The organism is Thermogemmata fonticola (assembly GCF_013694095.1).
GTDB classification, from domain to species: Bacteria; Planctomycetota; Planctomycetia; order Gemmatales; family Gemmataceae; genus Thermogemmata; species Thermogemmata fonticola.
Map to the genome: position 1 here is coordinate 230,686 of NZ_JACEFB010000003.1, position 57,671 is coordinate 288,356.

Annotated in this window: 47 protein-coding genes, 5 tRNA genes and 1 pseudogene (2 of these 53 only partly in view); 20 read left to right on the forward strand and 33 right to left on the reverse strand. The window is 58.5% G+C overall.

Annotated features, from left to right (window positions below; genetic code table 11):
* The 3 genes from H0921_RS06965 to H0921_RS06975 form a co-directional block, all read left to right on the forward strand.
* On the forward strand, positions 1–250 hold the 3' end of the coding sequence (locus H0921_RS06965; RefSeq protein ID WP_194537332.1) for a TlpA family protein disulfide reductase. 1,397 nt of this gene lie to the left of the window's left edge; the window shows 250 of its 1,647 coding nt (coding positions 1,398–1,647); its start codon lies off the left edge, out of view; the stop codon is at positions 248–250.
* 222 nt (positions 251–472) lie between these two features.
* The gene (locus H0921_RS06970) at positions 473–982 is read left to right on the forward strand and encodes a hypothetical protein (protein ID WP_194537333.1); all 510 of its coding nucleotides are present in this window, start codon (positions 473–475) and stop codon (positions 980–982) included.
* Between the two features lie 20 nt (positions 983–1,002).
* Positions 1,003–1,989: a hypothetical protein gene (locus tag H0921_RS06975; RefSeq protein WP_194537334.1), complete on the forward strand. Its 987-nt coding sequence runs from the start codon at positions 1,003–1,005 to the stop codon at positions 1,987–1,989.
* A 110-nt stretch (positions 1,990–2,099) separates the two neighbouring features.
* Here H0921_RS06975 and rplK read toward each other — a convergent pair whose 3' ends face one another.
* The 12 genes from rplK to H0921_RS07035 form a co-directional block, all read right to left on the reverse strand.
* Positions 2,100–2,564 (reverse strand): 50S ribosomal protein L11, encoded by a 465-nt coding sequence (gene rplK, locus H0921_RS06980; protein ID WP_194537335.1) that lies wholly within the window; start codon positions 2,562–2,564, stop codon positions 2,100–2,102.
* A gap of 408 nt (positions 2,565–2,972) precedes the next feature.
* Entirely contained in the window at positions 2,973–4,202 is a 1,230-nt protein-coding gene (locus H0921_RS06985; RefSeq protein WP_194537336.1) for a transcription termination/antitermination protein NusG, read from the reverse strand.
* Positions 4,203–4,246: 44 nt separating this feature from the next.
* Positions 4,247–5,212, reverse strand: a complete 966-nt coding sequence (gene secE, locus H0921_RS06990; RefSeq protein ID WP_194537337.1) for a preprotein translocase subunit SecE — start codon at positions 5,210–5,212, stop codon at positions 4,247–4,249.
* Between the two features lie 106 nt (positions 5,213–5,318).
* Positions 5,319–5,392, reverse strand: a tRNA-Trp gene (locus H0921_RS06995).
* A gap of 273 nt (positions 5,393–5,665) precedes the next feature.
* Positions 5,666–6,961, reverse strand: a complete 1,296-nt coding sequence (tuf, locus tag H0921_RS07000) for an elongation factor Tu (protein WP_194537338.1) — start codon at positions 6,959–6,961, stop codon at positions 5,666–5,668.
* Positions 6,962–7,150: 189 nt separating this feature from the next.
* Positions 7,151–7,223: transfer RNA gene (locus tag H0921_RS07005), tRNA-Thr, on the reverse strand.
* 189 nt (positions 7,224–7,412) lie between these two features.
* A tRNA-Gly gene (locus H0921_RS07010) sits at positions 7,413–7,484 on the reverse strand.
* A 127-nt stretch (positions 7,485–7,611) separates the two neighbouring features.
* Positions 7,612–7,695, reverse strand: a tRNA-Tyr gene (locus H0921_RS07015).
* A gap of 327 nt (positions 7,696–8,022) precedes the next feature.
* A tRNA-Thr gene (locus tag H0921_RS07020) sits at positions 8,023–8,094 on the reverse strand.
* A 233-nt stretch (positions 8,095–8,327) separates the two neighbouring features.
* On the reverse strand, positions 8,328–8,792 hold the full coding sequence (locus H0921_RS07025; RefSeq protein WP_194537339.1) for a hypothetical protein: 465 nt from the start codon (positions 8,790–8,792) through the stop codon (positions 8,328–8,330).
* Positions 8,793–8,881: 89 nt separating this feature from the next.
* Positions 8,882–9,313: a carboxypeptidase-like regulatory domain-containing protein gene (locus H0921_RS07030; RefSeq protein ID WP_194537340.1), complete on the reverse strand. Its 432-nt coding sequence runs from the start codon at positions 9,311–9,313 to the stop codon at positions 8,882–8,884.
* Positions 9,314–9,463: 150 nt separating this feature from the next.
* Positions 9,464–10,363, reverse strand: coding sequence for a DUF1559 domain-containing protein (locus H0921_RS07035; protein WP_194537341.1), 900 nt, complete (start codon positions 10,361–10,363; stop codon positions 9,464–9,466).
* Between the two features lie 415 nt (positions 10,364–10,778).
* Here H0921_RS07035 and H0921_RS07040 point away from each other — a divergent pair, with 415 nt between their 5' ends.
* On the forward strand, positions 10,779–12,497 hold the full coding sequence (locus H0921_RS07040) for a DUF1549 and DUF1553 domain-containing protein (RefSeq protein WP_194537342.1): 1,719 nt from the start codon (positions 10,779–10,781) through the stop codon (positions 12,495–12,497).
* Positions 12,498–12,617: 120 nt separating this feature from the next.
* Positions 12,618–13,895 carry a DUF1501 domain-containing protein gene (locus H0921_RS07045; protein WP_194537343.1) on the forward strand — a complete coding sequence of 426 codons (1,278 nt, stop codon included), beginning with the start codon at positions 12,618–12,620 and terminating at the stop codon, positions 13,893–13,895.
* Between the two features lie 89 nt (positions 13,896–13,984).
* On the opposite strand, the gene H0921_RS07050 is transcribed toward H0921_RS07045, so the two are convergent.
* Entirely contained in the window at positions 13,985–14,521 is a 537-nt protein-coding gene (locus tag H0921_RS07050) for a HEAT repeat domain-containing protein (RefSeq protein ID WP_194537344.1), read from the reverse strand.
* A gap of 335 nt (positions 14,522–14,856) precedes the next feature.
* Positions 14,857–15,159, reverse strand: coding sequence for a hypothetical protein (locus H0921_RS07055; protein ID WP_194537345.1), 303 nt, complete (start codon positions 15,157–15,159; stop codon positions 14,857–14,859).
* Positions 15,160–15,690: 531 nt separating this feature from the next.
* Between H0921_RS07055 and H0921_RS07060 the strand changes: the two genes are divergently transcribed.
* The 3 genes from H0921_RS07060 to H0921_RS07070 all read left to right on the forward strand — a co-directional run bounded on the left by H0921_RS07060 (position 15,691) and on the right by H0921_RS07070 (position 22,453).
* The gene (locus tag H0921_RS07060; RefSeq protein WP_228499146.1) at positions 15,691–17,679 is read left to right on the forward strand and encodes a flagellar basal body P-ring protein FlgI; all 1,989 of its coding nucleotides are present in this window, start codon (positions 15,691–15,693) and stop codon (positions 17,677–17,679) included.
* Positions 17,680–17,723: 44 nt separating this feature from the next.
* Positions 17,724–21,299: a chromosome segregation protein SMC gene (smc, locus tag H0921_RS07065; RefSeq protein WP_194537347.1), complete on the forward strand. Its 3,576-nt coding sequence runs from the start codon at positions 17,724–17,726 to the stop codon at positions 21,297–21,299.
* Positions 21,300–21,733: 434 nt separating this feature from the next.
* On the forward strand, positions 21,734–22,453 hold the full coding sequence (locus H0921_RS07070; protein WP_194537348.1) for a response regulator: 720 nt from the start codon (positions 21,734–21,736) through the stop codon (positions 22,451–22,453).
* 171 nt (positions 22,454–22,624) lie between these two features.
* Here the strand turns inward: H0921_RS07070 and H0921_RS07075 are convergent, their stop codons facing one another.
* The 8 genes from H0921_RS07075 to H0921_RS07110 all read right to left on the reverse strand — a co-directional run bounded on the left by H0921_RS07075 (position 22,625) and on the right by H0921_RS07110 (position 32,013).
* Positions 22,625–24,514 (reverse strand): hypothetical protein, encoded by a 1,890-nt coding sequence (locus H0921_RS07075; protein WP_194537349.1) that lies wholly within the window; start codon positions 24,512–24,514, stop codon positions 22,625–22,627.
* Positions 24,511–24,753 carry a hypothetical protein gene (locus tag H0921_RS07080; protein ID WP_194537350.1) on the reverse strand — a complete coding sequence of 81 codons (243 nt, stop codon included), beginning with the start codon at positions 24,751–24,753 and terminating at the stop codon, positions 24,511–24,513. Before H0921_RS07080 ends, H0921_RS07075 begins: the two co-directional genes overlap by 4 nt.
* Positions 24,754–24,762: 9 nt before the next feature.
* Positions 24,763–25,185, reverse strand: coding sequence for a hypothetical protein (locus H0921_RS07085; protein ID WP_194537351.1), 423 nt, complete (start codon positions 25,183–25,185; stop codon positions 24,763–24,765).
* A 749-nt stretch (positions 25,186–25,934) separates the two neighbouring features.
* Positions 25,935–27,992, reverse strand: coding sequence for a hypothetical protein (locus H0921_RS07090; RefSeq protein WP_194537352.1), 2,058 nt, complete (start codon positions 27,990–27,992; stop codon positions 25,935–25,937).
* Positions 27,993–28,327: 335 nt separating this feature from the next.
* A complete protein-coding gene (locus H0921_RS07095) occupies positions 28,328–29,569 on the reverse strand; it encodes a nucleotidyl transferase family protein (protein ID WP_194537353.1) in 1,242 nt (413 codons plus the stop codon).
* 118 nt (positions 29,570–29,687) lie between these two features.
* The gene (locus tag H0921_RS07100; protein ID WP_194537354.1) at positions 29,688–30,110 is read right to left on the reverse strand and encodes an RrF2 family transcriptional regulator; all 423 of its coding nucleotides are present in this window, start codon (positions 30,108–30,110) and stop codon (positions 29,688–29,690) included.
* 186 nt (positions 30,111–30,296) lie between these two features.
* On the reverse strand, positions 30,297–31,205 hold the full coding sequence (locus tag H0921_RS07105; RefSeq protein ID WP_228499148.1) for a phosphoadenylyl-sulfate reductase: 909 nt from the start codon (positions 31,203–31,205) through the stop codon (positions 30,297–30,299).
* Positions 31,206–31,446: 241 nt separating this feature from the next.
* On the reverse strand, positions 31,447–32,013 hold the full coding sequence (locus tag H0921_RS07110) for a hypothetical protein (protein WP_228499150.1): 567 nt from the start codon (positions 32,011–32,013) through the stop codon (positions 31,447–31,449).
* 296 nt (positions 32,014–32,309) lie between these two features.
* Here H0921_RS07110 and H0921_RS07115 point away from each other — a divergent pair, with 296 nt between their 5' ends.
* The 6 genes and pseudogenes from H0921_RS07115 to H0921_RS18500 form a co-directional block, all read left to right on the forward strand.
* Complete coding sequence (locus H0921_RS07115; protein ID WP_194537355.1) at positions 32,310–32,897, forward strand: cob(I)yrinic acid a,c-diamide adenosyltransferase; 588 nt, start codon at positions 32,310–32,312, stop codon at positions 32,895–32,897.
* 186 nt (positions 32,898–33,083) lie between these two features.
* On the forward strand, positions 33,084–34,493 hold the full coding sequence (locus H0921_RS07120; RefSeq protein WP_194537356.1) for a nucleotide sugar dehydrogenase: 1,410 nt from the start codon (positions 33,084–33,086) through the stop codon (positions 34,491–34,493).
* A 434-nt stretch (positions 34,494–34,927) separates the two neighbouring features.
* Positions 34,928–35,224, forward strand: coding sequence for a preprotein translocase subunit SecG (gene secG / locus H0921_RS07125; protein ID WP_194537357.1), 297 nt, complete (start codon positions 34,928–34,930; stop codon positions 35,222–35,224).
* Between the two features lie 130 nt (positions 35,225–35,354).
* The gene (locus tag H0921_RS07130; protein ID WP_228499151.1) at positions 35,355–36,230 is read left to right on the forward strand and encodes a YicC/YloC family endoribonuclease; all 876 of its coding nucleotides are present in this window, start codon (positions 35,355–35,357) and stop codon (positions 36,228–36,230) included.
* 22 nt (positions 36,231–36,252) lie between these two features.
* Positions 36,253–36,909, forward strand: a complete 657-nt coding sequence (gmk, locus tag H0921_RS07135) for a guanylate kinase (RefSeq protein WP_315851858.1) — start codon at positions 36,253–36,255, stop codon at positions 36,907–36,909.
* Between the two features lie 29 nt (positions 36,910–36,938).
* Positions 36,939–37,145: pseudogene (locus H0921_RS18500) on the forward strand (DNA-directed RNA polymerase subunit omega); the annotation flags it as partial.
* Between the two features lie 247 nt (positions 37,146–37,392).
* Here the strand turns inward: H0921_RS18500 and H0921_RS07145 are convergent.
* Both H0921_RS07145 and H0921_RS07150 read right to left on the reverse strand, forming a co-directional pair.
* Complete coding sequence (locus H0921_RS07145) at positions 37,393–38,016, reverse strand: dual specificity protein phosphatase family protein (protein WP_194537359.1); 624 nt, start codon at positions 38,014–38,016, stop codon at positions 37,393–37,395.
* Positions 38,017–38,266: 250 nt separating this feature from the next.
* Positions 38,267–38,908 carry a metal-dependent hydrolase gene (locus H0921_RS07150; RefSeq protein ID WP_194537360.1) on the reverse strand — a complete coding sequence of 214 codons (642 nt, stop codon included), beginning with the start codon at positions 38,906–38,908 and terminating at the stop codon, positions 38,267–38,269.
* Between the two features lie 573 nt (positions 38,909–39,481).
* On the opposite strand from H0921_RS07150, the gene H0921_RS07155 reads away from it, so the two are divergent.
* The gene (locus H0921_RS07155; protein WP_194537361.1) at positions 39,482–39,841 is read left to right on the forward strand and encodes a TIGR03066 family protein; all 360 of its coding nucleotides are present in this window, start codon (positions 39,482–39,484) and stop codon (positions 39,839–39,841) included.
* A 51-nt stretch (positions 39,842–39,892) separates the two neighbouring features.
* On the opposite strand, the gene ltaE is transcribed toward H0921_RS07155, so the two are convergent.
* Positions 39,893–40,939 carry a low-specificity L-threonine aldolase gene (gene ltaE / locus H0921_RS07160; protein WP_315851859.1) on the reverse strand — a complete coding sequence of 349 codons (1,047 nt, stop codon included), beginning with the start codon at positions 40,937–40,939 and terminating at the stop codon, positions 39,893–39,895.
* Between the two features lie 155 nt (positions 40,940–41,094).
* A complete protein-coding gene (locus H0921_RS07165; protein WP_194537362.1) occupies positions 41,095–41,826 on the reverse strand; it encodes a hypothetical protein in 732 nt (243 codons plus the stop codon).
* A gap of 34 nt (positions 41,827–41,860) precedes the next feature.
* On the opposite strand from H0921_RS07165, the gene aroC reads away from it, so the two are divergent.
* A complete protein-coding gene (gene aroC, locus H0921_RS07170; RefSeq protein WP_194537363.1) occupies positions 41,861–43,027 on the forward strand; it encodes a chorismate synthase in 1,167 nt (388 codons plus the stop codon).
* Positions 43,028–43,102: 75 nt separating this feature from the next.
* Here aroC and H0921_RS07175 read toward each other — a convergent pair whose 3' ends face one another.
* Together H0921_RS07175 and ung are read right to left on the reverse strand one after the other, a co-directional pair.
* Entirely contained in the window at positions 43,103–46,675 is a 3,573-nt protein-coding gene (locus H0921_RS07175; protein WP_194537364.1) for a PVC-type heme-binding CxxCH protein, read from the reverse strand.
* Positions 46,676–47,127: 452 nt separating this feature from the next.
* Positions 47,128–47,832, reverse strand: a complete 705-nt coding sequence (gene ung, locus H0921_RS07180; RefSeq protein WP_194537365.1) for a uracil-DNA glycosylase — start codon at positions 47,830–47,832, stop codon at positions 47,128–47,130.
* 228 nt (positions 47,833–48,060) lie between these two features.
* On the opposite strand from ung, the gene H0921_RS07185 reads away from it, so the two are divergent.
* The 4 genes from H0921_RS07185 (at position 48,061) to H0921_RS07200 (ending at position 53,419) form a co-directional block, all read left to right on the forward strand.
* On the forward strand, positions 48,061–49,251 hold the full coding sequence (locus H0921_RS07185) for a glycosyltransferase family 87 protein (RefSeq protein WP_194537366.1): 1,191 nt from the start codon (positions 48,061–48,063) through the stop codon (positions 49,249–49,251).
* Positions 49,248–50,774 carry a hypothetical protein gene (locus H0921_RS07190; protein ID WP_194537367.1) on the forward strand — a complete coding sequence of 509 codons (1,527 nt, stop codon included), beginning with the start codon at positions 49,248–49,250 and terminating at the stop codon, positions 50,772–50,774. The genes H0921_RS07185 and H0921_RS07190 overlap by 4 nt, the downstream gene beginning before the upstream one ends.
* 781 nt (positions 50,775–51,555) lie before the next feature.
* Complete coding sequence (locus H0921_RS07195; RefSeq protein WP_194537368.1) at positions 51,556–52,428, forward strand: hypothetical protein; 873 nt, start codon at positions 51,556–51,558, stop codon at positions 52,426–52,428.
* A gap of 70 nt (positions 52,429–52,498) precedes the next feature.
* Complete coding sequence (locus H0921_RS07200) at positions 52,499–53,419, forward strand: DUF1559 domain-containing protein (RefSeq protein ID WP_194537369.1); 921 nt, start codon at positions 52,499–52,501, stop codon at positions 53,417–53,419.
* A 146-nt stretch (positions 53,420–53,565) separates the two neighbouring features.
* On the opposite strand, the gene holA is transcribed toward H0921_RS07200, so the two are convergent.
* From holA to rph, 5 genes are all read right to left on the reverse strand, one after another.
* Positions 53,566–54,570 (reverse strand): DNA polymerase III subunit delta, encoded by a 1,005-nt coding sequence (gene holA / locus H0921_RS07205; RefSeq protein ID WP_194537370.1) that lies wholly within the window; start codon positions 54,568–54,570, stop codon positions 53,566–53,568.
* Positions 54,571–54,689: 119 nt separating this feature from the next.
* Complete coding sequence (locus H0921_RS07210) at positions 54,690–55,343, reverse strand: NAD(P)H-hydrate epimerase (RefSeq protein ID WP_194537371.1); 654 nt, start codon at positions 55,341–55,343, stop codon at positions 54,690–54,692.
* Between the two features lie 138 nt (positions 55,344–55,481).
* Positions 55,482–56,465 (reverse strand): sugar kinase, encoded by a 984-nt coding sequence (locus H0921_RS07215; protein WP_194537372.1) that lies wholly within the window; start codon positions 56,463–56,465, stop codon positions 55,482–55,484.
* 199 nt (positions 56,466–56,664) lie between these two features.
* Positions 56,665–57,321, reverse strand: coding sequence for a bifunctional 4-hydroxy-2-oxoglutarate aldolase/2-dehydro-3-deoxy-phosphogluconate aldolase (locus H0921_RS07220; protein WP_194537373.1), 657 nt, complete (start codon positions 57,319–57,321; stop codon positions 56,665–56,667).
* Positions 57,322–57,486: 165 nt separating this feature from the next.
* Positions 57,487–57,671 carry the 3' portion of a ribonuclease PH gene (rph, locus tag H0921_RS07225; RefSeq protein ID WP_194537374.1) on the reverse strand. The gene runs 544 nt beyond the window's last position, so the window shows 185 of its 729 coding nt (coding positions 545–729); the start codon falls outside the window, past its right edge — the gene reads right to left on this strand; it ends in the stop codon at positions 57,487–57,489.

A 57,671-nucleotide genomic window follows, 5' to 3' on the forward strand; every position in this document is an offset into this window, starting at 1 on the left:
GAAGCTGGACCTTTACGACGGTCAAATGGCCGCCCGGCACTACACCGTCACGACTGTGCCTCGGTTTCTGCTTTTGGATAAACAGGGGATTGTGCGCTGGAGCTTTAGCGGGGCAGGACCTGAAGTGGGTTATTTGATCCGGGAACAACTCCAGCGACTCCTCACCCCGTCTCTTCACCCAGGTTCGCCAGATTCACCAGGCAGCAATCCCCCTACCAATGATCCACCACGGCGACCGCGTGCGCCATGACCCTGCCCAGTTCCTGTTGCTTTGGACCAGGGAGAAAGCATAGGATGCGCCAGAAAGTCCATCGGAGGCGTAGCCGTTCTCTCGGTGGATTCTCACCGTGTTAGGAGTTCTCCCCATGTGTCGTGACTCGGTCGCGCCCTTTCGGGCAAAGGGAAAGGAACGGATGAATGTGGCCGTCCAGGAAACCGAGGCGGGTATCGGCCTTGGATGGAGAAACCTGATATGAAGCCGAAGGAATGGAACATTCCCGGACCTACCGGGCGATGTGCAGCCACAGGCCAACCCATTCCTTTTGGGGCAAGCTACCATGCAGTGCTTTGCCAGGAAGGGGGACAATGGGTACGGCGGGATTATGCAGTCCAGGCGTTTACTGGCCCCCCCCCGGAGGCATTTGCCCATTGGCAGGGTCGCATGCCCAGGTCGGAATCCTCCGCGCGTCCGCCCCGACTTGATCCCCACGCCTGTCTGGCCTTTTTGGATCAGACTGCCAACGTTACGGACGAGCGAACCGTGGCCTTGCGCTATGTGGCCGCCTTGTTTTTGTGGCGACGCCGTCGCTTGCGCCTACGAGATGTGGATCGTGACTCTCACGGACGGGAATGCCTCCATTTGCACGATCCCCAAAACGGCCGAACTTACACCGTCATCGATCCGCAATTGACCTCCCAACAGTTTGAGACTTTCCAAACGGAACTTTCCCGCTTGGCGGAAGGGGACGAGACAAGCCGGTGATGTCGCACGAGAGCGTGATCATGGCTATACGTATCATGGCTGTACGGTATGGGTTCAGGTACGTAAGCCTGGTAATGTTGCTCATCCTACCCGCAGGATGCAAGCAGCTTGATGATTGGCGCCAGAGCGTCCAACAGCGCCGAGGCAGCCGGGGGGGAGAACCTATCCCCCAGGTCAGTGCCGAGCAATTGGTGCATTATCTGAACCAACAGGCCAGCCGACTCCGTACACTCAGTTACGCGGAAGCCCGAATGACCGCCCGTGAAGGTGAGGGGCTGAAAGGGGCTGTGTCTTACACCCTCCGCGGACGGCTGGCTGCCGCCCAACCCCGCTACTTCCATCTCAGCGCACAAGGAGGACTGGCGGGTGGAAAAGTGGATCTCGGTTCCAATGACGAGCGCTTCTGGATTTACATCGATGCACCCGGTAACAAACCACTTTACGTCTATGCGACTCACGCCGATTTTGCAGCAGGCAAAGTGCAACTGCCGGGGAATCTCCCCTTCGAGCCAGATTGGGTCCTGCAAGCCTTAGGAATGACCACTTTTCTTCCGACTGCCCCCTATGAGGCGGTCCGAATTGATGAACGCCACCGTACCTACACCCTCTCTTGGGCGGCCACAACGCCATCCGGTCAATCGATACGCAAGGAGATTGTGTTCGCCGTGGACACCGCTGTGGGCAGCCGCCCGCAAGTGCTCCGCCATCTCATTCGCAATCCGCAGGGCAAGACGATCTGCTCCGCGGAGATCAAGTCCGCTCACACCTTTCCGACCGGCAGCGTCGACCCCCAAAGCGGGCATCCGCACATCGTGCAATGCCCCAACCACGTGGTGCTACGCTGGGAGGAACAGAAAGTAGAAATCGATTTGCGGTTGGAAGATGCCCGCATCAATCAGCCCTGGACGGCGGAGCAGATGCGTGCTGAGTTTACTCCGCGCATTTCCGGGGCTGTCCCGATCAACCTGGCGGAAGCTCGCTTTCCCGGAGAACCAGGACGTCCTTGAGTCCCAAATGCCAGAGACCTGTTCCCGACCTGGCGTAACTTGGTGCTGGCCATCCGATGATCTGAACGAGCTGCTCGGCCACACCGGTCGGTTACAACCTTGTCGGTGTTTCAATCCACCACGGCAATCCCCATGCTGCGGGCGGTCCCTTCGATAATCCGCATGGCGTGTTCCAGGTCACGGGCATTCAGATCGTTGAACTTCTTGCGGGCAATCTCTTCCACTTGCTTGCGGGTAATGGAAAACCCTTTGTATTTCCCGGATTTCTTGGCGTCGGGCGGAATGACTTCTTTGCCCTGCTTCTTGCCCGCTGGAATTTTGGCAGCCAACTTGATGAGCACTGCCGCCGGCGGACTTTTGATTTTGAACTCAAAGCTCCGGTCCGAGTAAACTGTGACGATGACCGGCAGCATCAGCCCCTTCATGTCCGGGTTGTTGGTCTTGTCGTTGAATTGTTTAACAAACAGACCGATGTTGACCCCGTGAGCACCGAGCGCAGGACCGACCGGAGGCGCGGGCGTCGCCGCACCGCCGGGACACTGGAGCTTGACAATTCCCACAACTTGCTTAGCCATAACTGCACCCTATTCCTGGCATGCATAAAAATCCGGGACAAGGACCCCAAGCGAATTCCCGGATCCGATCCCTCCGCGCCAGTTCCCTCTCCTGGAAAACCAGCGCAATCCTCTGGCTCATCGTTCCGAGGTTTCCCAGCGTTGGCCAGGTTCGTCGAACCCGCGCCTGTAGGGCTTTTCCAACCGTAAGGCAAAGCCTCAGCAGTACGCTGGAATGAGCATTCTATCAGCTCACCAGCAAAGGCAAAGGGGAAAGCTGTCGGAGGCACGTTCACCCCGCCGCCGGCCAATTCCCCTCTTCATTCACTCCATCGTTTTGCCCCGCTTTCTGGAATGTCGAGACCAGACATTCACCAGCCAAAGCTTAGGAACAAACGGCGGCAAGTGGGCGAAGTTCCTATCGGGATTTCACGCCTTGTCCACCTGCCAGTAATCGAGGGTCACATCCACAGGACGGCCGAAGACGGTCACCTGAACCGTGACTTTCGGAGTATCTCCCTCTTCCTTGGCCTCTGTGATCGCCTTGACTTCCCCTTCCATGTTGGCGAAAGCTCCCTCACGAATGCGGACTTTATCGCCTTTTTCAAAGTCCAGTTTGACGATCTGGCGTGGCCCGAGCTTCTTGCGGTCGCCGGGCAACACAACGCCAGTGAGAATCTGCTGGACCTCCCGCTCGGTCATCGGCGTGGGTTCCCGCCGCGCTCCGCGCGCACCGACAAAATCCCCAACACCGCTTGTCTCACGGAACAGGTACAGAATGCGATCGTTGATCTCCAGTTCTGCGAACAGGTAGCCGGGAAACTTCTTCTGCTTTTTGACGGTTTTTTTCTCCTGAGTTACCATCTCGCCGGTCTTTTTATCTTTCACCTTGACCGTCTTTTTCAACACCAGCTCCTCGTAAGGGATCACGATCTGGCCGAAGTACTGCTCCAATCCCTCGATTTTGATCTTGCGCTCGATCGCGGTTTTGATAGACTCTTCCCGGCCCGAAGCCACTTTGATCACGTACCACTTCTTATTCCCTCCACTGCTGGAAGGAGAAACCGCAGCCTCTGGGGCAGCGGGAGTCCCAGCGTCACTGGTGTCCGTCGCTGGCGGTGTTGACGCGGCCTGTTGGGCCGCCTTCTTCTTACGGCCCGTTCCGGATGCGGCGGTGGTTCCGCTCCTCCGCTTCCGTGGCGCTGGCGCGGGTGGTGTTCCCGCTTCCTTTTCGACCGATGTCTGACCGCCTTCCCCCGTGGAGGCCGTCTCCAGAGCGGCAGATTCGGGCAGGGCTGGGTGGGGGATGGTCTCCAAGGCTGCATGCTCTGGTGTCGTCTCTATAGCCCTCGGCTCCGGCGTCGTCTCCAGGGCCTTGAGTTCCGGAGCACTTTCCAAAGCCATCGGCTCTGGTGTTGTTTCCAAAGCCATCGGCTCCGGTGTCGTCTCCAAAGCCGCCGATGCGGGGGTCGTCTCCAAGGCCGTTAGCTCCGGCTGCGTTTCCAGAGCTACCGCTTCGGGCGTCTCCTCTGGGGACGGCTGCGGAGAGGTTACTTCCAACTCGGCAGGGGGCGATCCAGGAGCAGCAGAAGTCGGAGAGGCTTCTGGGGCGTTTGCGGGAGGATTTCCAGGCACGTGAGGATTGGGTTCATCGGTCATGGCAGTGGCTCGATATGGCGAAGGAAACGCTCCAGCAAATCGTTTCACCAGCGGACACGGTCTATGGTCCCGGCTTTGGTTTCGGCGGTAGTATTAGCGGGGGGTAGCACACCGACCCGTTCGCGGCTGAGGAGCCATCCCCAAAAAAGATCGACGGCTAACAAGAAAACAGCGAGTAGCAGGGTCGTGGTTAGAACGACGACCGTATCCTGGGCCAACTGGCGGCGGGTCGGCCAATTGACTTTGTTCATCTCTGCTTCCGTGGCGATCAGGAACTCCGCGAAGGTGGGCACATGAACGGCCCGCCAGGAAACCCAAAGCGTCAGCACAGCGAGCAGAATAGGCAGGGTTGTCCGTGCCTGCGGTATGAGAAGGAGCGAACCGAGATCAAAGGGAAGCTCCGCCACCCAGTGCTCCGGCAGCACGCTTTGTTGTTCCAGCGAGTAGATACCGGTCAGACCCACCAGTGCGATGCCCAGGGTGGTCATGCGCCGGAGGCGTTTCCCCAACGTCGCCTTGTAGGACGCCAAGGAAAACCAGCCCTGTTCCTCCAACGAGATGGCCCAGCGAGCTGCCGTGGCACCGGTGTAAAAGCGAAGGGCCAGATAGATCAACCCTAATCCGATAGCAGCCGAGACGATTATTCCCGGCACATCGTTCAGATACAGAGACAGCCAGCGCCACGTCTGGAACAGAAGAAACAGTCCCACAAACATCAACAAGACGCCGCCCCGCAGCCCACGAGGCATGCGATAACTCGCTAGACTGTTCCCAAGCCACAACAGTCCCGCCGTTGCCGCGGAAATGACCGGTAGCCAAAGGATCCAATCCACGAGGCGATCGCCCAATAAGGGGAAGATGTAGCGGTTCCAAAGTTGCGGAAGAGCGAAAAGCAAAATGCCCAAGGCCAGGAGTACGTAGAGCGTCCCCAGTAAGCTAGCCAGAGGCAGACTCAGGGCCGGCTGGAGAGGAGTTCGCGGTTCTGAACTGGTCTCGACGGCGGTGGCCATTCCAAGCTTCCCTTCCTGTCAAACAAATGCCCCGCGGCGGATGAACCTAGGCCGGGGGCGGACGCACCAGAACATCGCGCTGCGGGAACGCTCCAGTTCTTGGCAGCAGGAGCGGAGGGACTCGAACCCCCAACCGGCGGTTTTGGAAACCGCTGCTCTACCAAATTGAGCTACGCTCCTGTTCCTCCTCCAGGCCAAACGGAAGAGGGCTTTCTGCTGATATCCTATTCGGCGAGCCAAAGCCGGTGGAACCGTTCGCTAGTGACGCGACCTCTGCCAGCAAACCTTCGCCGTAGGAACGTCGGGGTGAAAAGGGCCGAACTCCCTCACTTTACGGGACTCCCATGGTCGCATATCTCGCTCCCCTAGGAGGGCCAAACCAGGGAAGCGGACTTCCCCTTTCACCCTTTGGCTACAGATGTCGTAAACCCGGCTGGCTCCTGGAGGAATGCGTTATGCCAGAATCTTGGTGACGACGCCGGAACCAACGGTGCGCCCACCTTCCCGGATGGCGAAGCGGAGGCCTTCATCCATCGCAATGGGGGTGATCAATTCCACAGTCAGTTTGACGTTGTCACCGGGCATGCACATTTCCGTGCCAGGCGGCAGAGTAATGGTGCCGGTCACGTCCGTTGTGCGGAAGTAGAACTGCGGCTTGTAGTTGCTGAAGAAAGGGGTGTGGCGTCCGCCTTCCTCCTTGGTCAGCACGTACACATTCGCCTCGAACTTGGTGTGAGGCGTGATGCTGCCGGGTTTGGCAACCACCATGCCGCGCTCCACTTCCTTCTTTTCGATACCGCGGAGGAGCACCCCAACGTTGTCCCCGGCGATCGCTTTGTCGAGGGTCTTGTTGAACATTTCGATCCCGGTGATCACCGATTTGAGGCTTTCCTTGCGCAGACCGATAATTTCCACCGGGTCGCCCATCTTGGCGGTCCCCCGCTCGACGCGCCCTGTGACCACCGTCCCGCGGCCTTCAATGGAGAACACGTCTTCGATGGACATCAGGAACGGTTTGTCCTCCTCGCGTTGCGGCACAGGGATGTAAGTATCCAGAGCAAACATGAGGGCGTCGATGGAACGGGTGCCATCGTTATCGCTGGTGTAGTTGTCGAGGGCTTCACGGGCCCGGCCATAGATGATCGGGATGTTCTCGCCGTCGAACTCGTATTTGCTGAGCAACTCCCGCAATTCCATCACGACCAACGGGATCAACTCCGGGTCCGCCTTGTCGCACTTGTTGAGGTAGACCACGATATTGGGAACACCCACTTGCTTGGCCAAGAGGATGTGCTCGCGGGTCTGAGGCATAGGGCCGTCATCCGCAGCGACCACGAGGATGGCCGCATCCATCTGAGCGGCCCCAGTGATCATGTTCTTGATGTAGTCGGCGTGGCCAGGGCAGTCGATGTGGGCATAATGGCGGCCCTTGATCGGTTGGGAAAAGTCCAGCTTCTCCAGCCCCGGATAGTCCATCAGATGCTTGAAGGGCAGGGCATCCGCATTGGGGTAGGAACGATCATCTGTCTCGTACTCCACGTGGGAAACGGCAATGGTCACCGTCTTGTTGGCATCCCGGACGATGCCACCCTTAGCGATCTCCGCGTAGGACTTGAATTCCTTGAGGTTGTGCAAATAGGCATTGCGGGCCAGGATCGCCGCGGTCAGGGTCGTTTTGCCGTGGTCGATGTGCCCGATGGTTCCCACATTGACGTGTGGCTTGGTACGCTCGAAAACTCCTTTGGCCATCGTACTCTCCGCGTGAGAAATAAGGGTTGGCAAAGCGCTCCTGCTCCTTTCCCGCAGGACAGGGTGACGCTTCGTCGGTCCACAGTTACGGGTTGACCCGCCGCAGGCCGGTGCGACTCATCGACCCGCAGCCCTCTCCGTCAGGCAGCCACTGGAATATCTTCCGGCAGCCCCACATCGAGAGGCAAGAGCTGCTGATGGGACTTGAACCCACGACCTCCTCCTTACCAAGGAGGTGCTCTACCAACTGAGCTACAGCAGCAGGGTCGGCCACAAAGGCAGTTCGGGGCTTCCCTCCCGGTCGCCGAGTTTACTCCTGAGCTTACCCACACGAAGCAATGCAGTGCTCAATGGCCTTGCATGGTCTCTCCATTAGCTGCGGCCATGTTTTTGTTCGACCTCAACACAGGCGTTGGAGCCAGTGATAAGGCGAGGGCTTGCATCTGGCCAGAGCGGGCGACGGGATTTGAACCCGCAACCTCCAGCTTGGAAGGCTGGAGCTCTACCGTTGAGCTACACCCGCATCCAATCCCGGCAGGGCGCCTTGCCTCGCTGGTTGTCCCGGCTGAGGCCTTTTACTGCCCAACGCCCCATCCTTGTTTAGGTAGGACATTAGACACATCTGGAGCCTTACCAGGAACCAACTTCAATGGGCAGGGAGGGATTCGAACCCCCGAAGGCCATAGGCCGCCAGATTTACAGTCTGGTGCAATTGACCGCTCTGCCACCTGCCCCTGCTTCTGCTACCGTGTCTCTTTTCTTCTCCTCTTGTTACACTTCCCAACTCAACCGCAATCCCCATCCTAATCGCTTGGCTCCCCACAGAGGGTGGCGGATGTAATACTCTATCGATTTCAATGCTCCGCGTCTAGTCCCTACTAGGCTGCTCTGCTGGCGACCTATGCCCCCTGCATCAGTCGGCATGTGCGTAATAGTTGGGGGGGCTCGGAGGATGCGCCAAACCGTTCGACCCGATCATCTTCATCCTGAATCCCCGTCTTCAGAAGCCTTCTGTTGTACGACGGGACTAGCTGGGTCTATCTCGCCATGCCCCCTGCGAAAGCTCGCGGTGGGATTCGAACCCACGACCTGCGGTTTACAAAACCGCTGCTCTACCGCTGAGCTACACGAGCACTCCTGCGCCAATCGGTGCTGTTGGCAAACAACGAGTTTGGGCCTGGGTTTGTTTTATAGTATCCCTTTCTTGGCGGCGAGGAACAGCCTTGTTGCCCCTTCCCTCCCAGAGGAAAGTCCCATCTTGAGAATCCACAGGGGCGCACGTGCCCCATCTTGTTGGAATGGAACCGATTCCGTTCTTCCCGATATCTTTCCGATTCCCGTGAAGTCGTTGGGGACTGCAAAGCATTCACCAGCGATCGCGTTGCTCCCATTGGCGGCGGACGGCGTCAGTCCAAGGATAGATCAGAGGCTGAGCATCGGCCGGATCATAACCTGCGGAACGGGGTGGTGTCACCAAGAGGAAGCGTGGAGGGGAAGCCTCCTCGACTCGCGGATCCGCAGGAACTAGAAGGAGCAGATATTCTCCCGGCCCTTGCCAGCCCCGGGCGCGAGGCAGGTTGTGTATCTCAATGGCGGTCCCTACCGGAGGTCCGTGATCGCTGAGGGCTTGTCGCACGTGTGCGCGGGAGGAAGGCCGGGAAGGGGCCGCTTCATCCGCGGACAGTTCCGCGACCACCGGGTGGGTAGCCACGGCTAGCAAACTCCGGGACAGGATAGGTCCTCGCTCTTTCGTCCAAGCCGCGTACGCCAGCCAACTGATCCAAGCGATGAATGCGGCTGCCGCTAGTCCCAACCCTATCGCTCGCTTCATGGAGTTCTTTCCCCGCTACTTAGTCGGACAAAGGCATTCTATCCCCTGGAGCGACAGGGATGAGTTGATCCTGAGGAGCACCGAGACTCTCACTGGTCGTCAGGGGATTGCGGCGGAAGACGCTGGCCCTTCTCCAAGGCGAAATCGATGGTGTTGCTGCCAGCCTGAACTTGGACCTCGAAACGAAACCGGTGCTGTTCCAACTTGCGCGGATCGCCTCGCAGTGCGGCCCCTTCCTCCCCCTGTGGCAAGGGCTTCCGCTTGGGCAGGGTGTAGTAGGTAATGGTAACTTGATAGTTTCCAGTCGGCATCCCGCGGGAATCTAGATAGTTCAGAAAATAGTTCCCGTCGTCGTTACTGCGCCCGGAGATGGCGACTTTCCCCGTAGGGTCCTCGAAGAGGAGATCGGCTTGCGGCACCGCTTTGCCTTCCCACGTAATGGTTCCTGTCACAGTGCCGCGGGGCGGTCCGCAGCCGGGGAGAAATGCCAGACATCCCAGAAGTGTTAGGAAGCAGCCCACCCCAAGCCTTCGGTTCGGCTCCCTATTATCATTAGGCAGTGGCCCACCGGGACATTTCACAGCTTGCCCTCCGCTTCCAACTGCTACCGGAAAGATAATGGTGCCTTCCCCGGCTGAGGATACCGCCTCAGGGGGCACCGACCAGGCCGATCAGTCCAGATTGACCACGAAGCCATCGCTGGTGTTACCCAGCCGCTGGAAGTTGACCGCGCTGATCTCGAAGCGGAGGAAGCGAACCGAGCCATCCGCCAGGCAGATGTTCATACCCCCAGGATGGGAACCGCCAAACATATGATCGGGGGTGCTACTAGGGATAGCGGGGTCACGAATGTCCGGCGCAGGAGGCTCACTGGTACGGCGGACCACGTCATCGGCCCAGCCATTGTTGTACGCCGGCTCATTGTCCCCGCAGCAACTCCCGGAGTTGTTGATGTACGCCAAGTGAATGCGGCTCTCACCTAACATGAGGGTGTTCGAGGTGCCGTCGATGATGCCTTGCATGATCACTCGGCGTCCCAGGTTCACCCGCCGGGCCACCCCATTTTCCCCTGTGCCACGACTGGCTGCATAGTCCGATTTCGCATGCCCCTTGTACAACGTCGGAGCGCGCCGCGTCGGGCAGTAGAACGTTTTGACCACCTTGTCATTGATCGAACTCCAGCCCGTAGTCACTCCGGGGCGCACGAGGCGGTGAATGCTCTCCTGCTCGATAAAGGGGAGTATGTGATACGTCCAATTCAAATAATCTACAAAGCCCGGCTGGGCGGAACAGCAGTAGTTGACAGTATCCGGACCATTATCCCCCGCCGTGGGGAAGTGCCCGTTGACATCGTGGTAATTATGCCACGCCAACCCTAATTGTTTGAGGTTGTTTTGGCAACTCATCCGCGCCGCTGCCTCCCGCACCTTTTGCACCGCCGGTAGGAGCAAACCAATCAGAATGGCAATAATGGCGATCACCACCAATAGCTCAATTAAGGTGAATGCTCGCCCATTGTCAGTAGCACACAAGACCACATCCTGACGGTGGGAAACGCTAGACCGTTTCATAATAAAACCTCCCGAACTATAAAGATGATTGAAGTGGAAAAGCCCAACGGTTAGCGGTCGTTCCAGTTGGTCCGCAATCTTTTGCACGCTATTGCTGGCACCAGGCATTCCGAAGAGAAGTTTTTGCGCTGAATTAGAGTAACTATAATCCATTTCTCATAAATTGCAAGCACCCAAGGTGTTTTTTGTTACAATGGGCAGAAACTGAGATAGGACATTTTCCAGCGGAACCAAACCTCCTGGAGATAGGTTAGATATCTTGGGACTTGGAACATTGGTTGAGAAAAAAATAAGGGGTTCAACCCGTATCGCTTGGGACACGCACCCCGAGGATGATGAGAGTGATCGCCTGAACGAAGCATCAAAAAATACAGAAATACAGAGGTGTCGAGACCGATCCGGAGGAGCTTAAACTATGCGGTATCGCTCCGTGATGCTCGGGTTGGTGACGGCGGCTTTGGTCGTCTGGGTTGGCAATCCAGAGCCTGTGGGCGCCCAAGCTCAGGCGCAAAAGAAGCTCAAGAAAGGCCTGAAGAAGAAAGATAGCTTGGCGGAGACGGTGCTCCATGTCAAGGATCCCACTCCGCCAGCGGCCCCTGCCCGTCCCCTGCCAACGGTGGTCCCTGTGCCCACGCAGAAGGACCCCGCCGCCTTGGCCCGACTGATCGACGCCGAGATCGATCGCAAGTTAGCCCAGGCCAAGATTCCCCCTTCCCCACGCTGTGATGACGCCGAATTCCTCCGTCGGGCGTACTTGGACCTCACGGGCGTCATTCCCACCGCGGAAAAAGCCCGGTCTTTCCTGGAGAGCACCGATCCGGATAAACGCGAAAAACTGATCGATGAACTGCTCGCGGACCCCAACTATGGCCGCCGTATGGCCGACATTTGGACCGCCAAACTCTTCCCCAACGATTCGGCGAATCGCTTCGTGCAGAAGGAACCGTTCCACGCGTGGCTTGCGGAACAGTTCCACAAAAATACGCCATGGGACAAGCTCGTCACCGCATTGGTCACGGCCACGGGCACAGCAGATCAGAATCCGGCGGTGATCTACTTCCTAGCCAACCGCTCCATTGACCGCCTGACCGATACCACCACCCAACACTTCTTGGGCGTGCAATTGCAGTGTGCTCAATGCCACAATCACCCCTTCTCCAGTTGGAAGCAAGTGGAGTATTGGGGCTTCGCCGCCTTCTATTCCAAGGTGCGGGCTGACAATCCGAAGAATCCGAAGAAAGCGCCGGATGCCCCGGCACCCGGCGTTCAAGAACTGGCCGTGCGGAGCAAACAGAAAGACTTTTTCCCGGAAGCCACGAAGATTGTCGCCCCGACTTTCCTGGGCGGTCCGGAAGCCAAGGTCAATCCAGCGGAACCGTATCGCCCCATCTTGGCTCGCTGGATGACCTCCCCCAGCAATCCTTTCTTCGCACGGGCCATGGTCAACCGGCTCTGGGCCCACCTTTTCGCGCGAGGATTGGTCATGCCGGTGGACGACATGCTGGAGGAAAACCCACCGACTCACCCCGAGCTGCTGGATGCGTTGGCCCGCCACATGGCCACCACCGGCGGCTTTGACCAGAAATATCTGCTCAAAGCCATTTGCCTAAGCCAGGCTTACCAGCGCACCAGCCGGCCTCTGCCGGAAAACAAAGAAGATGACCGCCTTTATAGCCACATGCGGATCAAGGTTATGACGCCCGAGCAGCTCTACGATTCCCTGGCGCAAGTGGTCGGCCGTGCCGCGGCCAACGTTCCCGCCGCCAAAAACAAGAAGGCTGCTGCGGGCCGTCTCAATAACCCTAATGCCCGTGCCCAATTCGTCGCCTTCTTCCTCGCCGGGGCCGATCACCCCAGCATCACCAGCTACGAAGTTGGAATCCCCCAAGCTCTGCGGCTCATGAACGCGCCCCTGACTAACAATCCCGCCTTGGTTCGAGGATTGGTCGGCTCCAACCCCACCCCCGCCGCAGCCATCGAACGCCTTTATCTGGCGACCCTCAGCCGTAAGCCGACTCCGACAGAGCTGAACGATCTGACTACCTACGTGCAAATGACAGGCGATTCCTACGCCGCTTACAGCGACATCCTTTGGGCCTTGCTCAACAGTAGTGAGTTCACCATGGTGCGCTAGGGGACCAGAGGCCTTGGCCCGAATGGGCGGCTCAGTCCTCCCAATAGCCAAACCCTAGCCATACTCAAAGTGAAATGGGAACGTGAACCCAAAAGCCCCAAGATGCCAGGAGACCGACCTATGTTGCCTGAACTGTTCGGACCGAAGAGCCGTCGGGAGTTTCTCCGGTGGACCGCCGCGGGCGTGTTTGCCCCCAGCCTCTCCGGCTGGTTACCCGTACTGGCCAATGCCGCTCCAACAGGGGGCAAAGGCAAGGCCAGGGCTTGTATCCTCCTGTGGATGGACGGCGGCCCTAGCCACAAAGACACCTTCGACCCTAAGCCCGATAGCCGGGGCGCCGGCGAGTTCAAAACGATCCCCACGAAAATCCCCGGCGTTCACATCAGCGAGCATCTGCCTCGGATCGCCCAGACCCTGGATAAGGGCGTCATTGTCCGCAGCATGACCACGCCGGAAGGGGCACACGCCCGCGCCAAGTATTACATGCATACCGGCTACCGGGAAGGGCAAGGCGGGATTATCCATCCGGCCATCGGTGCCATCGTGGCTAAGGAGATCGGCAATCCCGATAGCGCCATGCCCAATTATGTGGCCATCAACAGCCGCACCTACGGCGCCGGCTTCCTGGGTCCGCGCCACCAACCCCTGCTCATCACCGATCCCAATCGCGGTGTGGAAGACCTCAAAGCTGCGGTGGCCGCCTCCCAGCTCCAGCGCCGCCTGAACCTGTTGGACAAGATGGAGCGTGCCTTCCACCGCGACTACGATGCGGAGGTCATCTACGACCACCACACCACCTATCAGCGTGCCTTCCAACTCATGTATTCGCAGCAAGCTAAGGCCTTTGACCTGAGTGCCGAACCCGCCTCTTCCCGCAGCAAATATGGCTCCGGCCGCTTCGCCGATGCTGTCCTCATGGCTCGACGGCTCGTCGAGGTCGGCGTCCCCTTCGTCGAGGTCTCCCTCGGCGGATGGGACACCCATCAGAACAACTTCACCCGTGTCAAAACGCTCTCCGCCCAAATCGACACCCCTATCGCCGCCCTCATCGACGACCTGAAAGACCGCGGCCTCCTCGATTCCACCCTCATCGTCTGGATGGGTGAGTTTGGCCGAACTCCCCACATCAACAACCGTGGTCCCAACCCTGGGCGGGATCATTACCCACGCGCTTGGAGCACTGTGCTGTGGGGTGGCGGCATTCGCGGAGGAGGCACCGTGGGCAAAACCGACAAAGAAGGGGCAACCGTCGTGGAACGGCCCGTGACCGCTCAGGACTTCCTGGCTACCATCTGCGAGCTTCTCGGTATCGACTACAATCGCCAGAATGAAACCCCCAATGGGCGGCCCATCCGCATCGTAGAAAAAGCCAACCCCTTTACCTCCCTGATCGTCTGATACCGCTCCAAGTTAGCCCCATTGGAAACCGCCGCCGCACCGACTCGCCGGACTCCTGTACCGGCGAGTCGATGCTCTCAACTGCTCGTTCACTTGCTGTCCTTGATCAAGCTCGCAATCGCCTTAGCCGCTTGCTTGGCCTCCTTCCCGAGGCGATCCTTTTTATCCGCGTTTTTGGCGATATTGCGCAACGTCGGCAGCGCCGCTTTGGCCTGGACTCCCATCGCAGCCAGACCACGCGCCGCTCCGATCCGCACCACCTCCGGTTGCTTCTCGTCTTTGAGCAGGGTATGCAGCAGGGGCACCACCTTCTCCGCAGGTTCATCACACTGACCAAGGCAATGGGCAGCCGCTCCCCGGACCTCCGGATCCTTGTCCTCTAACGCCTTGTAAATGTATGGCAGCGCCTCCGCCACGAGCGCTTTTTGAATCACCGCCAAGCGGCCCAACTCCTGCAAGGCCACTACTTTTTCCTTGCTTGTCCGGGCTGACTTCAACTGCTCCGTGTACTTCTTCGCTTCTTTCAATTGGGCAGCGCGAACCGCCTCCGGCGTGCTCCCAAGATACACCAAACCCGCCACTAGCAACCAGCCGGCTGCCAGATGGACCGAAACTCTCCTCGCCATTGTCTGTCCCTCCCGAAAGCTCGGAAAAACCCTTGTACCATGACACCGAATCTTCTAAGTCGGCGTAAATATACCCTCCAGAACCTCCCACCTATCGAGCAAAATCCCCCGTTCAATAATCTAACGCTCCAACCAGTCCAGAAGTTCCCACACACCCTAGCCCCTACAACACTGGGGCCAACCAGGAGAGAAAAACCACCCCTTGAGGAAGGCCGCGAGATTCCCCGAACGGTAACGAGGACCGTGGAATCCTGAGAATGGCAGGGGCGAACGGGCTTCTTGCCGCCACGTCAACTTGATTTCAAGGAAGGGGACGCTGCCGCAATTCACAAAACTCACAATCTCTCAAACCAATCGCTGTCATCCACCCAGGCAGGACCCAGTGGCATGCTCATCTGCCAGAGGAACCGCTCCCAAGACTCATCCCAACCGTTACTAGGTGATTCGGACACCGGTTTCTTGACGACGAGGGGCGCGACATAGCTCCCACGGATGACCTCTGGCAAATGAAAAACTTGGACCATGGGATCCACTTCACGTCCTTCGATCTCAGCTCTCTCCGGCGGCGCAGCATGAATTCCGCTACCACTCATCAGCCCCAATGTGATCAACCACGCCCCCAACCCATGTTTCCTCATATTTATCTCTCCCGTTTCACTTCCTCAGGGAACGACCCTTCCATCCATCCTTTTGGTGTCCAGAAGCCATCCCCCCAGTAACGCACTTCCAGAGGTGCCCACCATAGCAAGGTCTCTGGTGCTTGCAAGGCATTTTCGGCCAAAATCGCTTGAGGCTTTTTCGAGGTACGTTGCACGTCACTATGATTGGACATTATCAGCTCTGCGATACATATTATCAGTTGAAACTGAGCAGCCGGTCTATCAATCTCGATGAAAGCTGTCGAATGCGGCCGCCTCGTCAAGACTCGTCGAGTAAAGCCATCTGAAAGATTACCCATCATCCAGACCATGACCCAAATCGCAACCGATCTCATGGGGGGTCAGAACGGCTAGGACGTGGAAAACCCTGCGGGCAGCGATATTCGCCTTGACACATGAACAGAGGCTGCTATGGTGCCGTTCCTGCTGGTGGATACGGCCTAGGCGGAAAGGGGAATCGTACCGCGGGGGAATCGGGCCGAAATAACCGTCGGGCAAGGAGAGCCAACTATGGCGGCTAATGCTAGCCGGGGGAAGGGGTGGAGGCGGCGGGAATTCCTAGCATTGTCAACCTGGGGATTGGCAAGTATTACAGGCTGCCATAATTTGTGGGACAATCATAGTCTGACGAATAAAATACAAAGTCGATCTCAAATAGGTGATGATCCAAATTTTGATCTTGATGATTCTACAACTATTGGAAGTAAAAGCACCGTAGGAAATACGGAACCGATCCCGGTGAGCGGTGTCGGGCTAGTCTCCAATCTTCCAGGTACGGGAAGCAGTGCTCCGCCGGGAGGATGGCGCACTATGCTCGAACAAAGTCTAAAAAAACAAGGAGTCACTAACGTTCGAGAATTTTTAGATGATCCGCAACGCCGTACATCACTCGTATTAGTTTCCGCCCTTATCCCTCCAGGGGCGCGCAAAGGAGAATTGATCGACGTTGAGATCACTTTGCCTGAAGAAAGTAAAACCACGAGCTTAAAGGGAGGATATCTCCATCATTGTGAATTATATACATATGAAACTACCGGCAACATTCGCGCCATGCTTCGTGAAGGAAAACGTGTCGGTCCCAGTGGTGATTTGAAACTCGGAGATGTATGGGCCGTCGCTTCGGGGGAGTTGATCGCTGGACAGTTCCTGCCTCGGCGCGACGAAGTCCCTGAGGAGGTCGAAAAGGATGCGGAAGGGCGGCCCCTTTATCGCTCAGCGCGAATCTGGGGAGGTGCCCGGGTGACACGTTCCCGCCCCTATCACATCCTGCTCAACCCTGCTGATCAGAATCCGCGGATGGCCGCCATTGTAGCGGAACGCCTGAATTCAACTTTTCATAATGCTACAGATGCATCCCAAAAAGTAGCCGATGCTAAAACTCGTGAACTTATCTTAGTTCACGTTCCATATCCGTATCGCAACAATCATTATCGCTTTCTTCTTGTGGCACGCCACGTACCTATTCTTCCTACTCCTCCTCAAAGTCTTTACCGCCGCCGACTGGAGGATGAGTTGCTCGACCCTGCCACCTGCTTGACAGCAGCGGTCAAGCTGGAAGCATTAGGAATGAGCAGTGTTCGGGCATTGCGTGTGGGTCTGGAAAGTACATCGCCGTGGGTCCGCTTTGCCGCCGCTGAGGCCTTGGCCTACTTAGGACAGAGCGATGGTGCCGCCGAACTGGCCCGTCTGGCCGAGGAACACCCGGCCCTGCGAGCACCTGCCCTGAAAGCACTCGCCGCTCTGGATGACGCTGCTGCTGCCGATCGGCTCGTCGAGCTGATGGGACGAACCGATCCCGAACTCCGCTATGGCGCGTTTCTGGCTCTGCGCCTCGCCGACGATCAGCATGCGGCTGTACGAGGTATCCCGATTCACCGCTCCTACCATCTCCACTTGGTAGCGCCGGGCACACCAGGAATGGTGCATTTGACCAGCAGCCGCCGAGCCGAAATTGTTCTGTTTGGAGATGACGTGCTCTTCCGGGGGCCGTTCACACTACCGGTCGGGTCCGAGTACACTGTCAAAGTCCCGGCGTCCGGCCCCGCAACTCTCACTCGTATTGTCAAGGTCAAGGACGATTGGATGGAACGCCAGGTAACCTGCCCTCCCGAGGTGGGTTCCGTGCTCATGGCTTTGGGTCAGTTGGGGGGAGGATATGCGGAAGCTGTCGAGCTGATCCGCCGCGCCGACGCTGCCGGTGTTTTGTCATCCGCTGTGCTCGTTGATGCCATTCCTCTCGAGCTAAACCTACGACAACTGGCCTATTTCGCCCGTCATGATCCCAGCCTTCGCCGAGCGGACGCCGAGGTGTCGCGCCTGGGGGTCAGCCGCACTTCCGTCGAGAACGCTAATCTCACTCTTCCCACACCGGAAACAGACCCAACGAATCAGCCGCCGCCACCCCCACGTCCCCCTTTGAATCGAGAACCCGGACGCCTCTTCGGTCCGAAACGTCACGAACCTCCTTCGACTCCTCCCATCATCCCAAATAACAAGTAATACAATTTTAGATTAATTGATGTAATATAAATCAGGAAAAAATTATGCTTTTGCGGCTGGAATTGACAGGATTTAAATCTTTTGCCGATAAAACGAGTTTAGATTTTGCTCCAGGTATTACAGCAATTGTTGGACCTAATGGTTCCGGAAAGAGTAATGTTGTTGATGCCATTCGCTGGCTCATGGGAGAGCAGTCGATTCGTAGTCTTCGCGGCGGCGAAATGGTGGATGTAATCTTCCACGGTTCTCCGCGGCGGAAAAGCTTGGGAATGGCCGAAGTTAGCCTGGTTCTCGACAATCGCCGCCGATGGCTTGCCATCGAAGCGGATGAAGTTCAGTTGACACGACGCATCTATCGAGACGGTAACGGTGAATACCTGATCAACGGACAGCCGGCGCGTCTCAAAGATTTCCGAGACCTATTCATGGGCAGTGGAGCCGGTGCCAAGGGATACACCATCATTGCTCAAGGCCGCGTCGAGGAGTTGCTCCAAGCCAATCCTCAACAGCGTCGGGAACTATTTGACGAAGCCGCCGGTATCAGCCGCTTCAAGATTCGTAAGTACGAGGCACTACGGAAACTCTCCGAGGTGGAAAGCAATTTGACCCGTTCCCAGGATCGCCTCCACAGCTTGGAAACACAACTCCGTACCTGCCGCCTTCAGGCCACTAAGGCCCAAAAGTACCTCGAATATCAAACCCGCCTCCGGCAACTTCGAATTATCTGGGGAAAATATGAGGATCAACGCTTGAAGCAGGCCATATGTCAATTAGATCATTTAATACATCAAGTAAATGTTGAAATTGAGAAAAAACAGCAAAGTATTTATACATATAACAACACCAAGATATCGAGAGAGCAAAAATTGAATGATTACGAAAAAAGGTGTAAAGAACTATCTGCTATTTTAGCAGATTGTGAACGACGAATCTCTACAGAACAAATCTCTATTCGGCACTTATATCTGAGTTTGACAACACTCGAAAATGAGATGCTCCAGCTCACCCACAGGCGTTCCGATATTACACATCGCCTTCGCAGGGCGGAACAGGAGCACCTAGAGGCGGAATCACAGTACCGGCACACAGAGTCCGAAATCCAAGGAGTTCATGAAGAAAAACAGCAATGGGAGGCCACGCTCAAGGCCCTGCAATCCCGATGCCAGGAGATTGACACCGAAATAGCCCGGCAGCGGGAGCAACAATTTGATGCTGTTCGAGTCACTGCGTCTGCGCGGTCCGCCGCCAATGCTGCCTTGGCCAACGTCACACGACTTCAACAGGAACTGCAACGCCGCCACAGGGATTCTACCGTGGCAACAATCCAGCGACAAACTTTGCAGGAAACATTAGATAAACTAATGGAAAATGACATTCAAAAACAACAATCGATTCAAGATATTCGCAATAAAATTGATGAGCTTATTTTAAAGAGAAAATACTTACAACAAGATATACAATTACACTACGATGAATTAGAAAAACTCCGCGTCCAATACAGTGATGTCCGCGGAAGGATGGAATTGCTCGATGAATGGGAACGCTCCCGCGCTGGAGTGGAAGAAGGAGTTCGACAGCTTTTGGAAAAAAAAGCCCGCCTCGCTGCAAAAGATCCTCTTCATCCCCTTGTCACGGAAATGATCGGTCTCGTGGCTGACCTGCTTGTAGTTCCTCACGATATAGCGCCTCTAGTGGAAATCGCGTTGGGTGATAAGGCTCAATATATGGTGGTGCGCTCCGAGGAATCTCTCCTCACCTTGCTTGCAACACTCCAGGACGATTTGTTCAACCGTATAGGACTGCTTCCTCTCAATACACCTCCATATACAAAATCACATGATTATGAAATTGAGACCTTAGCTGAGCGAGTTCAGTCGCCTGTTCTCGATCTGCCCGCACAACTGCTCGGCAATGTCATTCTCGTCGATGATTGGCAGCAAGCTGTTTCGCTTCGCAAGCGCTATGCCCATGTTCGCATCATAACTAAACAAGGGCACCTATGGGAAACTGACGGATCCGTCATCCTCGGTTCATTCCATACCGGAAGAGGACTTGTCTCGCAAAAAAGCGAACTCCGCGAGCTTCAAGCCCAAGCGCGCGATATCCTTGATCAACTCCAGCAAAAAGAAAATGCTCTAACATCCTTGCAGTATGAATTGAAAGATATTGAAAGTCAGTTGACCGAACTAGAAGCACAGCAGGAGACGCTAGAAAAAGCAACGATCGAGGCACGCCAGACTCTGGACAGGCACCGGCAGGCTCTTGAACACTGGAATGAACGCTGGGTACTCCTGTGCCAAGAGACCCAATATCTGGAGGAAGAATTACGCCGAGCGGAAAGCGCATGGCTAGAAAGTCACCGGCAAGCTGAAAGCGCCGAGCAAGCAGCCAAAGAAATCGAGCAGAATCTGGAACTGCTTCAGCAGACCCTGCAATCGTTACAAGGCGACTGCGAGACCACACGCCAACACCTGCATGCTGCCGAAATGAAACTGACCCAACTGCTCTCCGCGCGAGAACACTCGATGGATTGGAAGGCCCAACTCGAAAAGGAAATCCGCAAGCGACGTGTGGAAATTCTGGATGTTCAATCGGCGATACATACTCTCCGCACACGATACCAGGAAGCCACGGTCGAGATTCTCAACAAGGAAATGCGATTGTCGCAGCTTTATGCTGACAAAGAAAAATTTGAACTAGAACTACAACAATTAGACCAGTATTGTGAAATGGAACGTCAAAGTTGTGACGAGTTTTATTCTTGTTTTCAGGAGTTACAACAGCAGCTTGAACAACTGCGGCATCGTTTGTATGAGTTGGAATTACAACGGCAAGACCTTAAGAATCAACATCAATACCTCCTCATACGACTCCAGGAAGAGCTGGAGGTTGACTCTCAGGGTCTGCAATCACTTCTGGATACCAAGGATGGAGAAGTGGCCTCCAATCCAGACTCTCTGGTTCAGGAGATGGATGAACTCAAGCAAAAAATGACCCGCGCTGGGCCTGTGAATCTGGAGGCCGTGGACCAGCTTCGCCTCCTGGAGGGCGAGTATCAGACTCATTTGAGCCAACATCAGGATTTACAACAGGCCCACCGGACTTTGCTGGAGATTATCGACCAGTTGAATAAGGATAGTTGCAAGCTCTTTCTAGATATGCTCGCAGCAGTACGGAGCCATTTTCAAGATTTGTTCCGCAAGCTCTTCGGCGGAGGGCAAGCGGATATCGTTCTCGAAAATGAGGCTGACGTTCTGGAAAGTGGTGTAGACATCATTGCTCGTCCGCCGGGCAAAGAGTTGCGTTCGCTCTCGCTGCTGTCGGGAGGGGAAAAGACTCTGACTGCGATCGCTCTGCTATTAGCAATTTTCCGCACCAAACCCAGCCCGTTCTGCATTCTCGACGAAGTGGATGCCGCCTTAGACGAAGCCAACACGGTTCGGCTGGCCTCCATTCTGCGCGAGTTTCTGAATATCAGCCAGTTTATCATTGTCACCCATAAAAAACGTACGATGGCGGCGGCGGACCGACTGTGGGGAGTCACCATGACCGATCAGGGAGTCAGCCGTGTCTTGCCGCTACGGTTTGAGGAATGGGAGTCCCCTGCCCAAGCCGCCTGAAATCTATTTCGTTCCGCCAATTTGATTCGTTCAGATGCCTCTCCTTTCTCGGTTCTCCAAGTATTGTCATCCCGCGATACAGTTGAGCTTACCTATGAGCCAGTCAGGCTAGGGTGGGTTCCCCAGCGAACTCATGCAGCTTTCATCGAGGTTTTGCGGGACCTTCATATGATACATGTAGGGTGACAGATGGATAGCATAGCCGAGGAGGCCGAATGGCTGAGAGAAGCCAACAGTAGGAAAAGCTGCAAGAACGGTGGATCACCAAGCTCGCGGTGATTTGCGGATAATGTGGCGAGGGAATCGTAACACCGTGGACCAAACTCAGGATGGGGGATTGCTGAGATCGGGAGAGTCACGTTATGGATGAATTATCTGGTGTGGCGTCTATGGCAAGCGGTGCATTGGCTATGATGGCAACAAGGGGAGAAACGATGCCACAACCGCGGATTCTGATCATCGAGGATGAGCGGGGATTGACTCAGTCCCTGTCGTGGTATTTCAACCGTGAAGGGTACGAGACCCATGTTGCTCACGATGGTCAGGAAGGATTGCGCAAAGCTCAGACGTTGTTGCCAGATGTCGTCCTGCTGGACCTGATGTTGCCCGGAATGGATGGCCTGGAGGTATGCCGCCTGCTGCGAGCCGGCGAACGGACACGGGACATTCCGATCATCATGATCACAGCCAAGACGGAGGAGACGGACCAGGTCGTGGGCTACTCCATGGGTGCGGATGACTACGTCGCCAAACCTTTCAGCAACAAGGTGCTACTGCACAAGGTAAAGGCTCTCCTGCGGCGGGTGGCGGGCCAAGGTGAAGCAGGCGATGTGATTGAACATCTGGGAGTAAGGATTGATCGTCTCCGACATCGCGCCACGATTCATGGGAAGCCCCTGGTTCTCACCCCGACGGAGTTTCGTCTGCTGGAAACGCTCGTCCGCCAGCCGGGCCGGGCCTTCAGCCGCCACCAGCTCATGGATGCCGCCATCGGGGAAGGGGCAATCGTCCTGGAGCGCACGATTGATGTCCACATTAAAACCTTGCGCCGTAAGTTGGCGGAAGCGGGAGGAAGCGCGGACTTGATCGAGACGGTACGCGGCGTCGGTTACCGATTCCGGGAGGAACCGCCAGCAACATCGGGTGGTACATGAGCCAACTGGGCAGGTTCTTCCCACCGTCATGATCCACTCACTTTGTCGAGGAACAACCGAAACTCCGCTGAATCTTCGATGAAAAAGGGAAACGGGACAGAGGGGAGCAACTCTGTCCCGCTGTTTTTTGCCTGGAAGGTTCAGGAGAGAGAACCGACCAACGTGACGATATCATTGCGGGGGTGGTGTCCTCGGATTACCACCCGGAGCTGGAGGATTGGGTCCGGGATTACCCGGTACACCACCGGGCCGCGGTCCGCCAGGGAGCAGAGGTAGCAAGGGTGAGCTTGCTCCCCCACCGGGAGGAGAGGGAGGCGGAGGAGGTGGCGTCGCCCCACCGCCACCCGGTAAACCACCGGGGAAACCACCGCCACCTGGGGCGGGAGGAATTCCAGGAGGTACAACTCCACTGTTCCCGTTAGGAGCGGGAGGAATATCCGGGGGTGTCGCCCCGCCGCCACCCGGTAATCCTCCAGGGAAACCGCCTCCCCCACCCGGCAAACCACCCGGAAAACCGCCTGTTCCGCCACCCGGCACCCCCCCTGCACCGACACCGCCAGCATTTCCAGGTTCCGCCAAGCGGCCACCGGCATCTTCGCCGTCAATAATCACGCCGTTGTGGAAGATCAGATGTTTCCCATCGGGAGCCAGGAAGAAGTGGCCGCCGATCTTTTCTCCACCAGCCGATGTGAGAGCGACACGGTGCTTGAGTTCGACAGGGTCATCCGGATCGGCAATGTCGTAGATGTCGAGGCCTACATCTTGCAAGGAAGAGACATACAAAGATTTGCCATCCGGGGAAAACTCGACAAATCCGTTGTTGGCAGCTTTCCAGCCGGCGGGGAGTTTGAGTTCTTGGACGCCTTTGTCAGAGGCGACAACGATTTTCGCTTGGATGCGGGTCGTTTGAGCTGTACCACCGCCGATCCCTGGAGCAGACCCAGGACCTGCATCTCCACCCGGTCCGCCGGGTGGCACAGGTGGCAAGCCAACACCACCGAGGCCGCCGGCACCCGGTCCACCAGGAATACCCGCAGGTCCGCCGTAAGCTCCTCCGCCACCAAAGCCAGTGCCTTGGGGTGGCAGCCCTGGCGGTCCGGCACCAATTCCTCCACCGACTCCTCCTGGAGGTCCGATACCAGGACCCGGCCGTCCGGGCCGCCCTCCGCCTGGTCCGGGTTGGGGTGCCCCTGCCGAAGGCGGTTGGGATACGACGGAAACCAGAATGTGTCCCTTCGCTGTGGCAGCCAGATCGTAAGGAGCACCGTCCACAGGCAGGGGATAGGCTTTGACAATAGTCAGGTCACTGGCATTCACGAGGCGGACCGCCCCTCGTCCCCCTCGCGACATCTCGGTGAGGATGAGGTGCTTACCATCGGGAGAGAGAATCATATCCCCGGCCGGTTCGGGCAAATCGCGGGTCCTATCCACCTTACGAGAGGCGGTATTCACCACACTGATTGTGGACTTGCTGGCCCGCCCGCCCGTGACTTGGGTGGTGAGCACATAGAGTTGGCTGCCGTCTCCACTGAGAACGAGACCGCGGATGAGGCGGTTCGTGGCGTAGAAGGGGATGGTCGCTACGGGTTTGAGTTCCGAGCTGTCTTCGACTTTGCCCTGATAAAGAGGCTTGAGGTCGTAAACGACGACGTCTCCCATGGCGACGGGCAGAGCCATCGCCTGCTGGGCCAACTGAGCGAGTGCGACTTGAGAGTCAGCCCGTGCCGCGACGGCATAGAGCAAACTTTGCTTATCATCCACCACACCGCGAGCCAGCAGGTGGGGCAGTTTGTAGCGGCCCGCCGGGGCAAAGTTGTTATTGGCATCGTATCGCTGGAGGAATCCCTGCAAGCGGCCTCGCTGTTCCATCCGCGGGCTGAAAGTCAGAAGCTCTCCCTTAGCCTTGTCAAAAGCCGCAGAATAGAAAGGTTCAATCTGGGCCTTACGCTTGCCATCGGTCACGCTACCTGGCGGCGGTTGATTGGGATTGAACCCACCGGAGGTCCCGCCGACACCAGGAGGCGTGAAGCCTCCACCGCCACCTTGCGGGGGACCGATCACATCACCACCACTTCCCGGAGGCGGCACCACCCCACCGGGCGGATTGAACCCGCCACCTGGCGGTACGCCAACACCGGGGGGCGCACCGACGCCAGGTGGAACACCAACTCCCGGCGGTACGCCAACACCGGGGGGTGCACCAACGCCAGGTGGAACACCAACTCCCGGCGGTACGCCAACCCCACCCGGCGGACCCACCGATGAACCACCTCCTGGGGGAAAGCGCGGGGTATTGCCACCGGGCGGGTCTACGACAGCGCCGGAACCATCATCCGCTCCCCCCGGTGCTGTAGCACCTGGATAACCTGGTGGAAACGAAGAGCCTCCACCGGGAGGAGAGCCAAAGCCGCCACTCCCTGGAGGCTGACCCCCGCCCGGAAAGCTCGGCGGACCACCTCCTGGCGGTATCCCCGGCGGTACCGCTGCTCCGGCGCCCGGACCACTACCACCCCCTGCTGGAGGTATAAAGCCGCCACTCCCTGGAGGCCGACCCCCGCCTGGAAAGTTCGGCGGACCACCTCCTGGCGGTATCCCCGGCGGCACCGCCGCCCCCGCCCCTGGACCGCCGCCACTATCAGCCGGAGTACCGCTGTTACCACTATCGCTAGGGGGCGGGGTACTATTGTTGCTATTGCCTGAGGAAGAGCCGGCACTGGAACTGTTTTGGGCACTGGTGGTGTTACTGCTTCTGTCACCCAACAGGAAGATGGCACCTACCACAAGCAGCACGACCAGTAAACCGCCCCCACCGATCGCTGCGATAAGGACCGTGTTATTCCCGGAGGACTTTTTCTTGCCACTGCGGCGCGGGCGATCTTCCTCATCATCGTCCTCATACTTGGCGAAGGACTGGAGGCGGGCATTCATCTGCTGAGCCACCGGAGCCGCAACGGGGGGAGTACCCTTCGCACCTCCGTTCGCTCCTGGGCCAGTGCCTGGTGGAACAACCTTCGGACCACCAGTCGCACCGGCACTTGCCACGAGCGTCGCCGTTTTCACCGGAACTTGGATCTCCGTCTGACAACTGGTGCACCGGATCCATTTCCCAGCCAGATGGTCCGGTAGCTGTAAGTTAGCTTTACAGCCGGGACAGGTCGTAGAAATGGCCATGGCTTTCCTCGCAAAGGGAGCGGGGTAAGATTCCGCGTGCTTCCTAACACGAGAGTCGGCAGCGCGATCTTATACTATGATGACGAAACAGCCCCACAAAACGTTGGCAAAAATCACCCTAGAACCGATCTTATCCTTAGCCTACCGTCCTATCCCTGGGAATGCAACAGTCAAATGGAAAAACGTGACCTACTTACCCCTGGCCAGGGATCCCACGGCTACTAGCCTGGCTCACCAGGAATAGCCACCAGGATAAATAAAAAGGACTGCCCACGTCGGCTCTTCAGACCACCCGAGGAAAGTTAGCTCCTCAGGCTGCCAGAGAAGAGGGTGTCTGATCCGGTCGTTTACGCCAGCGCCGCAGGCCGTAGATCAGCAGGCCGAGACCCGCCGTCGTGGCCAGAATGCCTGCCGGTTCCGGCACTGGTACCAACTCATACACCCCGGCAGTTGTGGTGCTGAGAAAAAAGCCACCGCTGGGAAAACCTGCAAAGCGCACCGCGTTGAGAAAACCGTTGTACTGCTGGTTGGGATTCTCGCCGATGTTGCTGAAATAGAGGCGGCCTGCTGTGCCCGGCTGGAAGATGTCACCTGACCAGCCGCTGATCGTCAGATTGCCACTAGGTGTGCCGCTGATGCCGGTGAATGTCAGGCTGTGTTGTCCGCTCGCCAAGGCGACGGTAGACGAGCTGGCTAACTCCAAAGCACCGAGAATATCGCTGTGCCCCACCCCTTCCCCTGTGCGGAGCGTTCCGCCTTCCAGTCGTACTGTGCCGCTATTGGGCAATTGATGATCGGCCGCCAGTAACACCGTACCACCGCTGGCGATGGTCAGGTTCCCCCCAATGGCGTTCTGGCCCGCGGTTTTGTTCAACATCAGGATACCCCCGGCGACAGTCGTCCTGCCGCTGAAAGTGTTAGCAGTGTTGCCGCTGATCTCCAGAATGTAATTCCCTTGTTTCGTCAGATCGCCAGTTCCGCTGATGGTCCCGCTGAGAGTCACACGACCAGTACCGGTCCCCTCCACAGTGAGTCCAGTCCAACCGCCACTGCTGGCTGTGTTGGTCACAACCAGGTCGCTGGCAATGACGAAGGCTCCGCTCCCTTGCTGGATGATCTTCGGAGCCAACACGCTGGGGCTGCCATCACTGTTGACTCCGAAGAGCAATGAACCCCCAGTGATGGTGTTGGCGGCGCTGGCACTGCTGTTGAGGTTCAAGCGAGCCAGTCGAACAGAACCGATATCGTTGGTGGCCGTGTAACCTGTGCTCCCACTGCCCCCAAAATTGAGCACGATGTTCGAGGTCACTTGTCCATAGGGCGGCAGGACGGGGGCCGGATCGGAAAAACCATAGCGGTTGTACCACTGGCCATTCAGGAGGACGATACCCGACGTGGAGCGCCAGCGGGAATCGCTGACATTCAGATTGCTCCCGGAGATCCCATCCAACCAGTTGCCCGTGGTATTGTTCCAATCGTAAACGTTCCAGCCGATATCCAGCAGCATCGCGATCTCAAAATGGAGCAATCGCTTCACGGTGTTCGGAGGTGTGGAATAGTACATAACGGCATTATTGATGTTGACATGGCTGACACTGGATCCCTCGCGATAAGGATTGGGAGCGTACAAGGGGATTGCACCGCCATAAACTTCCTTGCTGTAGGGACCGATGAAGAAGAGGCCGTTGTTGGGATCGTTTCCGGCTGTGAACACCGAAGGATTACCGACAAAGGATGCATAATTGGGGCTACTGATATCCGTATTGAAAAGTGCCGTGGCATTACTTCCGCTTCCCCGGTAGAGGTAACGGTCGTAACCCGCGTAGATATCGGGTGTCGGCGGTGTTCGGTCCGCTAATCCTCTTCCTTGTGCATCGGTGAAACTTAAAAATCCCACCCCGTGCAAAAGCTCGTGAATGGCCACGGAAACCATATCGTATTTATTCGATGCCGGCGATTGACCCACATAATTCCAGCCATAACTGAAATTAAAATCTCCACTTCCATCCACTCCACTGAAAGGACGCGTATTGGTGCGAGCCGCTTGATAGACTCCGCCGTTCTGGAAACTCCCATTGCTGTGGATCACGATCTGACTTGGACCGAAGGAGGCAAGATAGGTGGCGCCACTCGGAGCGGAACGGAACTCGATATTGACGGTTCCTCGTCCATCCAAAACGGTGTTGAGGTACTGAGTGGCAGCGAGGATGGAGTCCCGGCGGAGTTGCCCCTCGATGGGGTCATTGAATCCTGTACCTGAGGGGTCCGAATAGGTAATATTCCATGTGATCTGAGCAGGTAGGGGAGCGGACCAGAATAAAAGCCCTATCAGTGACCACAGTGGCGCGAACCGAAGCCGCCGCTTCATCGTGGCTCTTCCTTGGAGGCTTATCCACAAGCAAAACGAACGACCGGGAGCTGCGAGTCATTCCCGGAATAATCGAATCGATTTTTCAATTTACACTCTCTCCATCTCCGTCGCCAAGAGCTTTTGGAAAAATTTCCCAAAATTCATTTCGGGGCGAAAAAAGTGTGAGGAGGGGACGAGAAAGCGTCAGAGGGAGGGGAAAGGAAGGGAGGGGGTCGTAGCGAGAGGTGGAGGATTACAAAACGGAGGAGGATGAAGGAGAGACACAGAGGAGGAGTCCGCAGGGAAGCATTCGCAGGGAATTTCCCCCTCCTGAGACCTCCGAAACCGTGAGGTCAGCGGCTGGTGGCATAACGTTCGATGAGGACCCGCGCTGTTTCAGGCCGCATGATGGCGGGGTCCGGCATTTCCCCGCGCCGGAGCATTTCGCGCAGAGCAGTCCCACTGATGTTCACCGGTTGCCAGCCTCGATCGGCGTAATCTTCCACCAAGGCGACGCGCCCCAGTTCCTTGTAATAAGCGGCGAAACCGACTTTCACGGGTCGAATGAGGAGTTCGCCGGGGAGGTGATCGAAAATCCGCTGGGCTGCCAAAGGGTCCCAAATGTCCGTTTTGTCGTCGTAGGGAGCGTCCGCGTGTTTGCGGCCAATGATGATATCGGTGAAGCCGTAATTCTGGCGGTAAATAGCATGCATGACAGCTTCCTTCGGACCCGCGTAAAACATCTTGATGTCCAAGGCGATCAATAGGACGTGATCGTGGAAATTGCGGCCGACTTTGCGCCACAGCTCTTCATCAATATCCCCCTGGCCGAGCGCGCGGGATTCAATCAGGGCACGATAGGTCTTGATACGGGTGGCGGCATCCACATCATCGCTTTTGGTTTCTCCCACGAGCGGATTGAGAACGGCCCCCGCAAAGTACCCCGCCCGGGTGAGGCGCTCCAGTCCCACCACCAGGGCATACTCATGGGCGCGGTGCAAAGCGTTACGAGTCTGGAAGGCGACGATCCGTTCCCATCCCTTCTGTTGGAACAACGCACGGGTCTCTCGCGGGGACAGAATCAAATCCCCATATTCCGGATGTTTAGGCTGGGGGAGGGCCACAATCTCCCCTCCGACCAGGTAGGTCCGAGGATCATGATTGGCAATGCGAGCGCCGGGGTGGTCCTCCCGCGGCGTGCCATAGACGCTGTGGTTGTACTTCTTCTTGTCCCACGGGTACACATCATGGACTTCGATAACTCCGACGCATTGGCCGCGCTCATTGACGAGAGGATGCTTGCTACCCGTGTTCAAATGCCGAGCGACACGTGCATCCACGGGAAACGCCAAGGGAATAGTCCAGGCATACTTGCGGCCCTGGCGGACGATCACCTGCTCCTCCAGCACCCGGTCGTACTCTTCTCGTGTCATCGGTCCCGTCAGCGGCGACAAGGCTCCGTCCGCCATCCGGTAGAGAGTGGAAAGATCGGCATCCGAGACAACAATTTCGTGAGTCGATGGGGGATCGAGCACAGCGACAGTGCGGTTGATCGGTTCCGGCACACCACCATGGGGCGGGATCAATTCCGGCATGGAATCCTCCGTGATCGTGCTGACTACTGATAATGAAACCAGTCCTCTCTCCACGAGCGCGGGCAAACCATGGGCCAGGGGTTACGTGGAAGCCTCACGGACCTTTGCCTCACGCCTGTCAAATGACGTACTGGGGACCTTCACATTGGGCGACCAAGTCCGCCAAGGTGATTTGTTTGAGCACTTGTTCCTCGGCCTGGCGTACCCGGAGCCAGACACCCTGTAACTGGCGGAAAAACGGACTGAGGTGGGAACGCCCATCCTGGTTTTCTGGTTTATGGGTGGGGTCAGTCACTTGCAGAATGTCGTAGAGGGTGATGGTTTCCGGAGGCCGGCTCAGCGTGTATCCCCCCGCAGCTCCGCGGACACTTTCCACCAATCCGGCATACTTGAGAGCCAACAGGATTTGCACCAAAAAGCGGTCCGAAATGTTATGGCGTTGGGCAATGTCCGCCACGCGAATCGGGCGTTTCTCCGGATAGCGGGCAGCCAACTCCAACATGGCGACACAGGCGTATTCGGCTTTGGCAGAAGGTTGCATGGCAGCTTATTATCAATGGGGGCGAAGACCTCGAGAGACTCAATCGGTTGACAAACTCAGTTCCATTGGCAGCGATACGTTTCTTCAGGGGTGAGCAACCTGTGGTATTTTCAGGAATAGTGGGCGATCCAGCCACTCCAGTGTCCAATTTATATACATAAGTTCACTATAGGACAAAACTTACGATCAAATGCCGCTGCCGTCCGTGTGTTCGATCACATGTAACCCGCATTCTTTTTTCACCTTACCGGCCCAGCGTCCCGCCCGGTCATCCTCGCCGGGTTGCACCGGCCGCGTGCACGGCCAGCAGCCTATACTGGGATAACCGCGATCGTGCAAGGGATTGTAGGGAACATCATGGCGGACAATAAAGTTCCAAACATCGCGCTTGGTCCAATGGAGGAGGGGATTGACCTTGACTAACTGGAACTTGGCGTCCCACTGCACCACCTGGGCCTTACTTCGGACGTCCGTCTGATCCTTGCGGATGGCACTGATCCATGCCAACGGGGCGTAACGGGCCAAAGCTCGCCGCAATGGAAGGATTTTCCGATCGTGACAACATTGATCCGGCCGGATGGTGTACAGGGGACCACCGTGTTCCGCCTCGTACTCCGCGACACTCTGCTCCGGGTAAATATATTCGACCGCGATACCGTAGCGCTGGAGAATCCTCTCGCGTAACTCCAGCGTTTCCGGAAATTGATAACCGGTTTCCAGATTGATGCAGATTACCGACGGTTCGATTTCTGCCAGCATGTGGAGGACACAGCAACCCTCCGCGCCAAATGCTGTAGCCATCAGCAAGCGGGGATGGAAGCGCCGCACAGCCCAGCGGAGAATCTCTTGGGGGGAAGCCTGATCCAACTGCTGGCAAGCCTCGGCAATCTCTTCAGGCGTCATGGGGGAAGGAACGGATGGTCCCGCCGAGGCGTCCGACGCCCCCCCCTCCTTCAGCGCGCAGCCGGTCGCTGGGCCAACCGGGGTTCCCAACGAATCCGGGGTGCGTTCCGCGCTACTCACCTGGCCAGCGGTTTCGGAGGTCACCCTGGCAGCGGCGGATTGAGCTGTTGTAGCGAAGGGCAACCGAGTCATATGGCATCACTTTTATTGGTTCACTAATGATGCTAAACTTAGGGGAGAAACACCACTCATCCGAGCTAAATCCCCATATTCTCCATCGATATCGTAGTCTTTCAACGCATTTCGACAAGTATTTCGTGAGAAGCGGGAATGGAAAAAAATGTGACAGCGGCCGTTGGAAACGCACAACACCCAGCTTCGCGGAGAAGCCGGGTGCGTGCGGTCGCCCGTCACGAACGACGGAGGGGCTGCCTCAGTATTTGGTCATCTCCTGGGTGATTTGCCGCTGCATGTCGGCATTCGGCCCTACGTAAAGGTGGAGGTGGTCCTTGTCAATGTACACAACCTGAACACGGTTCCGCTTTGTATATTGCGGGAAGGGATAATCGCTTTGGATCACTTCCGTGTAGTACACCACGCATTCCCAATGGCAATGGTGCAGTTGGGCCATACCAATCAACGGGAAAAAGCGAGGCGGGTCGATTTTGTCTACAAGCCGGTTCTTGACAATAGTAACATCATCGCGAAACTCTTCATAGATGTAGGGAATACCACGAGCCACCTTTGGCAAAGCACGAAGCACTTCGGCATCACTGGGTGGGTCTTCACAAATAGGCGGCGGGTAGCCGTTACGAATCGGCGGCAAGATGGGCACCCGGCCATCATTGCGGTGGTTGTACTTTTGGTCCATTCGTTCCGCCACCCACGGCTGAACAGGAATGGGTGTAAACCACCCCAAAGTCAACGGATTGCAACCGCCACTCAGGGTCGGCAGGGCGACCACCGCCGCCCACAACAACTTGCGATACCATCCGGTCATGCTCCCCCTCCGTGCGAGCCGGATTGTTACTCCGTTGCCTACTGTATCGGCCAAGCGTGTCAGGAAATTGAATCAGAATACGCCGAGTCTGCCGGAAAATGCGAAGAAAATCCCTCATGGTAGAACCCATGCTGCCACCCCGTGTCATTCATTCCTCGTAGGGCACCCTTCACCTGGAGACGACTTTTGACAACTTTTGGAAGGAGTACCTCCTAGGATTTCTCCATATCCCCTAAACCCTGGCGAAACCTCCCCGGAAGATCAATCCTGGGAGAGAGAATTGGGAGAACGACAATATGGTTTACCTCTCACGGATTTACACGCGTTCCGGCGATGGCGGTGAGACGGGGTTGGGCGATGGAACCCGCGTACCCAAGAACGACCCCCGCGTGTGCGCCTATGGTGAAGTGGACGAACTGAACGCTGTGCTGGGTTTGGTTTTGGCCAGTGTCCCAGAATGTCCCGAAGCGGTATTGCTGGAAAGCCTCCAGCATGATTTGTTTGACGTGGGCGCTGATTTGTGCGTACCGCTGTCAGAGTCAGAACAAGCCGGACAACACTTGCGGGTAACCGCTCAACAGGTAGCCCGGCTGGAAGCAGCCATTGACCGCCTCAATGCCCATTTGGAACCTCTGCACAGTTTTGTGTTGCCGGGGGGAAGTCCGGCGGCGGCTTGGCTGCACTTCGCCCGGACAGTCTGCCGGCGCGCTGAACGGGCTGTGGTAACCCTTCAACAGCATGTCCCCATCAATCCTCAAGTCCTCATCTATCTAAACCGTTTGTCCGATTTGCTATTCGTTTTGGCCCGTGTCGCTAATGACAACGGGCAGCGTGATCGCCTTTGGAAGCCCGGACAATTTCGAGAGGGAGAACCACCCTCCTAGGCTTCCGGGCAGCCAGATGTGGGAGGGAATCCAACAAGGTCTAGGCGGCGGAGAATTCCCTCCCCTGTTCGGCACGGTGACACTCATAAGATCAACTTTAGAACCGGAATCGCCCGTCCCCGTCAACGGGCAGGCACTCCCTCGAATAGCAGCGCACCACGACCAGGGAAAGGGTCAGGCAGAACCATGAATCCTCATGCCCCGACGAAACTCCATCCAGAAGGCCGGGTCGAACCTGCGGAATCCCAGGCGGATCCCACCGTCCATTTGCCAGCTCCAGCAAGGCGACTATGGGAACGGATCCGGCAGCGCCAGGCTTGCGTTGGGATCATTGGTCTGGGTTATGTGGGTTTACCTCTGGCCAAGGCTTTCAGCCAAGCCGGATTTCCTGTCCTGGGTTTTGACATTGATCCCGCGAAAGTCGAAAAGCTCCAACGGGGGGAAAGTTACATCGGGCACATTCCTCCCGCCACAGTCCGTGAGATGCTAGTCCGGGGGTTTTCCGCGACCAGTGACTTCCACCGGCTGGGGGAAGCCGATGCCATCCTCATTTGCGTGCCCACACCGCTGACGGAAGCCCGCGAACCAGATTTGACCTATGTGGTCAATTCGGTACAAGCCGTAGCCCAAACCTTGCGCCCCGGCCAACTGGTGGTCCTGGAAAGCACCACCTATCCCCGCACCACGCGGGATGTCGTTCTGCCTCTATTGGCTCAACGAGGGCAGACGGTGGGAGTGGACTTTTTCCTCGCCTATAGCCCCGAACGGGAAGACCCCGGCAACGCCCGTTATTCCACCACCAGCATCCCGAAGGTCGTCGGCGGCATCGATCCCGTCAGCGGGGAAGTGGCAGCCGCCCTGTATCGTCAGGTGGTAGTGGAAGTGGTGCCGGTATCCACTCCAGAGGTCGCCGAGGCATGCAAAATCCTGGAAAATACCTACCGGGCGGTCAACATCGCCTTGGTCAACGAATTGAAAGTGCTCTACGACCGCATGGGTATCGATGTTTGGGAAGTGATCGACGCGGCCCGGACCAAACCGTTCGGCTTCCAGGCCTTCTACCCCGGTCCCGGTCTGGGAGGACATTGCATCCCCATCGACCCGTTCTACCTGACCTGGATCGCACGCAAATATGGCTTGAGCACGCGCTTCATTGAATTGGCAGGCGAGGTCAACACCGCCATGCCAGCCTATGTGGTCAGCAAAGTGACCGACGCCCTCAACGAACGCAGGAAACCAGTCAAGGGAAGCCGAATCCTACTGTTGGGGATGGCCTACAAGAAGGACGTGGATGATCCCCGCGAAAGCCCCGGCTTTGAACTGCTTGATCTGCTCCTCAAGAAAGGCGCCGTCGTCCAGTACAATGACCCGCACATTCCGGTCCTCCCCCGCATGCGGCACTGGCCGCACCTCCAACCTCTCCAAAGCCTGCCGCTGACGGCAGATACCCTGGCCTCCCAGGATTGCGTCCTGATTGTTACCGACCATTCCGCCTACGACTACCCCTGGATCGTGCAGCATAGCCGCCTGATCGTCGATACTCGCAACGCCACCCGATACGTCCGGGAGGGACGTGAGAAGATCGTCAAGGCGTAATTATTGTGGAGGCCGTGATGTTTTTAGCTTTTAGGGGAGTGCCGCTGCATCTCACTGCTGGCGGAATCCGCCGGGAATGGCGCACCGGTTCGCCATCCTCTGAAAGCATTAGTAACCCGACAGGATGCTCTTGCCGGGAAATGAGAGTTCGAGGGTAGTTGGTCGATTCGTAAACACATTAGATCGGAAACCGAAGGAAACTGGACCGAGGCGGTGACAATCATCTGGAAGGTTGATAACCTAAAACAAAAGGCATAATTTTTGCTGGTGGGGTAGGCGCGGGGGAAAGTGCGTCCTATAGTAACTGTTCTCATGCAGTGATGGGGATCAGAGCCGGCGAAGGGAAAATGCCTGCGTTCCTCGCCAAGGAGTGCCCGCCCCCATCTTCGCTGGTTTCCCGCCGAATCTCGTGGCCTTGTCAAGGAGAAGCGACCGTGGCCCTGTGGAGTGTGTGGTGGTTGTCCCACTTGCTCAATCTCATCATCATCCTGGTAGGTCTATTTTTGATGCTCGTGGTGTTGATTCAGCGAGGCAAAGGTGGAGGATTGGCCGGCGCCTTTGGAGGTGTGGGCGGCTCCAGTCCCTTCGGTTCGCGAGCGGCGGATCAGTTCGTCAAGATCACCCTATGGGTCGCGGGGGTGTGGGTCTTACTCATCATGATCCATGTCAAGGTGGTCAAATACGACTCGCGGGAACTTGAAGAGCAGCCCTTGGTCGGGTCCGTGCGGTAAAAGTCAGTCTTCTGGGAGAAAAAACGGCGGGAGGGCGGATTAGGCTAGCCAAAGCGGTTCCAGGGGTTCCGACAGGCGGGCATCGGTGGCGGACAGGTGCGGGTGTAGGGTGGTCAGTGTGTTGCACAGCATGACTGGTTTCGGGGCGGCACGTCAGGAACACTCCGGACGAGCCGCAGCAGTGGAGGTTCGTAGCCTCAACAACCGCTATTTGAAGGTGGTGGTGCGCGGCGATGACCCCTACCCGATGTACGAGGCGGAAATCGAACGGGTTGTCCGGCGATGGGTCCGTCGGGGTACGATTACGGTTCACATCACTGTAGAGCGGCCCACGCTGCCGGCCCTCCGTTGGCCAGCAGATACTCTCCGAGCATGTTTGGTGGAACTCCGCCAGATTTGCCAAAGCGCCGGTTGTCCCGAAGCCTTCCCGCATTTGACTAGCGGTCTGCTCCTGCTTCCCGGCCTGGTCACGACCTCTCCTTATCTCGGCACTCCCCCGGCGGATGAATGGTCGCTGGTCGAATCCACACTCGAAGCCGCCCTGGAACGGCTCTGCGACATGCGGCAGCGCGAGGGGCAAGCCATGGCGGAGGACCTGCTCCACATCCACCACCAATTGCATGCGGAATTGGCACGCGTGCAGCAACGTCTGCCCCAAGTGAAAGAGGACTACCAGCAGCGACTGCGGGAACGCGTCCGGCAACTGCTCGGCGAAGCCGCGGTCCCGGTGGAGGAAACCCATCTGCTCCGGGAGGTGGCCCTATTCGCGGAACGCAGCGACGTGAGCGAGGAAGTGGCACGCTTGCAAGCTCATTTGGATCAATTCGCCGACCTCGTGCGCCAAGGGCGGGAAGCGGGCCGCAAACTGGAATTCCTCGTTCAGGAAATGGGGCGGGAAGCGAATACCTTGGGAGCCAAAGCCGCGGATGTCACCGTCTCCCGGCATGTGGTGGAAATCAAAGCCCTGCTGGAAAAGGCCCGCGAACTCGTGCAGAACATCGAGTGAACCTGGCAGGGGGAGGCGGACGGTGAACTTCATCGCGGTGTCCGTTCGGGATATTTTTGCGATGCAGACGGCAGAGCCAGAACCGGTCCAACCGGGGCCATTGATCGTCCTGTCCGGTCCCAGCGGCGTGGGAAAATCGACTTTAGTCGAGCGTCTCGTTGCCACCAGTCCCTGGCCTCTGCGGCGGGCGATCACAGCCACCACCCGCCCTCCCCGTCCCGGCGAAATTCCGGGAAAAAGTTACCATTTCTGGACCCGCGAAGAATTTGAACGGGCCATCCGCAACCAGCATCTTTTAGAGTGGGCTCGTGTTTTTGATACGGATTATTACGGTACGCCGCGGGACGAAGTGGAGCCATATCGGGCCAAGGGGTATGGCGTCATTTTGGTTATCGACGTGCAGGGGGCCGCCCGCATCCGCGAACTTGTCCCCGATGCACTGCATATATTTCTTATGCCCCCCAATTGGGAGACGCTGGAACAACGCTTGCGCCAGCGAGGCGATCTGTCGGAGGAGCGGTTGCAGCGCCGCCTGCAAACGGCCCAAACCGAACTAGCCGCCGCGCCTCACTTTGATGTGGTCGTTATCAACGACAACCTTGACTCTGCCTTGCAACAGGTGCAGCAAGCCATCGCTCCCCGCTTCGCCGCCTTGAAATCCCGAAACACCAACCCGTAACATTTTCCCAGGGAGGAGGAACCCAAGCGATGCTCGAAGAACTGAAAGAAGAGGCGATTGTCAACAAAGTGGGCGGACGTTTCAAACTGTCCACGCTGATCCAGAAGCGCTTGATCGCCCTCAACAAAGGGGCCAAGCCGCTGGTCGATCTCCGCACCAATGACAAAATGGCCATCGTCATCCAGGAGATTTTGCAAGACAAAATTTACCTGGATACATCCGGCAACATCCAAACTCGCAATCAGACAGCCCTGGCCAATCTGCCCGGCGGCAGCTTCGGAGTACCCGCCATCAACATTCCCCCGCCTTCGCATCCCCCAGAAAGCCGCGAGGAAGCGGAGGCCAAGAGCGAACCGTCCGCCCCTTCCTCGCAACCGGCACCTTCGACCGCTAAGGCAGCCAAGGACGCCAAAGGCGATAAATCGACCAAGAAAAAAGGGAAAAAATAACCCCGGTTTCATCGGCCAATCGGCCTACCCTTCGTCATCGGCGGGGGTTCGCTCGAAGGAGGGACGTTTCCTGGAGCAACTCCGGCGGGGCAGTCTGCTGCCGCCTCCGGGGAGTGTACGAGCGGAGGTAAGCAGCCAAGTCCTGTTCCATTTCTTCTGGCTCAAATCCGCAATGGTGCATTTCCGCTAGCGCTTGTTCCAGGGTCCAACCCTGGTATTCCATGCGGAAGATGGCCACCATGGTCCCCGTGCGATGGATCCCGGCAAAGCAGTGCACCAGAACCGGATAATTTTCGGGATGGTCCATCACTTCCAGAAACTGGCGCACCGCTTGCTCAGCGGGAATATCCCCCTCCTCATCTGCCGCCCAAACCCGCGGAACGATCCGCACATGCCGAACACCTCGTTCGGAGCAGAAGGCTTCCTCCCATCCGTCGGAACGCTCGTGGTTTTTCCGCAAGCTCACCACAGTGCGGATGCCCCGTTCCCGGATGATGCGATCCAGCCCCGCCGGCGTCAATTGGCCGCTGCGATACAGAATACCATCCGCCACAACCCGGAAGTTCCGCTCGTGGAGTTCCCGATGGCGATAGAAGGCCACCGGACCCGCTGCTATCACGAGAAGCACTCCCAAGGCCAACATTGTCTGCACTTTCACGATTATTCTTGCCTCCGCTACTTTCGTCACTATCCTCACCTCCACTTCCGCTGCTTATTCCCTTCCCCAGGTAGGGGGCGATGCCCATGACTGCATTCATCTCCCGGCCGCCCAATTCGGACTTCTCCCGCCACCGCCCCAACGAACCATAACCGCTCGACTCCGGCCCAACTCATACTGGCCACAGCACCATAACACCCCGGAGTTGACAGAGGAAGGGGAAATGACTCCGACGGTCCCCAAATGCCTGCTAATCTGCGCCGTGGACATGATCTAGAAGGGTGAGGTAGAGCAGACCGCCTAGAAGAAGGTAGCAGAAGGCCGTGGCGAAGTAGGAGCGGGAGTACAGCTTCAAGGCGCTTCCCGCAGACGGTTTGAGGCGGGGTACCAACCCCCGCCAATCCACCGCGAAGATTTCATCCAGAAGCAGGTGGGACAGAAAGCCAAGCATGACCCCGGTAGCCAGCAGCCAGCGGAGGGGGCGATCTGGACCTCCATAGGCCAAGTAAACCGCCAGTCCTGCGATCAGCATGGCGGGTATGCTGTGGAACATTCCCCGGTGTACGGTGAAACGCCGGAAGATGTAGGTCATGAAAAATCGCACACTCACGTAGGCAATGAGCAGCACGGCCAAGAGGGTTTCACGCGTCAGGTCCAAGGGGATTAGACGGGGTAAGAGCATCAAGGGGACGAGGACCGAGGTCAGGTGGCTCATTTCGCGCATCGGTACGCCGGTATCGCTGTCGATGTCCGGAAGCATTCCGCCCACAGCGGTGAGCAGAGCGGCCAGCAAGCCGGCCTCACTGGGAAACCCCAGAGGCTGAACGGCCGCGGCGCCATAAACGACGCCCAAACCACTCGAAACAGCTATGTGTGTGCGGAAACCTGCCACTGGAGTCGCAATCCAATTCCCTCAGGAAAACCCGCCAGCCCGCAATGTTACCTCCACCATCCACCCCGTCCCACCCTGACGGCGCAGTTCCCCACGCTTCTTTGAGCGATGTTGTTCCTCACCATACTGATGCGCGCGCGAACCCTTGGCAAGAGGATTCTTCGAGCTGTTCGAGAATCCTCGATTCATCTTTTGGTCCCTTTAGGCCGCCGAGACAAGACCGAGACACTAGTAGGGTGTAACTAGATTCTCTGGGGGTGGGGGCTGAACCCGCGAGGTGTTTCCCCAGACTAGCGGACTACCCGGCAGGGAACCCCCAGAAAATCTGGTTGCACCCACCCGACCGGCAAGGTGGAATTGCTCTCGACAATTCTGCTGGATTCCCGTAGTCTGGGGGAGGTTCCGGAAGCAGGACTGCAAATTGCGGCAGTTCCGCTTACGAAGCGGCGGCCTTTGCCTCACGGGAATCCATGTTTTCCGATCGAAAGGAATGAAGTTGTTTCTCCAGCGGCATCCGGCAAGGGACCGCTGTGAATCCACACCGTGCCTCGCACTAGCACAAGGAGGTCCAGAATGTCACGCTTGTTCAGCCTGAGTCTGCTGATCCTGAGCCTCAGCACCGCCATCACCCTGGCGCAGGAGAAGCTCGACCCGAAGAAGTTGCTCGGCAAATGGGAGCCGGTCGATAGCAAACTGACCAATCTCACGCTCGAGTTCGCGGATAAAGGGAAGTGGACGCTAACCGTCGAGATCATGGGGAAAACGGAAAAAGCCGAGGGAACCTACAAACTGGACGGGAACAAGCTAGAGGTCACCATCGCCTTCGCCGGTCAAGAGCAGAAAGAGGTGCTCACGGTGAAGAAGCTAACCGATACCGAGTTTGTGACCACAGATTCCAAAGGGAAGGATGAAGCCTTTCGGAGAAAGAAATAAGGCGATAGCGGAAAAGCCCGCCGGGAACGAGTGGCAGGGGAAGCTGCGGGATCAAGCTGGCCGAAGGCTGCGGAAAACCTCTGCCGCATAGCGGCAATCCTCAGCGCTGGCGTCCAAATGGGTCACGGCACGGAGCAGTCGCGGGCCGAGGACCGCCACCAGAACGCCCCGCTGGCGGAGGAGTTCGGCCACCTGCTGGGCAGAGGTCCAAGGCGGCTCCGCTTCAAACCAGATGAGATTACTCTGGACTTCCGGAGGCGTGAGCTTCAAGCCTCTCACATCGGCGATCGCCTGCGCAAGCTGCTGAGCATGGGCGTGATCCTCAATCAGCCGGTCGATATGGTGATCGAGCGCGTAAAGGCAAGCCGCCGCCAAGTAGCCTGCCTGGCGCATCCCTCCGCCGAACAGTTTACGATAGCGGCGAGCCTGCACCATCTGCTCCCGGCTTCCCAGGATCATGGAACCCACCGGTGCTCCCAAACCTTTGCTGAAGCAAACCGCGAGAGTGTCGCAATACTGCCCCCAATGAGCTGCCGGGATGCCAGTCGCTGCCATCGCATTCCAGATACGGGCGCCGTCCATGTGAACAGCCAGGCCGTGCTCTCTAGCCCATGCTGCCAGTTGAGCTACCTCTCCCAGGGGATAAATGGTCCCGCCCCCGCGATTGTGAGTATTCTCCAGGCACAACAGGCGAGTGCGAACATAATGGTAATCATTCGGGCGGATGGCATCGGCGAGGTGGCTGACGCGAAGTTGTCCTCCCGGAGCCGGGATCGGCCGGCAGGTCACCCCGCTGAGTGCTGCCGGTCCGCCAGCTTCCCACAGGTAGATGTGACTGGTGGCTTCGACCAAGGCTTCATCCTGCGGCTGGCAGTGCAAGCGCACGGCAATTTGATTGGCCATCGTTCCGCTGGGCACGAACACCGCCGCTTCCTTGCCGAACAGAGCCGCCGTCCGCTCTTCCAGGGTCCGAACCGTCGGGTCCTCGCCAAAAACGTCGTCCCCCACGCGGGCCGCCATCATCGCCGCCAGCATCCCTGGCGTCGGACGGGTCACCGTGTCACTCCGGAGATCGATGAGATGATCGGGAGTCGTCACGGCATTTCCTCCTCCACGGCGAGAGTCGTCTACTTCCCCTCACAGAGACCAGTGCTCGCCCTAACGCGGGTCCCAAGCGAGAGTCTTGAACATTCTCGAGGGCATGAAGACAGGTTTCCTCCCTCAGAAGGACAGCCGGCGGATACATGCCGGTCTCAGTCTTCCTTGTCTTTGGGCGATGGCTCTTTGGAGGCGGGCGGCGGACTGGGTGAATCCTCCCGGCGATTGTCGATGAACCAGCGCGGCCCGATCTGGCGGAAGTATACCGCGCCGTCGAGCACCTCCGGGTGGCTGGCCTTGACTCCATTGGCCGTGTCCGTGAATTGACCCGCGGCCAGGATTTTCGCCAAACTCCGGAGGATGTGCGGTTCAGCCTCCAGCCGCTGCTGCACCTGCTGCACCAATTCGCGGAAGGCATGCTCGCGAGCACGCTGGAGGACCAATTCTTTCCACTGCTGCGGTTCGGCGGGCAGGCGCGGCTCTGAGGGAACCAGAGTCTTCTGCTGGCGGAGGCGCTCCTGGCGCAATTCCTTCTCGGCACGGTCCAGGAAGAGCATGGCGCGATCACTCAACCGGCCATCGACTGTGGCAGGGTCCAACAGATGAGCCACGGCATAGGCATATTGTTTCTTCTCAATCGCCGTGAGCAGAGACTGCAATGCCGCTTTCGGTGTATCTTGGGGATAGAGGCGTAAGTTGAGGCGGATACCGTAGCGCTGGTCGTCCACTTTGGCCGCGGGAGGCGGGGGAGGTTGGGCCACAACGGCCAGCGGTGCGAGGCCTAGCAGAAACAGCACAATATTCCCGAAGCACCGTCCGAGCCGACCGAGGTCCGAGTCTGGGCCAGTGCGGGCGTTTGTCCAGGAACAGGCACGCATCCAAAGCATTCCGGCATCCTCCGCGACTGATATAATCAGGTTTATGGCAGGTAACACGTTCGGGACACTGTTTCGCGTGACCACAGCAGGGGTCAGCCACGGCCCCGGCTATCTCTGCATTATTGACGGCTGCCCGGCAGGACTGGAGCTATCCGTAGCGGACCTGCTCCCGGACCTCGCACGCCGTCGTCCCGGCCAGAGCAAACTCACCACCCAGCGGGACGAAGCCGACCTCCCGGAAATCTGGTCCGGTGTCTTTGAGGGCAAGACCGACGGCACTCCTATCGGTATTCTGTTCCGCAACAGCGATTCCCGCAGCAGCGATTACGCCGAAATCCGGGAGACCTACCGGCCAGGGCATGCGGATTATACCTTCGAGGCAAAGTACGGCCGGCGCGACTATCGCGGAGGAGGGCGGAGTAGCGCTCGGGAGACGATCTGCCGAGTCGCGGCCGGGGCTGTGGCCAAAAAACTGCTGGCACGTGCAGGAATCCGCATCCTCGGTTACGTCATTCAGATTGGACCGATCCGCGCAACAATTCCGGACCCCACCCGCCTCACTCTCGAACAGATTGAAGCTTCCCCGACACGCTGCCCGGACCCGCAGGCTGCCCGGCAGATGGAAGAGTTGATCGAATCGGTCCGCAAGGATCGTGATTCCATCGGCGGGGTCTGCGAGTTGGTGGCCGTGGGTGTCCCGCCCGGATTAGGCGAGCCGGTCTTCGACAAACTCAAAGCCGACCTGGCCAAAGCCCTGCTCTCTTTGCCCGCGGTGGTTGGTTTCGAGTATGGCTCCGGGTTTGCGGCAGCAGCCATGCGCGGCAGTGAGCATAACGATGCCTTTCTGCCCGCCGCTCGGCCGTATCCCCCACCAGCCGACCCGAACATCCCCCCCTTGGCGAGCGAGACCAACCGCCACGGCGGCATGCTCGGCGGCATTTCCAGCGGCCAACCTATCCTGTGCCGAGTGGCTCTTAAGCCGACCAGTTCAATTCCTCGCCCGCAGCGGACCGTTACCCGCAGCGGCCAGCCGACGCAGTTGCTCGTCAAAGGCCGCCATGACCCCTGCCTCTTGCCACGCTTCGTCGTCATGGGGGAAGCCATGCTGGCTTTGGTTCTGGCCGACCACTGGCTCCGTGCCCAATGCAACCGCCTGGATCAGCTTCCGGCTGCCCCCGCCCCCGTGCCATCACAGGAACAACACTCCTGAGCCGATAGGACGTGCGCTCTCCCCTCGTGAGGACAACCGCTTTCCCTCCGAGAAATTCACGGATATGGAATCGATTCAGGGCCGGTTCGGAAGCATATCGGGATAGCGGAGTTTGCGATCGGGATCGAGGAAGCGTAGATACAACGGACTGCCCTGAGGCGCCACAGACTCAAGGCGGACGGTCACCGTGTGCTTCCCGGCGGAGAGCCGTACCGGAATGGCATCCATATCGGGACGAACACGCCCGGCGGCACCCGTCCCTCGACCAATCCGCTGGCCGTCCAGAAAGATTTCGTAAGGCGCAGCGGAACCGATGAGCAGGCGCGTCTCCAGAGCTGCTGTGGCCGTAAAGGTCGCTTCCAGAATGGCCTTCCCCTTACCCTCGCTGCCGGGACGTAGGACAAAGCGCCCGGATACTCCCACCGCCACGGTTTCGCCATTGACTCGGCCTTCGGTGATGAAGGGATGCGCCATCAGGTAGCGGATCAGGTCCCGGAACTCCTGGAGACTCATGTTGTTGCTCAAGCCTTCCGGCATGAGCGACTTCTCGGCGATGCGTACTTCGGCGATGTTGGCCTTGCGGATGGTCTTGAAGGCGCCGCCTTCCAGCTTCAAGGTAATGCTTTGGTCATCCTCTTCTGCCAGAATGCCCTGGAAGACGATGTCGTCGTGCGTGACGACGGTGCGGACGAAGTAGGGAGCGCCGATGACGCGATTGGGGTCGAGTACGTTGACGAGGATGTAATCGATGTCGCGTCCCGCGCCGTCGAGAGCGGGTCCCACCTCTGCGCCTTGGCCCTCAAATTTGTGGCATTTGGCACATTGGTTTTCAAATACCTTGCGACCCCGCAGGAAGGAGGCGGGGGCTTGCTCCAAAGCGGTGCGGGTCCGCTCGATGAGTTGAGCCAGCTCCGCAGGGGTGGGACGGGTGCGCCCCCAGTGTTTCTCGATCAAGGCATCGAGTTCCTTGTCCTGGAAGGCTTGCAAGCGGAGGATGACATTGTCCGTCAGAGCAGTCCGCTCGATGGTTCCCTGCGCCACGTGCTGGAGCAGCATTCTGGCCCATTCCTTGCGGCTGGCGAGTGTTTGCAGGGTTTCCGCCCGCACCCCTGGTGTCTGGCGCGGCCAGGAGCGGAGCAAACCGTGGGCCACTTCCGGGCCGGAGTACGCCGCCAGAGCGCGCACCGCCTCCACGGCTACCATCTCCTGCCCGCCCTGAACGGCTAAGCGCAACAAGACGGGTACCCCCTCCGCCGGTTGTAACAGAGCCAGTTGCCGGATCGCCTCGATCCGCGCCGGTACCGCCTGCCCTTCCTCCTGCAAGGTTTGCAGAGCCTGTTGCACCGCACGGGGATCGCGGAAGCTCACAGACAATCGCTGGACTGCCGTGAGGAACGGCGGGTGCTGGCTACGGAGCAATTCTTCTCGGACGGCCGGCCAGTTGGCCGGTGGCGGAACCACTTGCTTGTCCAACGCCGCCATCAGTCCTTCCAAGGCCTTTTCGCGCGTGGTCCGATCCGCCACCTGTTGCACGAAATCGAGGCAGCGCTGCAAATGTTCCCGCCGACCGCTGGCTGCCAGGCGCCGCATGACCCGCGGTACCATCTGCTCTCGGATCAAGTCATTGCCCGGCGACTGCTGAGCTAGCCACGCCAACTCTTTCTCCACTTCCTTCTCCCCAGGGGGAACCGACGGCTCCACGGCTGGCGCTGCTTGGCGACCTTCGCCGGAGAAATCACCAACTCCGGCGGGCGCTGCCTCTGGACGCCGCTGGCTACTATCGTTCGAGCCAGGGGGAGAGTCCTGCTGATTTGAGGGCGTAGTCGAGGTCGCATCCCGCCGCATCTGCTGACTGAGCAGCTTCTCGTAGGTCAGCCAAAGCAGTTGTGGGATGACCGGATCGCGGGCGTCCTCCTTATGGGCCAACAAGGCTCGCAGCAGGGGAGTGACATCGCTCTGATCCGCCCAGCGCAGAGCCGCGGAAGCCAGTTCCCGCCGCACCGTGGCTGAGGGTTGTTTTGCAGCCCAACTCGCCACTTTTGCCATTACCTTGTCACTAATTTTGCTGGACTCTGCTAGGAACCGGACCTGCCAGGCGAGCACTTCCGGCGGTGCGTTCTGAGAGGATGGATGGTCCGGCGCGAACTCCGCCGGTTCCTGCGCCGCAGAGCGAGTTAAGGCTTGGGCAATCCAGACCCGGCGAAGCGGATGGCGGCGGAACAGGTCCAGGCGTTCGGCCTCGGTCCAGGCGGGTTTGCGCTCCGCGGGCAACTCGTAAAGCAGGCGCAAGGCGGTCCGCCAGCGATAGGGATGATCCGACAGGGCTTCCCGCAGCAGGGCTGTTCCGTCCAATCGGCCCAGATCGTCCGCGCGTCGCCCAGCCGTTCCCCGCAATTGAATCCGGTAAATCCGCCCGTGGTCATAATCCCAGTCATCGGGATGGGTCTGGTGACAAGGATGCTGATCGTGCCAGTCAATGACGTAAATATCGCCCCACGGACCCCATTTGAGATTGATCGGGCGGAAGTTTTTGTCTCCCGAACGCAGGAAATCCTCGCCGCGCCGGGCCAGATAGGTGCTTCCCCGCGACTCCAGGATATTCTGCTTGATACTACACCCGTGGATGGAGCCGAAGATGACACTGTTCTGAAAGCGCGGAGGAAAATGGGGCACATCCAGACTGATCAAACCCGCATGGGCCCAACCGCTCTCTTTATGGAAGGTGTGATCGCAAATTTCCCGCAGATAGCCGTACACGTAGGGGTGGTAGCTGGCACCCGCCTGCCGCTGATAAATCCCTCCCGGTACGATGTGATACAAGTGGGGAATCACGCAGCAGCAAAGAATAAATTGGCCGTCGCTATTGCGCCAGTCCATACCCCACGGGTTGCTTGTCCCCTCCGCAAAAATCTCGAACCGTTTCGAGCGGGGATGGTAACGCCAGACGGCGGCATTGAGGCGCACCGGAGGCGTATTGGCCGCCGCCTGAGCCGGCCGCACCTCGGACTGCGTAAAGATGCCATGCAAGCCATACAACCAGCCATCCGGACCCCACTGGAACGTGTTAAGCGTTTCATGGGTATCCTGGCTGCCGAACCCTTCCAGCAACACCTCGAAACGCCCCGGCTTGTCACCGCGATTCTCGATGAACCACAGGTAAGGGGGGGCACCGACAAAGACTCCCCCGTATCCCACCTCGATACCGCTGGCCAGGTCAAAAGCCCCCAAACCGGCGCGCCGACGCGCTTCGGGAACTGGAAAATCTTTACCCTCCGCGAAAACGGTGCGCTTATCAGCCACACCATCCCCATCCGTATCTTCCAGGATCACGATCCGATCCCGCGGCGCTCGCCCCTTCGGCGTCCGCTTGGGATACTCGAAGCATTCGATGACCCAAATCCGGCCCTTCTCATCGACCGTGAAGGCGATGGGATTCGTCACCAACGGCTCCGCCGCGAACAACTTCACCTCAAACTCCGCAGGCACCTGAAAGCGCGCGACCGTCTCCTGCGGCGGAAGGTACGGCTGGCCTGAACCCTTGCGGTTATCAAATCCATACTCCCGCTGGGCCAAAACATCGGCAGAAAAACTGCCCAGACCCACCAGGCATACACCTGCCAACCACAACCCGCGAAACAACTGGGACATAACCAAGCTTCCTGTGTGCTGGACCAGATGCCCGCTCTGACCGGAAGACCCCAGGGGTAAGGAAGAGGGGTTGGCTCCGGAATTACCGGGGGGGGTGCTCTGCCTCGCTCTCGCAAGGTCCCTCCTAGCTAAAACCCGCCTATTTTCCCCTCTTCTGACATCATAGTATCTCGGCGGCGAACACCCGGCATCCTCGCCGGAATACTTGCCTTTCGGCATCGCACCGACGAAAACCGCTTCCACCCAGAAAACCTCCCCTCGCGTGCGACCCGCCCAACGGCCTGACGGCTTCCGTAGTCCCTGAATCCTGTGCACCAGCAGGCGGTCAGGTGGAAGATGTTCAGTTGGAAGAAGCAGAAGGAAGATGTTCAGTTGGAAGAAGAAATGGTCACGGGTGGAGAATCCCCTTCCCTGGATTTGTTCTTCTCCACGCCATGCAGCAAAGGGAATTGTCACAGAGTAGCGGGCAGTCGCCAGTCAATCGGGGGAAGACCCATCTGCTCCAGGGCAGCGTTGGTCCGGGAGAAAGGACGGCAGCCAAAAAAACCTTGATGCGCGGACAGGGGGGAAGGATGGGGTGCCTTTAGCAAATGATGGCGTCGCGGGTCGATTCCCGCGGCGGCTTTCTGAGCTGCATTTCCCCACAGGAGAAAGACTAGAGGATGGGAATGGGCATTGAGGACCTGGAGCACGGCCTGGGTAAATTGTTCCCAACCCCGACCAGCATGGGATTGGGGTTGGCCTGCGCGCACCGTCAGACAAGTGTTGAGCAACAGCACACCCTGCCGCGCCCAGGGGATCAAACAGCCATGGGAGGGCGAAGGGATACCTAAATCACTGTGTAGCTCCCGGAAAATGTTGCGGAGTGAAGCCGGACAAGACACACCGGGAGGCACCGAAAAGCACAAGCCGTGAGCTTGACCAGGGTTGGGATAGGGGTCCTGACCCAACAGAACCACGCGCACTTGGGAAAGTGGCGTGTAGCGGAAGGCATTGAAAATATCTTCCCCCGGCGGATAAACGGTATGATTCTGCCACTCAGATGCCAGAAATGCCTTCAGGTTTTCCCAGTAGGACTGCCGGGTTTGCTCTTCCAACACAGCACGCCAGCCTGACTCCAAATCATCCGGCAGAGCTAACGAAAACGCTTTCCCCATGAACAAATCTCTGGACGATCCGAAACTCCTGTGTCGCTCGCTGCCAGAAACCTAAAGATCGGGGTTATATCCTATGCAGTTGGGAAGAAAAGAGGAACCCTCGCCTCATTTAGTTAGGGTGACTGGCTCAGTGTTTGCCTGAAGTGCCAGCCTTTTGATTCCTGTTTCCCGCCCGCAGTGCGGTCCTGGGGATGTGACAGCGAAGGGATCGCGTTCTATGTTCCTGACATGAGGCGCTTTGGGCTGGTCATCGCATTGGGTGGTGGAGCAGCAGGCCTGCTCGCTAGTCAGGTGGGCTATTTGTGGCGGCATCCGGAGGTTTGGCCTCCAGATGACAGCATTGAGTACTGGGCGGCGGCTCATCTGCTGCGGCAGGGGCAAAATCCTTATGCGGCGGAACTGTTACTGCCCCTCCAGCAAGCAGGGGGGCGTTCGACAGACACAGCCGTCATGATGTGGAATCCGCCGTGGACCCTGGCGGTGGTGCTACCTTTGGCTTGGCTGTCGGCGCGCGCGGCCCAACTGCTCTGGCTAGCCGTCCAGGCCAGTGTGCTGCTGTATTGCGGAGATCGCTTGTGGCGGATGTATGGGGGCAGTTCTGAGCGGCGCTGGGTGGGGTGGCTGCTGACCCTCGCTTGGCTGCCCTCTTTGTTCGCCTTGCAGGCTGGCCAGATTACGCCCCTGGTCCTGCTCGGTGCCGTCCTGTGGATGGACAGCCAGGCCGCACGCCGTTCCTGGCAGGCCGGGATCGCGCTGGGACTATTAGCCATCAAGCCCCATTTGGTGATCCTGTTGGGTATGCTTCAGGTGTTCTGGATCGTGCAGCAGCGGCAGTGGACCGTGTTGCTGGCAGGGGCGGCGGCGGCCGCTCTGGCAGTTGGAGTGGTGATGCTGGGGCGCCCAGCGATTCTCCTGGACTACGGAGAAGCCTTGCTCCACCGTCCCCCGGCCCAGTGGTACTCGCCGACTTTGGGGGCGTATCTTCGGGCCTGGCTGGGTGCGGAATACTTTTCTCTGCAATTTGTGCCGACCCTACTGGGATTGGTGGCTTTGGGCGCGGCAATGGCAAGCGGCTGGCCTAGACATTGGTGCTGGCGCACACTCACTCCACCACTTCTGCTCGCGTCATTCGTGGTCGCACCGTATGGCGCTTGGCCTTTTGACCTGGTCTTGCTGCTGCCTGCTGGCTTTTTCCTGTTGCTTCAGCAAGCTCCCCGCCTGGGAACCTGGAGCTTTTGGATGGTAGGTGGTACCCTGGCCGCCATCGACCTGGGTTGCTTGCTGTTCAACCTGTTCCGCCAGCCGTCTTACACCTTCGGGTGGGTGGCGCCGGCTGTGGCCTTGCTGTACGGAACAATTGCCATTCTGACGACAATTTCCTCGCGAGAACGTGAAAAACAAGGCGTGAACACTGCATGACAGGGCACCGTTGGTGGCATCCGACCCCGCTGGTTTTTCTCACGGTCTGGCTTGTGCTCATGGCCGTGGGACCCTCCCGCTTATTCCGCGATCCGGGCACTTTTTGGCATACACGCGTCGGGGAATTGCTATGGCAAGAGGGTTTCTTCCGGCAGGACCCGTTCACTTTTACCTTCGGCGGCAACCTGTGGATTCCCCATCAATGGCTGGGCGAGATGGGTATGGCCTGGCTGTACTGGTGGGGCGGATTCGAATTGCAGTTGTGGGCAGCGGCGGTATTACTAGCGGGGATTTTCGCCCTCTTGGGTCAACGTCTTTTGACAGCAGGCTGGCATCCGGTGGCGATGGCAGCTGCGGTTGCCATGGCTCTGGCTGCCGCGGGAACCCATTTCCATGTCCGCCCCCACCTGGTCACCATCGCCGGTATGGCCATCATCGCGATCCTGTTAGCTGAAGTGGAAACGGGCCGGGCGCCTCTGAGAAAGCTGAGCTGGTTAGTCCCCCTTTTGGTGCTCTGGGCCAACCTTCACGGCGGGGTATTAGGCGGCTGGGGAAGCCTGCTCATCACCTTTGGCGGCTGGTTTCTCTTGTGGCGGATGGGCGGCCCCTCTCCCCTGCGGCACAAGCAGGACCTGTTCCTCCTCGTCGCGGTACTGCTACTGCCCCCTCTGCTGATGCTGGCCAATCCCTATGGTTGGGACTTGTGCCGCGCCTGGCAATCCATCCTGGACGAACCGGTACTCCGGCAGATCATTCAGGAACACCGGCCCTTATCGGCGTTCGATCCGGCTGCCTGGCCGGCCTGGTTCCTGATCGCCGCCTACGGTTTCCTGCTGTTGGGTCTGCCAAAGCGGGCGTGGCGCGTCACGTGGTTCCTACCGCTGCTCTGGGCTGTGCAAGCTGTGGAACGTTGTCGCCATGCCGCTCTGTTCGTGGTGGTGGTATTGCCGATCCTGGCCGCCTTTTGGCCCCAGACCTGTTGGGCGCGGATGGCCCAAAGCACCCGTCCCGATTGGTTCCGCTCCGCTCCGTACCACTGGCCCTGTCCGTGGCGGTCTTGGATTCTCCCTTTGAGTGTCCTACTCATGTCACTGGTACTCCAGGCCGGAAACCTCTCCCTCCCCCCGCTCAGCCAGCCGGATGCTATTCCACCGTCCACTGAGTGGCCTGTCGGGGTGCTCCCCATCCTGCAATCCGAGCAGGATCGGTCGCATCTACCGGCACGCTTGTTCAATGATTACCGTGATGGCGGCTTCGTTATCTTCTACGCGCCGGCCTATAAGGTTTTCGTCGATGATCGGTGTGAACTGTTCGGGGGAGAATGGCTCCATGCGTTCGTCCTGGCTGCCAGCGATGACAGCCGAGCCGCTCAAGCTATCCCACAGTGGGAGGAACGATACGGCACCTTCGACTATGCCCTGGTCCGCCACAACACACCCTTTGCACGCTACTTTGCAACACGGCCCCAGGAATGGGAACTGCTCGCTCATGACACCCTGGCCGCCTTCTACCGCCGCCGTTGATCCTTCCTCGTTCGTTCGCATCGGTCTGCACTTCTCTGGGCATACGAAAGCACCAAGGGGTCAAACGCGTGCGGGAAAATATCTCCCGGGATCAAAACGTGCGGGAAAATATCTTCGTATGAACGTAGCCCTGGGAGACCGCCTCTGGCAATTCAGCGGACGGTGGACGAAACTGGCAACTCCCCTGCGGACAACTGGGTCGGGAAGCGTATGTAAAGCGTTTAGATAGATGCGAAGATTTCCCGCCTCAGTGCCACATTGCGCGCCGAGACTTGATTATCAGTTGAGAGAGCCAAATGTAACCAACGCAGCTCGTGGGTCCGTTGTTGCATAGAATGTCGAGAAAGGGGATAAGGATTCCCGTCTCACTTCCGCCGGGTGTGCTATGCCGACAATTATTGCCATTTGTCCGTATTGTCGAGAGGGGGGAGTTCGCGCACCGGAGTCGGCGGTGGGGGTCAGTGCTACCTGTCCGCGGTGCCGGAGTAATTTTACGGTGGTCCCCTCGGAAGGCGCTCCCGGCTGGTCCACAAGTTTGCCCTCTTCTCCCGCGCAGTCCACTGTTCCTTCCCCGGAGCCATACCCGGGCAGTGCCGAGACCTTGTCCAATGCTGAGACCAGCAGCAGCGCGGCGTGGGGCCACGCAGACACCACCGAACCCTCCCCCGTCTTGAGGGAACGCCATTCCCGGAGCCGGCCATCGAGTTCCACGCTTCCACCTTCCAGTAGCCTGACATCGGCCTCCCCTCAGGCCGAGGAAGGGGACTCTGGACGTGCTCCCGTGGAAACGGCTTTTGTCTTTGCCCTCATTTCGGCAATCCTGGTCGGCCCCGCAGCGCTGGCCACTCAACTGCCTTATGGTCGATTCGTCAGCTTGGCTGTAGCGGCGATCGGCGCCTTCACCGGTCTGCTCACACTGGGTGCGGAAGGACGGGCACGCTGGCTAGGAGCAGCGGGAAGCGGATTGCACTTTCTGCTGATCCTTTTGGTGCTGCTAGCACCAGAATGGTTCCGTCTGGATCCGCAAGGCGCATACCGGCAGCCTGGTTTTTCCGGACCGGTGATGCTCGATCACGCCACCCAACGCCGTACTCCCCTGGAACCGCAGCAATGGCTGGATGCTGCCCAAGTGTCCTGGGAATACCAGGATCTGCGCGTAACGGTCACCAACGCCGCCATCGCCCCCGTGGAGCTACGAGGCCCGCAGTCCACCCGAAGGAAGACACAAGAGGCTTACCTCCATCTCACAGTGCAAGTGACCCATGTGGGAATGGAGCGATTGATCGACCTGTCCCAGTGGGCAGTGGGAGAAGCTTCTGGAGTGACGCTGCGGGAACCTTCCGGCAAAGCGCTAGCCGTGGCCCAATGGCCCCCCGGTTGGTCGGTGGAGCGGGGCCGACCCTCGCGCCGCCTGATGCCTGGCCTGGCCTCGCACGTCCATCTGCTGTTCGCCGCACCCACTGCCTCTGCTGGCCCTCTGCAACTAGAATTGGCCGGTGCCGCTCTCGGCTGGCCGGAGGAAACGATCCGCTTCCGTATCAGCCCGCAGAACAGCCTATCCCCCCTGGGGGGATTACCCGCTTCCGGTGGAGTTATCGCACCGCTTCCCCAACCGCCGGGAGGCGGCTTTGCATTTCCCCCCGCAGGAAGATGACCCCAACTTTGGAAGCCTTGCATACCCCGATTCGCGCTCCCGTTCCCTCTCACACTCCGGAGAAACTCCTATGTCTCTTACAAGCCGCTCTGTCACCCGCGGGCACCAGGCGTTCACCCTCATCGAGTTGCTTGTGGTGATTGCCATCATTTCCATTCTGATGGGAATGCTGCTACCGGCGGTGCAAAAAGCTCGTGAGGCAGCGGCCCGCATCGCTTGTGCCAACAATCTCAAGCAACTGGGTTTGGCGATGCACATGTACCACAACGACCACGAGCGGCTTCCCCCTTCACGATTAGGCCCTACCCAGGCGACGTGGGCGGTGTTGATCCTGCCCTACCTGGAGCAAGACAACCTATATCGAGCGTGGGATTTCCGGCCTGATGGCTTGCGGGGCATCTATGTTCTGCAAAGCCCAATGGCACGGCAAACGTCAGTCAAGGTGTACTTCTGCCCTTCCCGGCGTTCCAGCGGGGAATTGAGTGTGTGGGGAGATTTTGCCCAATACGACCCGAATGACCCGCAACAACAACTGGTCCACATCCCCGGAGCCTTGGGCGACTACGCCGCGCTTGTGGACCGGAGCGGGCAGGACAGCCCCTGTCACTATGTGCCGTCGCTCCACGGGGCCTTTGAAATGGGCCGCGGATTGAGTTTTTCCGCCTTCACGGATGGCCTCAGCAACACCCTGCTCATTGGCGAAAAACATGTCCCCCTCACGCGCCACGGCTACGGTTGGTGGGATTGTTCCCTCTACGATGGCACGGCCAGTCCGTTCAGTTCGTTCTGCTCCACCCGTGCAGCCTCCGCGGACCTTCCCCCAACTACTCATCCGCAGGATATGGGATGGAAGTTTGGCAGCCGCCATATGACGGTCGTGCAGTTCTGCTTGGGCGATGGCAGTGTGCGGCCGATTCCTACCACCATCAACCCCTACACCTTTGAATTGCTGGGAAACCGCAACGACGGGCAAGTGATTCCCGATTGGTAAGCGCACCGATGATGGACGAGGCATTCCCAGGCGAGGCATCCCCGACGAGGCTCTCTGCCGCTCGGCAAACCAATCGATGCCTGACAATTGGTACCGCTCGCATCTCTATTTTCGGGTCGGCGTTATAGCCTGGAGTTAGGCAGATTCTACGTCCGGGGACGGGCCAACTGAACGATGAACCGTTCGAGCTGCACCCGTTCGGGGAGCGGATCACCGCCTTTGAGTCCGGCGTTAAGTTCGGCCAGCCAGTGGGACAGTTGGCTCAGCCGCCGCCGTCCGAGATGACGGAGCTGCTGCTCAGCATTTTGCCTGGCTCTGGGCCAAGAGGGAATGCCAGCGGCATCCATCGCGGCACTAAGAGATTGACCTGCCGAGACATGGCGGGCCACGGCGGCGAGCTTGCGCAGTTGGGCGGACAGCGGCGCGAGAATGGCCAGGGGATCCTCCCCCTCCGTGAACAACTCTTCGAGAATACTCAGTGCTTCCGCAGGATTGCCAGCGCCGATGGCTTCCAGAATCCGAAAAACATCCGCCGCACGACTTCGATGGACATAACGTTGGACATCCGCCACGCCGATACTTTCCGCTTGGCCGACCGCAGTCGCCAATTTGGCCAACTCCTGATCCAGAACGCCCAGGGTGGACCCCGCCAATTCGACCAGCAATTCCGCGGCATCAGGAGCCAAGCGTTTCCCATAGCGATGCTCAGCCCACTCCCCGCACCAAGCTGCCAGCCGGTAACTCGGCGGCGCTTTGCAACTGATCTTGGCGGTATCAGGCAAGCCCTTGGCCAGTCGTGTCGTTTCCGGAAAGGTTTTGACCTCCAGAATGAGTACGTTGGTTGGCGGCGGGTGGGCTGCCAGTTGTTCCAGCGCCGGACGATGGGCCGTGATGAAAGAATCCGCGTTTTCGACCACCACCACGCGGCAGGACGTCAGAAAGGGCAAGGTGTCCAGTTCGTTACGCAGGGTGGAATAATCCAGTTGCTCGCCAGGGAGGACCACCGGGGCGAGGTCCCGCTCGTCGGAAGGAACCAGGGCGGAAAGCAGTTTTTCACGGGCTTGGCGCTTGAGAAAATCCTCTTCGCCGCTGAGCACGTAAATCGCATGCCTCGGAACTGTCTTACGCTGGAGGAAAGCCAAGGCTTCCATGTTCAACTGCGGGAAAAAGGTTTGTGGCTACGGGCAACCTACGACGCGAGGCCGTCCCGGAAAGTACCAACTTGCTCCGTTCAGTTTATCGGCGCTATGCTTGGAACATCTTTCTGCCGTCAGGACACTCCGCTGCCGTATTGTTCGACTAACCGGCGGGGTGCTCCAATATCGATGACGCGCACCTGGCCGGTCCAACGGGCGGCAGCCGGGTTATCAAAGCCCCGCTTGCGGGCCACAAAGGTGGCGGTGTATTGAGCGCAAATGGCCGGACCCAAGGGCACACCACTGTCACAATCCAAGCCGGAGGGAATATCGACGGCGAAAATCGGATTGCCGGAGGCATTCAGGGCAGCAATCAAGGTGTCGTAAGGCGGCCCTAGCGGGCGAGTCAGACCGGTGCCAAAGAGGGCATCGACAATCCAACCCCGGAACTGGGGCGGCGGAGGAGCCAGCAGACCGGAGCGCTGAGCGATGGCGAAATTGACAGCAGCATCCGGCGGCAAACGGCTGGCATCGCCGTAGAGCCAAGCGGTCACCGGCCAACCGTGATTGTCGAGATGGCGGGCGATGACAAAACCGTCGCCACCGTTATTTCCCGGACCGCACACCACCAGCGTCGGCAGCCGTTCGGCGTTCAATGCCATCAGCCACTCGGCGCATCCCCGCCCGGCATTTTCCATCAGCACCAGGCCCGGCACGCCGAACTCCTCCATCGCCCGCCGATCCAGTTCGCGCACCTGTTCGCGGGTCAGAGAGTGCACCGCCTCCATACGTCCTTCCTCAAGTTCCATACCGCCCAAATCTCGTGCCCACCGGAATCCTCGGCTAGGGAAGTATCTTACCGGCTCGGCGCGTGCGCCTCATCCTATCAGGGACCGGGGGCACTTCTATCGCTGAAGACGGTACTGCTACCGCCGTATGCGAAGGCTGTCGCCGCGGAGCACAGCTTCCACATCATCAGGATCGATCCAGGGCAGATCACCCACGATGGTGTGCTTGAGCGCTGCCATCGCCGCGCCATAACGCACCGCCTGTTGCAGGCTGCCAGCGAGCAAGCCGTGGATAACACCGGCAGCCATAGCGTCCCCCGCCCCAAGGCGATCGACAATTTCCACTTCGTACCAATTCGATTCTTCCACCTGATGTTCATCCGCTCCAAGCACCGCCAGACGTTGCCGCCAGACTAGCTCGGCTTCCCGCCGGCTGCCTACGACGGTGGCCACACCGAAGCGTTGCCGCAGACCCGCCGCCACTTCGTCGAAACTTTCACCTCGGATGCCGAAGAGGAACTCCGCATCCGCCTCACTGGTGAACAGGACGTGGCAGAACGGAAGAAGGGAACCGAGCACACGGGCGGCGGTGTCGCGATCCCAGAGTTTGGCCCGATAATTGAGGTCGAAGCTGATCTGCACCTGAGATCGGCGTGCGGCTTGTAAGGCCTCGGCGACCACGGCGGCGGTCCCTTCGCTCAGGGCTGCGGTGATGCCACTGACATGAAACCAACGCGCCCCCGCCAAAATGCGCTCCCACTCCAACTGGCCCGGTCTCAGGCGGGAAAAGGCTGAGTCTTTGCGATCGTAAAGCAACGCACTGGCACGTGGAGCAGCTCCAAACTCCAAAAAGTACAAACCGCAGCGCCCCTCATCTGTGAACCGAATCCAGCGATCCTCCACCCCCGCCTCACGCACACGCCGGGCTATCAAGCGGCCTAAGGGGTTCGCCGGTAGGACTGACACCCAGGCCACGGTATGCCCCAGCCGTGCGAGACCCACCGCCGTGTTCAATTCCGCCCCGCCGATTTCCACATCGAAGCTGCGGGCTTGCTCAATCCGCTGAAAATGCGGCGGCGACAGCCGCACCATCGCCTCGCCCAAAGTGACAACTTCCGCCATTTTCCCTTCCTCTGCGAGGAAACTCTAGCCGCCGCGACGCGCTGACGTCCGATGCCAACCCATCAATGCAACGACGTCCAATGCCAAGCCATCGGACTTTGTAAACTAGAGATCAATTACAGGCCACTCTGCTGGAAATTTTGATTCCGATCCCAGCAACAGGCTGGTGTTGCCGACTCCGAGCGAAAAAAGAGGAAGTTCACGTTCGGCGACGCTGTCGGGCTTGGCGCACGGCCTGCACATACTGGCGGGCTAATTCAGTCAGCCGATCCCACTGACGGGCCGCCACAGCCGCTGGCTCCAAAAGCTGTCCTCCCACCCCGACACACGCGACACCGGCAGCAATGTAGTCCCCTAAAGTGGACAGGTCCACACCGCCCGTCGGCATGAGTCGGATCTGGGGCAGCGGTCCGCGCATGGCCCGGAAAAACTCTGGACCCAGCACATTCGCAGGGAAGACTTTGACAATATCCGCCCCGGCTTCCCATGCCGTCAGAATTTCCGTGGGGGTGAAAGCACCGGGCATCACCACCTTGTCATACCGGCGGCACAAGCGAATGACCTCGGTATTGACTGTGGGGGCCACGATGAACTCCGCTCCCGCCAACAAGGCAGCTCCGGCGGCTTCCGGGTCCAGAACGGTGCCCGCTCCGAGCAGCACGCGTTCCCCCAGGCGCTGCCGCGCTGCCCGAATAACCTCTAAGGCCTGGGGAACCGTCAAGGTCACTTCAGCCACCGTTATGCCGCCCGCTGCCAAAGCGGTCAAAGCCTCGACGAGCGGCTCAGGGTCCTCAAAACGGACCACAGCCACCAAGCCGCTTTCCAGTATCCGCTCTAGCGCGTCAGCTCGGTTCATGCTTCCTCCTTTGGGCCGCCGCTAGCACCTTCCATTTCACTCCTCACACATGCCCGGCTGCCAATCACCTGTCAGACAGCCCCATTGACGATTACGCGCCGTCTGCGCCTGGGTACCAATCTACCTCGCGCCCTCCACGGCCCCACTCGTTCTTTTCCCGCCTGTTTATTTCCATGGCCAAAGCGAACCCAAGGCCTTTTTCTGTTCTGCCGTGATCGCACGAATACCCGCTTGGCCCAGTTGAATCAGTCTGTCGAGTTGTTCGCGGGTGAAGGTGGCTTCCTCCCCTGTGCCTTGCACTTCGACGAACCGTCCATTGCCTGTCATGACCAGGTTAAAGTCCACTTCCG

Coding starts and splice junctions, on each gene's coding strand:
- H0921_RS06970 (WP_194537333.1), top strand. CDS start 473: ATGAAGCCGAAGGAATGGAACATTCCCGGACCTACCGGGCGATGTGCA.
- H0921_RS06975 (WP_194537334.1), top strand. CDS start 1,003: ATGGCTATACGTATCATGGCTGTACGGTATGGGTTCAGGTACGTAAGC.
- rplK (WP_194537335.1), bottom strand. CDS start 2,564: ATGGCTAAGCAAGTTGTGGGAATTGTCAAGCTCCAGTGTCCCGGCGGT.
- H0921_RS06985 (WP_194537336.1), bottom strand. CDS start 4,202: ATGACCGATGAACCCAATCCTCACGTGCCTGGAAATCCTCCCGCAAAC.
- secE (WP_194537337.1), bottom strand. CDS start 5,212: ATGGCCACCGCCGTCGAGACCAGTTCAGAACCGCGAACTCCTCTCCAG.
- tuf (WP_194537338.1), bottom strand. CDS start 6,961: ATGGCCAAAGGAGTTTTCGAGCGTACCAAGCCACACGTCAATGTGGGA.
- H0921_RS07025 (WP_194537339.1), bottom strand. CDS start 8,792: ATGAAGCGAGCGATAGGGTTGGGACTAGCGGCAGCCGCATTCATCGCT.
- H0921_RS07035 (WP_194537341.1), bottom strand. CDS start 10,363: ATGAAACGGTCTAGCGTTTCCCACCGTCAGGATGTGGTCTTGTGTGCT.
- H0921_RS07040 (WP_194537342.1), top strand. CDS start 10,779: ATGCGGTATCGCTCCGTGATGCTCGGGTTGGTGACGGCGGCTTTGGTC.
- H0921_RS07045 (WP_194537343.1), top strand. CDS start 12,618: ATGTTGCCTGAACTGTTCGGACCGAAGAGCCGTCGGGAGTTTCTCCGG.
- H0921_RS07050 (WP_194537344.1), bottom strand. CDS start 14,521: ATGGCGAGGAGAGTTTCGGTCCATCTGGCAGCCGGCTGGTTGCTAGTG.
- H0921_RS07055 (WP_194537345.1), bottom strand. CDS start 15,159: ATGAGGAAACATGGGTTGGGGGCGTGGTTGATCACATTGGGGCTGATG.
- H0921_RS07060 (WP_228499146.1), top strand. CDS start 15,691: ATGGCGGCTAATGCTAGCCGGGGGAAGGGGTGGAGGCGGCGGGAATTC.
- smc (WP_194537347.1), top strand. CDS start 17,724: ATGCTTTTGCGGCTGGAATTGACAGGATTTAAATCTTTTGCCGATAAA.
- H0921_RS07070 (WP_194537348.1), top strand. CDS start 21,734: ATGCCACAACCGCGGATTCTGATCATCGAGGATGAGCGGGGATTGACT.
- H0921_RS07090 (WP_194537352.1), bottom strand. CDS start 27,992: ATGAAGCGGCGGCTTCGGTTCGCGCCACTGTGGTCACTGATAGGGCTT.
- H0921_RS07095 (WP_194537353.1), bottom strand. CDS start 29,569: ATGCCGGAATTGATCCCGCCCCATGGTGGTGTGCCGGAACCGATCAAC.
- H0921_RS07100 (WP_194537354.1), bottom strand. CDS start 30,110: ATGCAACCTTCTGCCAAAGCCGAATACGCCTGTGTCGCCATGTTGGAG.
- H0921_RS07105 (WP_228499148.1), bottom strand. CDS start 31,205: ATGACTCGGTTGCCCTTCGCTACAACAGCTCAATCCGCCGCTGCCAGG.
- H0921_RS07110 (WP_228499150.1), bottom strand. CDS start 32,013: ATGACCGGATGGTATCGCAAGTTGTTGTGGGCGGCGGTGGTCGCCCTG.
- H0921_RS07115 (WP_194537355.1), top strand. CDS start 32,310: ATGGTTTACCTCTCACGGATTTACACGCGTTCCGGCGATGGCGGTGAG.
- H0921_RS07120 (WP_194537356.1), top strand. CDS start 33,084: ATGAATCCTCATGCCCCGACGAAACTCCATCCAGAAGGCCGGGTCGAA.
- H0921_RS07130 (WP_228499151.1), top strand. CDS start 35,355: ATGACTGGTTTCGGGGCGGCACGTCAGGAACACTCCGGACGAGCCGCA.
- H0921_RS07155 (WP_194537361.1), top strand. CDS start 39,482: ATGTCACGCTTGTTCAGCCTGAGTCTGCTGATCCTGAGCCTCAGCACC.
- H0921_RS07165 (WP_194537362.1), bottom strand. CDS start 41,826: ATGCTTTGGATGCGTGCCTGTTCCTGGACAAACGCCCGCACTGGCCCA.
- aroC (WP_194537363.1), top strand. CDS start 41,861: ATGGCAGGTAACACGTTCGGGACACTGTTTCGCGTGACCACAGCAGGG.
- H0921_RS07175 (WP_194537364.1), bottom strand. CDS start 46,675: ATGTCCCAGTTGTTTCGCGGGTTGTGGTTGGCAGGTGTATGCCTGGTG.
- ung (WP_194537365.1), bottom strand. CDS start 47,832: ATGGGGAAAGCGTTTTCGTTAGCTCTGCCGGATGATTTGGAGTCAGGC.
- H0921_RS07185 (WP_194537366.1), top strand. CDS start 48,061: ATGAGGCGCTTTGGGCTGGTCATCGCATTGGGTGGTGGAGCAGCAGGC.
- H0921_RS07190 (WP_194537367.1), top strand. CDS start 49,248: ATGACAGGGCACCGTTGGTGGCATCCGACCCCGCTGGTTTTTCTCACG.
- H0921_RS07200 (WP_194537369.1), top strand. CDS start 52,499: ATGTCTCTTACAAGCCGCTCTGTCACCCGCGGGCACCAGGCGTTCACC.
- holA (WP_194537370.1), bottom strand. CDS start 54,570: ATGGAAGCCTTGGCTTTCCTCCAGCGTAAGACAGTTCCGAGGCATGCG.
- H0921_RS07210 (WP_194537371.1), bottom strand. CDS start 55,343: ATGGAGGCGGTGCACTCTCTGACCCGCGAACAGGTGCGCGAACTGGAT.
- H0921_RS07215 (WP_194537372.1), bottom strand. CDS start 56,465: ATGGCGGAAGTTGTCACTTTGGGCGAGGCGATGGTGCGGCTGTCGCCG.
- H0921_RS07220 (WP_194537373.1), bottom strand. CDS start 57,321: ATGAACCGAGCTGACGCGCTAGAGCGGATACTGGAAAGCGGCTTGGTG.